Raw genomic sequence first — 56,691 nt, 5'->3', positions numbered from 1 at the left:
CGAGGCCACCGGCACGCTCAAGATGCGCTGGCTCATCAACGCCGACGGCTCGGTGCGCGACGTCAAGTGCCTCACGCCCGAGTTCGCGAGCGGCCAGTTCGCCCAGTGCCTCGCCGGCGTCGTGAAGAGCATCAAGTTCCCCCGCTCCACGACGAGCGGTCAGGAGGTCACCTTCCCGTTCCGGTTCTGATCCGACGGCCGTCGCGGGGGTGGCGCGTCGCGCGCGCCCCCGCGACAGGATGCCGCGCCGGACGCCGGCTCGAGCGAGCGGACGAGCACGCGGACGGCCCGCCGGGCCGGCTTGACCGGCGGGCGCGCCGCTGCCACTGTCCCGCGGACCCCGCGGACCAGGAGAGGTGGCGTTGCACACGAAGCTCGCGCCGGCGCCCACCGGCGGGTACCGACCTCTCGAGCGGATGGGCATCGCCGAGCTCGAGGCGCTGCGCGTGATCCTCCGCGGCGGCTCGGTCATCGACTGGCGCCGCCTCAACTTCCGCGATCGGACGGAGGTGGAGTCCTACCTCCGCCTGAACCAGTTCGACCACGACGACGCCCGCGACGTGCGGCGCCTGCGCGCCATCCTCGCCCAGGCCGTCGAGTACCTCCGCTCCGTGTTCGGCTACCGCGTCGCCGCGCCCGTCGCCGAGCCGGAGGACGTCCGAGACCTGTTCCTCCTCGCCTCGGGGACCCTCGATCCCCGGCGCTTCCGGCGGATCGCCTGCGTCGTGCTCAAGGTGATGCACGTGATCCACCACCTCGAGGCGCGCGAGCTCCTGTTCCGCACGCCGCTCCGCGAGTCCGACCTCGCGCAGCGCGCGCACCGGCGGATCATGACCGAGGCGGACCGGATGCGCGCGGCGGGCCTGCCGGTGGTCGAGTTCGCCGGCAACTCCAAGTCGCGCGACTCGCTCGTCACGAAGCTCCTCGCCAAGAAGGAGTCCGTCGCGGCCCAGGTGTTCGACCGCGTCCGCTACCGGGTCGTGACCGAGCGCACCGACCAGATCGCGCCGGTCGTGTGGCACCTCACCCAGACGCTCTTCCCGTTCAACTACGCGGTGCCCGGCCAGACGCAGAACAGCCTGGTCCGCTTCCAGGAGCTGCTCGCCGCCCACCCGCACGGACCGGCGATCGCCGCGGAGCTGCAGCTCCCTGCGGACCTCGAGCGGCGCGACCCGGCCGCGCGCCGGAACGAGTTCAGCGGCCGCGACTTCCGGGTCCTGAACTTCGTCGTCGACCTGCCCGTGCGGATCGACGATCTCCTGCCGCAGCTCGATCCCATGGCGGACGAGCTCGGCCGGATCGTGTTCTCCCTCGTCGAGTTCCAGGTCGTCGACGCCGCCACCGCGGCGCGGAACGAGGAGGGCGACTCGTCGCACGAGCGCTACAAGCGCCGGCAGCACCACCGCGTGCTGCGGCGGCTCTCGCGCGGGCTGGTCGTCCCGAAGAAGGGGAAGCGAGGTGGGGGATGAGGGAGACGACGAAGGACAGCCCGGTGGATCGGGGCGAGGTGGAGCTGCCCGGCCGCTGCCAGGTCTGCGGCGCCGAGGGGAAGACCATCGCGGTGCCGTCGGCCCCGCCGCCGAACGAGTTCTGCGCGCGCTGCGCGATCGAGTACGGCGAGGCGGTCGCGACGGACGAGGACGAGAGCTAGCGCGCGGACCCTCGCGCCCGGGCGTGGGGCGCGGACAGCGCCATCAGGTCCCCGCGGAGACCACGACGTCCGCCTCGAGCGGGAGCTCGACGGTGAAGTGGGCCCCCTCGCCCGGCTGGCTGCTGAGGACGATCGCGCCGCCGTGCGCCTCGGCGATCTGGCGCGCGATGAATAGGCCGAGCCCGAGCCCGCCGTAGTTGCGCGGCGAGACCGCCCGCTCGAAGCGGCCGAAGACGCGCTCGACGTCCGCGGGGTCGATGCCGATGCCCTCGTCCCTCACCTCGAGGCGGGCGACGCCCTCGGCCGCCGTCACGTCGACGTGCACGGGCTTGCCGGCGCCGTACTTGAGCGCGTTCGAGAGCAGGCTCGAGAGGAGCTGCTCGACGCGGAGCCGGTCGAACCGGCCGATGACCGGCGCGGGGGCCACGATGGACAGGAGGCAGCCTGCGCGGCGCGCGTCGGGCGCGAACCGCGCGCCGAGCTCCCGCGAGAGGCGGGAGAGGTCGAGCTCCTCGCGCGAGAGGCGCATGTGCCCGGAGGCGATGCGCGAGACGTCGAGGAGGCCGTCCACGAGGCCTGCGAGCCGTCCCGTCTGGCGGAGCGCCGCGTCGAGCTTCGCGGCGAGGCGCGGTTCGCAGCCGGCGAGCTCGCGGCCGAGCGCCTCGAGCCGGAGCTGCAGGCTCGTGATCGGCGTCTTGAGCTCGTGCGAGGCGACCGCCATGAACTCGTCGCGCACCCGCACCGCCTCGGAGAGCTCGGCCGCGAGCGCCTGCGCCTGCCGCTCCGCGGCGTGCGTGCGGAGGAGGGCGCGCAGGAGCGCGACGAGCTCGGCCGGCTCGAACGGCTGGACGAGGTAGGCGTCCGCGCCGGCCTCGAGCCCGTGGACGCGGTCGCCGGAGTCCACCAGCGCGGCGGAGGTGAGGAGCACCGGGACGGAGGAGGTGGCGGCGGACGCCTTCAGCCGGCGGCAGACCTCGTACCCGTCGATGCCGGGGAGCCGCACGTCGAGGACCACCGCGTCGGGCAGGGCCGCCGCGACGGCCGCGAGGGCTTCCTCGCCCGTCTCGACCTCGTCCACCTCGAAGGCCGCGCTGCGGAGCATGCGGGAGACGAGGTAGCGGGCGGCAGTACGGTCGTTGACGTTGAGGATGCGCGTGGGGGGCATTGCGGCGGGTGTCTCTCGCGAGGTCTCGGGTCGGGGCCGGTCGCCGCGGCCACGCGGTCGAGCCATGTGGGAGATTATGCGCGGAGTCCGCAGCGCGCTCGTCCAGGGCGCGCGTCCCTCGGCCTTCGGGGGGGCGGCGTGCGGGCGCTCGCCCGCCTCCGGAGCCTCACCCGGCGGCGGCGGCGAAGCTCACCGAGTCCGTTCCGTCGGTCCACTGCGCGTAGTGGAGGAGCCGCGCGCCGCGCCCGCTCGCGCGCAGCGCCGCGTAGATGGGGGCGACGCCGCAGAGCCGCCGGCGGGCGTCGTCGCGGACCGCGTCGCGGTGGAACCCTTCCGCGTCTCCAGCCGCGAGATACGAGAGCGTGCGCCGGTCGGCGGCGGCGTGCGCCGACAGCTCGGCCGGCGTGGGCGGGGCCGGATCGCCGTAGAGCGGGCCCAGGTGCGCGAGGTCGGCGGCGGCGACGAAGCAGACGCGCCGGCGGGCGGTCGCGGCGGCGAGCGCGGCGAGGAAGGGGCGCGTCGCGTCGGCCGGCGCGGCGAGGTGGGAGATGCTCGAGCAGAGCACCGGCAGGACCGTGAACGGTCGGCGCAGGAGGTGGCGCAGCACGACGACCTGGAGCTCCACCGAGTGCTCGTCGGCGTGGCAGAGCTCGTCGGCGAGCACCTCCGCCTCGCCGAGCCGCGAGGCGATCGCCTCCACCGCAGCGCGATCGGTCGACGCCGGGCCGAGCGGCGTCGCGTAGTCGAGGCGGGTGAGGGTGAAGAGGTGCGGCGGGGTCGCGTGCGCCGTGCCGAAGACGACGAACAGGTCGGCGTCGGTCGCGGCGAGCGCGCGGTAGGCGCGGGCGTAGCCGGCGGCGCCGCGCGGGTAATCGATGTGCGGTGCGACGAGGAGCCGGACCGGCCCGGACGGCGCGGGCGCGGCCCCGTCGCGGAGCCAGCCGTCGAGCGCGCTGCGGAGGGCGGCCGGGTCGTCGGGGTAGACCGCGCCGGCCCAGGCGGCGGGGCGGGAGGGGAGGGCGCGGAAGGTCGAGAGCGCGCCGGAGGTCTCGCCGTCGACCGCGCCGCCCATCGCCCGCTCCTACTTACGGCCGCGCTTGCGCGCCTTCTTGCGCGCCTGGCGCTCCGCCTTGCGCTTCTTGTTGCGCGCGTCGCGGTCCTTCTTGGACTCGAGCGCGATCGGCTCGGGCGCGTAGCCCATGAGCCGCGCGCGCGCCATGGCGCCCGCGGACATGGGCGGCGTGTAGCCCTTCGGCAGCCCCATCTGCTGCGCCATCGCCGCGTCGGGCACGAGCCCGCCCGACAGCGCGCGCTCCACCGCCTGCGCGTCGGCGCCGAGCACGTCCTCCATGCCCTTGCCCTGGAGCTTGCGCAGGCTCATGAGCTGCTTCACTCCGGGCAGCCGCGAGAGCAGGCCGGGGGCGGAGCCGATCTGCTTCATCACCCCGCGCATCGAGTTGTACTGCTTGAGGAGGTCCCGGACCTCCTTCTCGCCGCGACCCGAGCCGCGCGCGATCCGCTTGAGGCGCGCGTCGTTGATGACGTCCGGGCGCTGTCGCTCGACCTTCGTCATCGAGTCGACCATCGCGACGATCTTGGTGAGCGCCTGGTCGTCGAACTGGAAGCCCTCCGGCAGGTCGCCGAAGAGCGGGAACTTCTCCATCAGGTCGCCGAGGGGGCCCATCTTCCGGACGAGCCGGATCTGGTTCACGAAGTCCTCGAGCGTGAAGTCGCCCGAGAGGATCTTCTGCGCCTCGGCCTCCGCGGTCTCCTCGTCGACGTGCTGCTCGAAGTCCTTGACGAGGCCGACGATGTCGCCGAACCCGAGGATGCGGGAGGCGAGCCCCTCGGGGCGGAACTCCTCGAGCCGGTCGAGCGCCTCACCCATGCCGAGGAACTTGATGGGCTTGCCGGTGACCTCCTTGATGGAGAGCGCCGCGCCGCCGCGCGCGTCGCCGTCGAGCTTCGTGAGGATGAAGCCGTCGAGCGCGAGGCGGCGGTCGAACTCGGCCGCGGTCTTCACCGCGTCCTGGCCGATCATGGCGTCGGCGACGAGGAGGATGTTCTCCGGCGCGACGTTCCGCTTGATGTCCTCGAGCTCCACCATGAGCTCCTCGTCGACGGCGAGGCGGCCCGCGGTGTCGTAGATGACGACGTTCGCCTTCTCGCGCTGCGCCGCCTCGAAGGCGTGGAGGCACATCTCCGGCGGCGACACGCCGGGCTCGTGGAACACCGGCACGCCGAGCCGCTCGCCGAGCACCTTCAGCTGATCGACGGCGGCGGGGCGGTACACGTCGGCGGCGACGAGGAGCGGCTTCTTCCCCTCCTTGAGGAGCTTGTTCGCGATCTTGCCGGCGGTGGTCGTCTTGCCGGAGCCCTGCAGGCCGACCATCATCACGCCGGTCGGCCGGCCCCGCGCCGCGTCGCGGAGCGAGGTGTCGACCGGGCCCATGAGCGCCTCGAGCTCGTCGTGGCAGATCTTGACGAAGTGGTCCTGCGGCGTGACCCGCACGACGCCCTTCTCCGTCTTGACCTTGGTCTCGACGACCTCGCCGATGGCCTTCTCGCGCACGCGCGCGACGAAGCGCTTCACGACGTCGAAGGAGACGTCGGCCTCGAGGAGCGAGACGCGGATGTCGCGCAGCGCGTCGTCGACCACCTCGGGGGTGATCTCCGTCCGCCCCTTCAGCTTGTTCCGCGCTGCCTTGAACCCCTTGGATACGGTCTCGAGCATGGGACTCCGGGTGCCTCCGCCAGGGCCGGGCTTATAACACGGTGATGGCTGGGAATCCGCCCATGGACGTGGGTCCACGCTTCTTCACCGTCGAGGAGGCCAACGCGCTCGTGGCCGCGCTGGAGCTCGATTTCGGGCGCCTCGCGGCCGCGCGCGCCGAGCTCGCCCCGCTCGTCGAGTCGCTCGGCGGCGCCGACGTCGCGGTCGCCCTCCTCCAGGGAGGCGACCCCCCGGAGGGCAGGGAGGCGGACGCCGCCCGCCTCGAGCGGCTGGCGGGCGAGATCACCGCCGTGATCGAGCGCGTGAACGGCATGGGCTGCCTCGTGAAGGACGTCGAGATCGGGCTCGTGGACTTCTACGCGGTGGTCGAGGGCGAGCCGGCGTTCCTCTGCTGGCAGTTCGGCGAGCCGGCGGTGAGCCACTGGCACCCGCTCGAGGGCGGGTTCGCGGCCCGCGAGGAGATCGCCGGGGTGAGCGTCCGTCCGCCCGCGTTCCGGAACTGAGGGAGGGCGCCCCGGCGCCGCCGCCGTGCCGTTCGCGTACTACGCGCGCCTCTCACCCCGGGAGAAGGCCATCTACCGGGCGAGCGACGCGGTCCCGGCGATCCCGGTGCCGGGCGTCTCCTCGCTCCATCCGGACGTCGAGGCGCTGCGGGAGGCCCTCGCGCGCGACGACGGCGAGGCGGTCGCGCGCTCCTCGCTCGCGCTGTGCGCCGGGATCTCCCGGGCCCTCGGCGCGCGCACCCCGAAGCTCGAGATCCACGCCGTGCGGCCGAGCGCGGACTGGGGCGAGCTGCACGGCCTCTACACCCCCGATCCCGACGAGCCGCCCTGCATCCGCGTCTGGATGCGCACCGCCCGCCACGCGCGCGTCGTCGCGTTCCGCACCTTCCTCAGGACGCTCCTCCACGAGCTCGTTCACCACCTCGACCTCGAGGTGCTCGGGCTCGAGTGGTCGTTTCACACCGAGGGCTTCTTCAAGCGCGAGTCGAGCCTGTTCCACCAGCTCGTGCCGGAGGCCGCTCGCGGGCCGGCGCGGCGGGCGTGATCCAGGCGTCGCGCCGCGGTCCGGAGTCGAGCCTCAGATCCGGTCAGCCGCGGCGGCGGAGAGCTCGGCCACCGCCGAGAGCAGGTCGTCGATGCTGAACGGCTTCGGGAGGTAGCGGTCCGGATGGGCGTCACCGGGGGGCGACGCCGAGACGATGACTACTGGGATGCCCGCCAGGGCTGGGTCCGCGAGCTGCTCCTGGCGGAACTGCCACCCGCTCATGACGGGCATGAGGAGGTCGAGGAGGATGACGTCCGGTCGCGGGCCGTCGTGCAGCACGTCGAGCGCGTCCTGCCCGTTCTCGGCGAGCGCGACGTCGTAGCCCTCGCAGCCGAGGGCCTCGGCGAGCGCCTCCCGGATGTCGGGATCGTCCTCGACGATGAGGATGGCTCCGCGTGACCGCATGCGGCGGGCGACGGAGGACAGTGGGTGTGCCTGAGCTGGGATGAATGCCATCTTCGTGTCCCCCGCCGAGCCCGTGAACCGCCGCCACGCCACCGTGCCGTACCGACACGGAGAATGTCGCAGGGCGGAGCCCGGGCCTCGCGAGGCCGCTGAAGGTGCAAACGCGTTGCCCGAACCGAATCGTTCCGGGATCGTCAGTAAAGTCGACCCGGGCCACTTCTGGGACGCAGTGCGTCGTTGACGGGCGTGCGGGCGGGCCTCGCGCCGATCGCCAGCAGAGTCGGGATCGCTCGACCGTCCGCTAGCGCGACCGCAGCAGCAGGCTCTGGCCCACCCAGTGGCTCGCGAACTGGTACGCGATGCGACCGCTGCGATCGCCCTTCTGGTTCGACCAGGCGATGGCCGCCTCTGCCGCCTGCCCGTTCCACGCCAGCTCGGCGCCTGCCTTCTCGCAGAGCTTCGTGACCCACTGCCTCGCCACGGCCACGTACTCGTCCTGCGAGAAGGCGTGGAACCCGACCCAGATGCCGAACCGCCCGGAGAGCGAGATCTTCTCCTCGACTGCCTCGCCGTGGTGGATCTCGCTCTTGACGAGCAGCGCCCCGAGGTTGTCCGTCTCGAACTCCGGGATGAGGTGGCGCCGGTTGGACGTGACGTAGATGAGGACGTTCTCGGGCGGCGCGTACACGGAGCCGTCGAGCGCGCTCTTCAGCATCTTGTAGCTCGACTCGCCGACCTCGAAGGAGACGTCGTCCGAGAAGAGGATGAAGCGGTACGGCTTCCCGGCGACCTCGTCCACGATGGCGGGGAGGCTCACCAGGTCGTCCTTGTCGACCTGGATGATGCGCAGGCCCTCGGGAGCGTAGGCGCGCAGGAGCGCCCGCACGAGCGAGGACTTCCCCGTCCCGCGCGTCCCCCAGAGGAGGACGTTGTTCGCAGGGTAGCCGGCGAGGAACTGGCGCGTGTTCGCCTCGACGACGCGCTTCTGCTCCTCGATGCCGAGCAGGTCCGAGAGCTGGATGCCCTCCACGCTCGCGACCGGCTCGAGGTAGCCGGCGAACGAGTGGCGCCTCCAGTTCGCCGCGTGGCACCTCTCCCAGTCGAGCTTCTCGATCGGCTTCGGGAGCAAGAGCTCCATCGACGAGAGGACGCGGCGCAGCTGGTCTTGGACGTCGGGATCGAGCGGCATCGGGTGACGATAGCACCCGCGTCGGATGCCTCGCGAGAGCTCGGGCCCTCAGTGACGCATGCCCGAGCCGCGGCCGCGACGGTGCCGAGACCCGGCGAGATGGGAGAGTAGGGCCGCCCGGGATCGAACCGGGACGCCGCTTCCGCGGCAGCGGATTTTAAGTCCGCCGCGTCTGCCAGTTCCGCCACGGCCCCTCGATCGTCTCGTGCATTCTCGCCCGATCGTCCAGTCGAACGACAGCGAATCGTCGCGGTCGAGAGGGCAACGCTGGCCCTCCGTCGTGGCTGGCGGCGGCGTGCGAGCGTCGCGCGGGATCGGCGTTCCGGCGGAGCGGTGTCGAAACGACGTGGCCGAGAGCCGCGCCCGACCGGGAAGGCGCCGCGCGGGCACCTATCTCACGACCCCTGAAGCGTCGAGGCGCGCGACGAAGGCGTCCCGGGAGAAGGAGCCGCCCCCGAGCTCGTCCACGGCGCCGACGACGAGCACGCCGCCGTCGGGCTCGAGCGCTGCGCCGCTCGCGTACCCGCCGGCGGAGAGCGGGATCTCGGTGAGCCACGTCCGGTCTCCCTCGGCCGTGAACCGCGCCGCGAACGCGCGCGATCCGCCGCTCTGGAAGCTGTCCGAGTCGCCGCCGAGCTTGCCCACGAGCACCGCTCCGCCCGCGGGGAAGACCACGACACCTCTCCCGGTGTCGATGCCGGCCGTCACGATCGTCCTCACCCAAACGACGTGGCCGGTCGCGTCGACGCGCGCGAGGTACGCGTCGAGATCCCCCGTCGTCGCGGCAACGTACGCCTCCCCGCGCGAGTCCACCCCCACGTCGTCGGGTCCCGCGTAGTGGAGGATCGGCAGACGCGTGAGCCACGCGAGCTCGCCGCTCGGCGAGAGGCGCGCGACAAAGGACCCTCCGGCGCGCCCGACGACCACGATGCCGCCGTCCGGTGCGAGCACCGGCGCACGCGCGTAGCCGGTGTCGTCGCGCCCGAGCACGCGCAGCCACCGCCGCTTCCCGGTGGCGTCGTAGCGCGCGACCCAGGGTCCGCGCGCCGTCGGGTCGGCCGGATCGGGAGGCGGATACGACGAGCCCGCCACGATGAGGTCGCCGTCAGGCGCGAACACGGCGCCGTAAGGCGCCACCGCGCCGTCCGGAGACGAGAGGTCGAGGTGCCACAAGGGCTCGCCGCGAGGATCGCGCAGCTCGACGAACGCACCGCCCGATGCGACGAACCAGCCGGCGATCGCGATGTTTCCCTCCGCCGAGACGGCGAACCCGTCGATGGTGGCGCCGCTCTCGACGCCCACGTCGCGCGCTCCGAGGAACGCGCCCGTCTCGTCGAGCCAGGCGAGGAAGCCGTGGAGGTAGCTCACGTCGCTGGGGAGGTGGGGCTCGAAGGTGCCGATGCCGTTCCCGGCGACGAGCACGCCGCCGGACGGGAGCCGCACGACGAAGTTGCCGTCTTCCTGCTCGAACGGAACGCCGATGCGCCGCGTGCCCGCCCAGGCGAATGGTCCTGGTGTCGCGGGCAGGACGGTCGGGTTCGCCGTGGCAGGCTCGGTCGGGGTCGCCGGAGTCGGCAGCGGCGACGCGGGCTTCGCCGGAGTCGGCGTCGGAGTCGCGCCCGGGAGCGGCGTCGCTGGCTCGGCGGGGATCGGAGTCGCCGTCGGCGTCGCGTTCGGGGCCGGGGTCGAAGACGGAGACGCCACCGGGTCCGGGGCCGCGTCGGGTGCGGGTGTAGCAGGGAGCGGCGCCCTGCCCCCCGTACCGGTGTCACACCCCAGGCCGACCGCGAGCGTCACCACGCCGAGCCATCGTCGCATTCGAGCCCCTCCTTGCCGAGCAGGACTCATTCACGCGTCGTGCCGGTCGCACGTTGCGTGTAGCTCTTGCAGCGCGCGAAGGTCCGGAAACTCAGCAACCTCGGCGAAGGAACGCCGCGTCAACGGATGGAGACTTGGCGGGAGCGCTCACCCCCCGACCCGGCAGCGCGGGGCCGGGACGGCGGGCGGGCAAGAGCCGCTCCGAGGCGCTTACCACCACGCCGCGCGCGGGTGAGGTCCAGGCCTCCCGTGGGCGGCCCCTGGCGACGATGGCCAGCGCTCGCGAGGAGGGAGCGCTGCACGGAAGCCGCGTCACGTCGGGGCGCTCCGCGGCCCGCGGGCCGAGAGATCCCGCCGCAACGCGGCGCGGCGAGGGGCTGTGGGCGGAGCCCGCACACTTTGTGGATCCTCGACGTCACGGTGGGTGCACACTATGCTCGCCGTCTCTCCCTGGAGGTCACGAGATGAGCCAGCCCGCAATGATCCCCGCCCAGCCGCCGACGCCGGCACCGCTCGCCGTCGGCGCGGAGCGGCACTTCACCGTCGGCAACCTGCTCTCCCGCAGCTTCTCGATCTGGCGGAGGAACCTGGTGAAGTTCTCGCTGCTCGCGCTCGCGGTCTACGTTCCGGTCTTCGCGCTCGGCTGGGGCCTCGGCGTCGGCGACCTCTTCTTCCGGACGCCGGGCACGCAGGTGGACCCGGCGAGGATGTCTGCGGTCATGGGATCCTTCGCCGTCGTCTGGGTGGCCATGATGGTGCTCGCCCTCGTGCAGATGGCGGCGCTCACCTACGGGGCGATCCAGAGCCTCGCCGGCCTTCCGGTCCGGTTCGCGGACCTCCTCCGGGCGGGCCTGAGCCGCGCCCCGGCCGTGCTCGGGGTGGGCGTGGTCTGCTACGTCGCGCTGGTCCTCGGATTCGTGCTGCTCGTCGTCCCGGGACTGATCCTGCTGACGGCGATGTGCGTGTCGGTCCCGGTGGCGGTCGTCGAGCGCAACGGGGTCTTCGGCTCCGTGCGGCGCAGCTTCCGGCTCACGAAGGGCCGGCGCCTCGCCATCTTCGCCGCGTTCCTGGTCTTCTTCGTCGTGTTCATGGGCATGAGCGCGATCGTGAACTTCGTGTTCCCGCTCGTCGCGGCCCCGCTCGGTCAGGCGGCGGCCGTCGTCGGCCTCGGGATCTCCACCGTGGTCAACCTCGCCTTCGGGTCGCTCCCCGCGATCGCGCCCGCCGTCGCGTACCACGACCTGCGCGCCGAGAAGGAGGGCGTGGACACCGCCTCGCTCGTGAAGGTCTTCGGGTAGGGCCGGCCGTCGGCGGGCGCGATCCGCGAGGCGCGGATCGCGCCGCCTCCGTCAGGAGCGGTCGAGCTTGTGCGCCCGGCGTCTGCCCAGGAGCAGGCGCCGCTCGAGCCGACCGCGCAGCGCCGCGTAGTAGGCGCGCAGGAACGCGCGGTCGTCCGGCGCGGGGGCCTCCCACCCGATCTTCTCCCGGATCTGCGCCGCGACGGCCGCCATCGCGTCCGGGCGCGCCGCGGGCCCATCGCGGAGCAATCCCTCGAGGACGTGCAGCTCGTACTCTCCGTACACGTCGAGCTGCTCGCGCGTGAAGGCGAGGCCTTCCGCCGCGGGCGACGCCGGCGCGGCGACCAGATCGTCGAGCAGCCGCGCGTCGGGTGCGCGCACGACGATCGTCCCCGCCACGAGATCGCCCACGCGCAGGCGATCGCGGTTGAAGAGCGGCAGCAGCCCGAACAGCAGCATCCAGCCGAGCGCCGCGATGGCCACGCCCGCCGGCGCGCCCGGGTAGACCAGGTCGGGGCCGGCGAGCGCCGTCATGGGCAGGAACACCTCCACCTCGCGGGTGAGGTTCCGCGTGATGATCGCCTCGGCCGTGAGCGGACCGCCGCGTGCGTCGATGACGCGGATCCCGAGCTTGCGCTTGCCGGGCGTCTGGCCCTGCCACGTCAGCTCGAAGAAGGTGAAGTAGAAGGTGCGGACGAGGAAGAACGCGAGGAGCGCGGTGGCCAGCGCGAGGTCTGCACCGGCCGCCCACCCCACCAGGAGGAAGATCGCGAGCACCGCGACGAGCACCGCGGCGTGCACGAGGAGGTAGTCGAGCAGGAACGCCCCGGCGCGGTCGCCCGCGAGCGCGATCGCGAAGCGCAGCGGCACGCCGTCGGGCGTCACGACCTCGCGCGTGCGCGCCCCGCCGTGCGTCACGCCCGACTCCCGGCGCGACCGAGGTAGACGGTCCAGAAGAGGAACGTGCCAGCGGCGACGGCGTAGCGCACCGGGACCGAGTGGACGAGCTGCCGGAACAGCCCCTCGACCAGGGCGGCGGCGAAGAACAGGGCGACGGCGCCGACCGCGAGGACGCCGGCCTCCCGCCCGCGGCGCGCGAGCCCGGCGAGCCGCTCCTCGCGGCCGGGGAACAGGACCGCCTGCCCGAGGGCGAGCCCGGCTGCGCCGCACAGCGCCACGGCCAGGAGCTCGGTCACGCCGTGCGGCAGCACCCATCCCCAGAAGTCGAGCGCGAGACCGCGCGAGCGGTAGAGCGCGCCGAACGCGCCGAGGACGAGCCCGTTCGTGAAGAGGAGGAGCGCTGACGGGACGCCACCCGCGAACCCCACCGCGAACGCGAGCAGGCCGATGGTCGCGTTGTGCTGGAAGAGGAACATCGCGAAGGTCTTGAGCAGCTGCGCGGCGTCCCGCGGCGCGTAGAGGACCTCGCGGAGCGACTCGGTCGACGAGGTCGGGCCGCGCCCCTGCGCCATCTCCGGTGCCACGAACGCGTAGAACCGCTCGGCGTCGGCCGCGGTCAGCGCGTGACCGACCCCCGCGCCGACCGCGATGAGGGCGATCGCGAGCGCGAGCTCGCGCCGATGGGCCCGGACCGCTCCCGGGAACCTGCGGACGAAGAAGTCTCCGAGCGCGTCGCGGAGGTGCCGCCGCGTTCCGTAGACGACGAGGTACGCGCGCGCCGAGAGCGTCTCCAGGTAGTCGAGGACGTTCCGGTCGAGCGAGATCGCGCGCGCGACGGACAGGGAGGACAGGGCGGCGCGATAGAGCGCCGGCAGCCGCGCGACCTCGCCGGCAGCGAGGGAAGGCAGGCCCCAGCGCTCGACCCGGTCGAGGAGCCCCTCGAGCTCGCGCCACGAGGGCTCCCGCTCCGCGCGGAAGGCGGCGCTCTTCAGCACGACGGTCACGCGATGAGCTCCCGGCGCTTGATGTCGAGGTAGCGGTTCACGAGGCGCGTCGAGACGGCGCCGGGGGGAGCGTCCACGCAGTGGACGCCGATGCGGCGCAGCCGCGCCAGGACGCGCTCCCGCTCGCGGACGAGCTCGGAGGCGACCACCGCGCGGTAGACGTCCCCGAGCCGCCGCGGCGCCGCCCCGGCGAGCGCCTCGACGCCGGGATCGCGCAGCGACACGAACACGACGAGCTGCCGGCGCGCCAGCCGGGAGAGGTTCTCGAGCATGAGCTCCGCGGTCACGGTGTCGACGAACTCGGTGAACACCACGACGAGCGAGCGTCGCCGCAGCCGCGCCGACAGCTCGGCGAGGCCGACGGTGAAGTTCGTCTCCTCGGTCGAGTAGGCGAGGCCGGCGGAGGCCGCCTGCAGGCGCGGGAACGCTCCCAGCCCGCCCTGCGGCTCCGTCCAGGCGCGTGCCGCGCGATCGAAGCCGTAGAGCCCCACGCGGTCGCCGAGGCGGAGGGAGACGTAGCCGAGGAGGAGGGCCGAGGTCACGGCGTGGTCGAGGCGCGGCACGCCGTCGAGCGGCTCGGCCATGAGGTGGCCGGTGTCGAGCGCGAGGACCACCTGGTGGTTCCGCTCGGCGCGGAACTCCTGGGCGAGGAGCTTGCGGTGGCGCGCGGTCGCCTTCCAGCTGATGGCCCGCGGGTCGAGCCCGGGCACCCACTCGCGCAGCGCGTCGAACTCCGAGCCGTCGCCGACGAACCGCTCGACCTGCACGCCGGCGGAGAGCTCGCGGGCGCCGAAGTAGCGGAACGCCGCGGCGCGGACGGGGCGCAGGTTCGGCAGCACCGCGACCGCGCGGTCGACCGCGACGCGCTTGCGCCGCGCGGCGAGGCCGAGCGGGCCCGGCCAGCGGAGCCAGAGCGCGTCGACGGTGGGCCTCCCGCGCCGCCGGGCGCGCAGCTCGAGCGCCAGCGCCGCCGGCTCGCCGGCGCGGACGTGGAGCTCCGCCGCCGGCTGGGGGTCGAGGTCCGCGTGCAGATCGGCGACGACCTGCACCGCCGCGGCCCCGCGTGCCGCCGTCAGGACGACGCGCGCGGCGCCCGCCTCGCCGACGAAGATCGACTCGGGGACCTCGATCGATGCGGCGAGGGCACCCGGCGGCAGCGCCAGGATCGCGTCGACCGCGATGGCGGCGACCGTGAGGGCCGCGACGGCGAGCCAGGCGCCCCAGAGCCGCGGGTGCACGAGCGCGGGGAGGAGCGCCACCGGAAAGCCTGCGGCTGCGAGCAGGATGGCGCGGCGGGTCGGGTGGATCACCGGGGCGCCTCCACCTCCTCGAGGACGCTCGCGACCGCGGCGTCCGGCGTGGAGCCCTCGATCTCCGCGCCCGGGGCGAGGACGATGCGGTGGCGGAGCACCGGCTGCGCGAGGGCCTTCACGTCGTCGGGGATCACGAACGCGCGCCCCTGGGTGGCGGCGAGCGCGCGCGCCGCGGTGGCGAGCATGTTGGCGGCGCGCGGGGAGGCGCCGCACAGGAGCTGCGCCCGCGCGCGCGTCGCGCGCACGAGGTCCACGACGTAGTCCACGATCTCGTCCGAGAGGCGGATGGCCGCGACCGTCGCGCGCATGGCGGCGAGGTCCTCGAGCGACGCGACCGCGGAGATGGCGAACTCCGAGAGGGGCGGCGTCGCGGTGCGGTGGCCGTGCACCCGCACCATGGCGCGCTCCTCGTCGCGCGACGGGTAGCCCACGCCGACCTTGAAGAGGAAGCGATCGAGCTGCGCCTCCGGGAGCGGGTAGGTCCCCTCCTGCTCGATCGGGTTCTGCGTCGCGAGCACCATGAAGCCCGGCGAGAGCGGGTGGGTGGTGCCGTCGATGGTGACGGCCCGCTCCTGCATGGCCTGGAGCAAGGCGGCCTGCGTCTTCGGCGGCGTGCGGTTGATCTCGTCCGCGACGAGCACGTCGGTGAACACCGGGCCGCGCGTCAGCGAGAACGCGTTCGTCTGGAAGTTGAACAGGTTCGTCCCGATGACGTCGCCCGGCATGAGGTCCGGCGTGAACTGGATGCGGTTGAAGCCGATCCCGAGCGCGGCGGCGAAGGCGCGCGCGAGCAGGGTCTTCGCCGTGCCCGGGACGCCCTCGAGCAGGACGTGCCCATCGGAGAGCAGCGCCACGAGCATGAGGTCGAGGGCGCCGTCCTGGCCCAGGACCACCCTGTGGACCTCAGCCCGGAGTCGCTCGGTGACGTCTCGGATCGCCGTCAGCTCCATGCGTCATCTCCTCCCGCCATGCGTGGATCTCCACCGCGGCGCGCAGCGCGTCCTCCTCCGCCCCGCGCCGCCGCCCCCCGAGCGCGCGGATGCGCGCCTCGATCGCCGCGAGCGCGCCGTCCCGGCCGCGCGCCGCGGCGAGCCGCGCGAGCCAGGCGTCCTGGGCCTCGGCGCGGTCGCCGGGCGCCCGGAGCCGCCGCGCCACCTCGTCCTTCGCCGCGCGCAGGTAGGCGCCGAGCGCGTGGGCGACGTGCCCGCCGTGGCCGAGGAGCGCGGCCGTGTTCTCGACCAGGAACGCCTTGCCGGGCGCGAGGAGCGCGTCGGGAGGCCGCGGCCGGCCGAAGCGGACGAGCCCGGCCCAGACGGCGAGCGCCGCGACGAGCAGGGCCTGCGCCGTGGCGAGGGCGAGGGGAAATCTGAAGAGCTCGCGGGCGACGGACGGCTGGACGTCGAGGCCGTGGAGCGTCTCGTCGATCACCACGGGCACCTCGCCCGCGCCGAGGCGCTCGACGAGCCGCAGCACCAGCGCCGCGTTCTCGCCGCGTCCGAGGCCGTGGTTCGCGAGGACGTCGGGATCCGAGAGCACCACGATCCGGCGACCCGTCTCCTGGTCGACGACCTCGCCGGCGAGGATGCCCTGCTCGAACCAGACGAGGGGCGTGATCTCGTCGGGCGGGGAGCGCAGGAGCTGCGGCGCGTCCAGCGCGGGCGCCGGCAGGGCGCCGCGCGGCGCCGTGATCTGCTTGGGCCGGACCACCTCCGCGTCGAGCTCGAGCACCTCGAGGACCCGCCGGACCTCCCCGAGCGGCAGGAGGTCCGCGCCCCCGAGCCAGCGCGGCCGATTCGAATCGGGGTAGCCGGTCCGCTTCGGGAGCACGACGAGCAGCCGCGACGCGCCCGCGGCGATCTCCTCCGCGACCGCGGCCCGCCTGCCGTCTCTCTCGGCCGGCCCTCTCCAAGGGGACAAGGGACGAGGCTCCAGCGCCGGCTCGGCCAGGACGACGACCGCGCCGTCGGCGGCCTTGTCCGCGGTCCGGTGGCGCGAGACGAGCGTCGGGACCCCGAGCTCGCGGAGGAGCGTGACGAACGCGCGGTGGCCGATGGCGGACCGGCTGTACGCGCCGGGCGCGACGGACGCTGGCTCGGAGAGCTCGTCTCCGAAGACGCCCAGGAAGCCGGCCGCGGCGAGCGAGGCGACCGCGGCGACGGCGAGCCAGGTCGCGCCGCGCCGGGAGAAGGAGGGCCCGCTCACGTCGTGCCCCGGTAGCTCTCGAGGAAGACGTGGAACCGGTCGAGGCAGGCGCGGTAGTCCGCCTCGCCCGGCGCGGCGCCGCCGAAGTGCGAGAGCTCCACCGCGGCCACCAGGCCGGCGAGCGCCTCGCGCGCGGGAGCCGCCAGCCGGACGCGCCCGACGATCTCGCGCGAGGTGAGCGAGGGCGCGAGTCGCGCGGCGCGCGAGAGGGCCGCGAGGGTGTCGAGCAGCAGGGCGTGGATCGCCTCGCCGTACCGGCCCGCCGCCGCGGCGGCCTCCGCGGAGGGGATGGGGATCGGCTCCGGGCCCGCGCCCGCTCCGGGCGCGCCTTCGACCTCGGGATCCCGGGTGCCGGCGCGGAGCGCACGGAACAGCCAGGTGCCGGCGAGCGCCGCGAGGAGGGCGAGCCCCGCGTAGAGGAGGACCACCAGCAGGCGCGCGAGGAGGTCGGGGAGCTCGACCGGCTTCCACGCGTGCGGGAGCGTCGTCTGGAGGTCGCCGCGCGCGAGGATCTCGTTTGCACGCGCCTGGATCGACTCGGCGGAACGCGGGGCCGACCCCGGCGATGCGGGCGCGGGCGCGGCGGCGAGCAGGGCGGCCACGAGCCCGGCGAGGAGCGGCATTTCCCGAGGGTAGAACGGGCCGGCGGGCTCCACAAGGACGGGCTCGCTTCACGGACCGAGGTCGCGCGGAGGTGCGCGATGTGGGTGGACGAGGCCGCCGGCCAGCACGCCGGACGAGGCGGGCGCGGCCCACGGCGCTCACGATGCGAGAACCCCCGACAGCGGTCCCGGTGATACCGTGAAGCGATGAACACGACCGCTCGATGTGCCCTGGCGCTCGTCTTCCTCGCGGCGGCGACCGCCTCGCGCGCGTCGGAGTCGTCCCTCCGATGCGACCGCGGCGTGATCTCGCTCGGCGACTCGCAGCTCGACGTCCTCGGAAAGTGCGGCGAGCCCGCGCTGCGGGACAGCCGGACCGAGGAGAGCGCGACGGCGGTGCGCGACGAGGGCTCGCGCGCCGTGTCAGGGGTGCGCGTCAGCACGGTGGTCCACGCCTGGACCTACAACTTCGGGCCGCAGCGCTTCATGTACGTGGTGACGCTCGAGGGCGGCAAGGTCATCGGCATCGAGCGCGGCAGCTACGGGTACGAGTCCGGGGACGTCGCCGCGGCCCGCGAGAGCAAGCCCGCCTCGTGCGACTCCTCCAGGCTCAAGGTCGGCGACCTGAAGCTCGACCTGCTCGCGAGGTGCGGCGAGCCGGCCGCGAAGGACGTGCGACAGGTGCAACGGCTCGAGGCGAGCGAGTCGACGATCACCGCCGAGCGGTCCGTCGAGGTGGACGTGTGGACCTACGACTTCGGCCCGAATCAGTTCGTGCACATCGTCACGCTCGAGAACGGCAAGGTCGTCGCCGTCGAGCGCGGGGGATACGGGTACCAGCGCTGAGGGAGCGCGCGCTCCGCCGCGAGCGGCGGTGGGCGGAAGGCAGGCGCGCGAGCACGATCCGGACGGCGCGCCACCCGCGGGCGCGATCCGCTCACCGCGCGTACCGCTCCTCGAACAGCGCGCGCAGCTTCGCGTTCCGGCGGAGCAGGTCGAGCGTGAGCTCGGCGTGGCCCGGGACGTAGCCGTTGCCGACGAGGAGCGTCGCGTCCTTGCCGACGCCCTCGGCGCCGAGGGCGGCGGCGGTGAAGCTCGTCGCCATCGAGAAGAAGAGCACGGTGCCGCCGTCCCGGACGGCGAGGATGGAGGCCATCTCGGTGCCGGCGACGCTCGCGCAGTTCACGACGAGGTCGAACGGCCCGCCCGCCGCCTCGACCGCAGCGAGCGCGGCGACGGCGTCGGTGGCGTCGAGCGCGATCGTCCGGTCGCAGGCGCCCGCGCCGCGGATGGCGGCGAGCGCGGCCTCGGAGCGATCCGCTGCGACCACCTCGCCGCCCGTGCCGGCGAGGAGCTCGCGCGCGTGCGCCGCGACGAGCAGGCCGGACTTGCCGGCCCCGAGCACGAGGACGCGCGCGCCGTGCCGGACGTGGCGGGCGGCGAGCGCGGGGGCGCCGCACACGTCGAGCGCGGCGAGCGCGAGCGTCTCGGGGAGATCGGCCGGCAGTCGCGCCCAGAGGCCGCTCGCGAACAGGATTGCCTCGCCGTCGCACTCGACCCGGTCGATCTCCGGGCGGACGGCGCGGATCCGGTCGAGGCGCAGCGGCGTGAGCGAGAGCGAGACGAGCGTCGCGATGAGGTCGCCCGGGCGCAGCGTCGCCGCGGCCGGGTGGCGCGCCCCCACCGCGCGCACGCGCCCGATGAGCATGCCGCCGGAGCCCGTCACCGGGTTCTGGAGCTTCCCCCGCGCGCTGACGATGCGGAGCACCTCGGCCGCGATCCGCGCCGGGTCGCGGCCTACGGCGCCCTCGATCTGCCGGAAGCTCGCCGCGTCCACGTTGAGCGCCTCGACCGCGATCGAGAGCTCGTCCTCGCCGAGGGGGAGGGAGGGATCGAGGACGTCGGCGCGCTGGGGGAGCGCGCCCTTCGGCGAGACGACGCGGCGAAGCCCGTAGGGATCCATGGGCGCGAGAGCTTAGGAGGAGGTCGCGCCGGGCGCCAGGGACGAGGCGGGGCGGGCGGACAGCGCCATCAGGCGTCCGCGTCGACCTGGACGAGCGCGTCGAGCGCGCGGAGGTCATCGGGCATCGCCCAGCCGGCGCCGCGCAGCCGCGCCTCGAGCCGGACCGTGCGGCTCGCCTCGAGCCGGTGGCCGGCGCCGAGGAACCCGGCGCGCGCGTGGGCGAGCGCCGCGAGCGCGTCGTCCTTGCGCCCGTGCGCGGCGAGGACGCGGGCGCGGGTGAGCCGGGCGGTCGCGACGAGCACGCGGCCTCCGCGCTGGCGCGCGATCTCCTCGAGCGCCTCGGCCTCCGCCTCGGCCTCCCCGACCCGGCCGCGCGCGAGCGCGACGCGCACCGCCTCGGGCCGGAACACCGCGTCGCACGCGGCGCAGTCGCCGTGGCGCGCCGCGGTCTCGCTCGCCTCGCGGACGGCGTCCTCGGCCGCGTACAGCGCGCCCGCGGCGAGCCGGTTGCGGGCCTCCGTCGCGTGGAGCCGGGTGAGCGCGTGGCGGCGGAGCCCCGCGCGCTCGGCGACCACGATGCCGAGGTCCACGAGCGCGAGCGCGTCGTCGAGCCGGCCACGCAGCGTGAGGAGGCAGGCGAGCCGCTCGAGCGCGAGCGCCTCGCCGATGGCGGAGCCGCCCGCCCGGTGGCGCTCGAGCGCGTCGCGCAGGGCCGCCTCGGCGAGATCGAGGTCGCCCGCCGCGAGCGCGGCGACGCCCTCGCCGTGGCGCCCGGCCGCGACGGAGCCGGCCGCCTCCCGCTGGCGCGCGCGCTGCGCGAGGAGCGCCGCGGCGTGGCCGACCTCGCCGGCCGACGCGTCGCAGAGCAGATCGCGGTCCCACAGGACGAGGTGGAGCGGGACGGGGTGCTCCGGGGCGAGGTCCTGGCGGGAGCGCTCGCGGGCGCCGGTCGCGTCGTCGGGCGGGCGCAGCGGGTCGCCGAGCGTCGCGCGGGAGTGGGGGGCGCGGGCGGCGCCCCGGCCGGCGAGGTCGGCGTCGCCGGCCTCTCGCGCGCGCTCGAGGCAGGCCTGGGCGGCGGCGAGCGCCTCGGCGGGCCGGCGCTCGTGCCAGAGGAGCTGCGCGCGCACGTGCAGGAGCGCCGCCGCCTCCTCGCCCTGCGACTCGACCGCGTGGAGGCCGTCCTCGAGCTCGGCGTTCGCCGCGCGGAGCTGGCCCGCGGAGGCGAGCGCGATCGCGGCGAGGCGGTGGGCGCGGGCGCGCTGCTCGGGGGTGGGACGGAAGCCGCCGCCGTCCTCGAGGTGGGCTGCGTCGGAGAAGGAGCGGGCCGCGCCGGCGAGCTCGCCGAGGCCGAGCTGGACGCGGCCGACGGCGTCGAGGAGCTCGAGCTCCTGCGGCCCGTCCGCGCCGGAGCGGTCGAGCAGGTCGAGCGCCTCGGTATAGAAGGCGAGCGCCTCGCGGAGCCCGGCTCGCGCGGCGGCGCGGTGGCCGGCGGCGACGAGGTGGACGAGGGCGCGATCGGGATCGCCGGCGCGGCGGCGGTGCCAGGCGAGCGCCTCGGAGGGCGGCTCGGCCCCCGCGGGGAGCGCGGCCTCGAGCGCGTCCGCGAGCGCGCCGTGGAGCGCGGCGCGGCGGGCGGGGGAGAGGCCGTCGTAGACGGCGTCCCGCACGAGCGCGTGGTGGAAGCGGTACCCCGCGCCGTCCTCGTCGAGGAGCCGCGCCTCGAGGCACCCGTCGAGCGCGGTGAGCGCCTCGTGCGCCGTGAGGCCGGACACCGGCCGGACGAGCTCGAAGTCGAAGCGCGCCCCGGCCACCGCTGCGGCGGCGAGCAGCGCCTCCGCCCGCGCGCCGAGCCGCTCGACGCGGGTGCGGATCGCCGCGGAGGGATCGGTGGGGAGCGACGGTCCCCCCGACTCGCGCTGCGCCCGCACGACCTCCTCGGTGAGGAGCGGCGAGCCGTCGGTGATCCGGTAGAGCTGGGCGACGGTGGCCTCGGGCGGCGGCTCGCCGAGGAGGTCCGCCACCTGCTCGCGGGTCGCGGCGAGCCCGAGGCGCGGGATGCGGACGCCGCGCGCGAGGCGCGCGCAGTCGAGGTGCGCGAGCGCCATCTGGATGGGGGTCCCCGCGTGGATCGCTGCCTCGTTGCAGGTGGCGACGATCATGAGCTTCAGGGCGCGCGCGTCGCGGGCGAGGAGGTGGACGCCGTTCAGCGAGGACTCGTCGGCCGCGTGGACGTCGTCGAGGAGGAGGTAGATCGGGCGCCCCTCCGCGACCTCCCGCAGCGCCCGCTCCACCGCGTCGAAGATGCCGAGCCGCACGTCCTCGCCGGCCACCCCCGAGCCGGGCGCCGCGCCGGCGAGCGGGCTCGCGAAGGCGGGGTTCGCGCGCGCCTCCTCGGCGAACGCGTCCGCGAGCACGCCGTACGGCGCGCCGCCGCCGGTGGCGATCCCGCACAGCACCACCGCGCCGCGCGCCTGGGCGAGCCGCGCGCCCTCCACCGCGAGCCGCGTCTTGCCGACGCCGCGCTCGCCGAGGAGCACGAGCGTCCCCGAGCCCTGCTCCAGCAGGGACTCGAGGAGCAGCACCACCGGCCCGCGCCCGCGCACCGGGGGCGGATCGACCGTGCCGAGCAGCCGCCGCGCGGCGCGCCGCGCGCCGTCGAGCGCCGGCCGCGCCTGGGAGGGCCCGACCTCGCCGCGCTGGATGGCGGTCCAGAGCGCGCGCGTGTCGTCCGACGCGCCGGCCCGTCCGGCGGTGCGGAGCGCGCTCTCGCACGCGTCGAACTGGCGGAGCGCCTCTGCGCGCCGGCCGGTCTCGGCGAGGAGGCGCATGACGAGCCGGTGCGCCTCCTCCGCGGCCGGGTCCACCTCGAGCACGCGGCGGAGGAGGGGGACGGCGGTGCCGGCGTCTCCGCGCCCGGCGGCGTCGCGCGCCAGCGGCAGCGCCACGTCGACGAAGCGGCTCCGGAGCTCCGCGCGCCGGCCCTGAAGCCAGGGGGAGTCGCGATCCTCCGGCGAGAGCTCGCCGCGGTAGAGCGCGACCGCCTGCGACCAGCGCTCCGGACCGCCCGCGGCCGCCGCCTCCTCGAACGCGTCCACGTCCACCCAGACGTCCGGCCGGAGCGCGAGCTGGCCGCGCTCGATGTCCACCCAGCGGCCCCCGAGGATCTGGCGGAGGTCGTAGAGGGCGCGGTGCAGGTTGTTCGCGCCGCTCGCCGGGTCCTTGTCGGGCCAGAGCGCCTCGATGGCCGCGTCGCGACCGAGGACGCGGCCCGGCGCGAGCGCGACGAGCTTCAGCAGATCGGCCGGGCGCCGCCGCCGCCACGCCTGGGCGGGGATGGGCGCGTCCGCGCGGACCACCTCGAACCGCCCGAGGAGGTGGAGCTTCAGCATCGACACTGCGAGAACCCCCTGGGGCCGAGAGGCTAACAGAACTCCCGGGCACGCGGTTGATCCCGGGCTAGATTGTGACCGCATGCGCTACCGGCTCTCGCTCCCCGAACCGCACACCCATCTCTTCCACGTCGAGGCGATCCTAGAGCGGCCCGGCCCCGCGCCGGAGCTCGCGCTCCCGGTCTGGACGCCCGGCAGCTACCTGGTGCGCGAGTTCGCGCGCCACCTCGAGGGCGTGGAGGCCGACGACGGCCAGGGCCGCCGTCTCGCGATCGAGCGACTCGACAAGCAGCGCTTTCGCGTGGCCGCGGGCGGGGCGGAGCGCGTGGTGTTGCGCTACCGGGTCTACGCGAACGAGCTCACGGTGCGGACCTGCCACCTCGACGGCACGCACGGGTTCCTGAACGGCGCGGCGGTGTTCCTGTACGCGCCGGGGCGGGAGCAGGAGCCCCACGTCCTCGAGATCGCGCCGCCCGTGGGCTGGTCGGTCGCGACGGCGCTCCCCGGCGGGCCGACCACGTTCACCGCACGTGACTACGACGAGCTCGCCGACTCGCCGGTGGAGCTCGGCCGCCACCGGCTCGTGCCCTTCACCGCGCTCGGCAAGCCGCACGAGATCGCCATCTGGGGGCGGGGGAACGTCGACGAGGCGCGGCTCGCGGAGGACGCCCGGCGGCTCGTCGAGACGCTGGGGGCGCTCATGGGCGGGCTCCCTTACGAGCGCTACCTGTTCATCCTCCACCTCACCGAGAAGCGGCGCGGCGGCCTCGAGCACGCGAGCTCGACGACGCTCAACGTGGGCCGCATGCAGTTCTTCCCGCGCGACGCGTACGAGGAGACGCTCGGGCTCTTCTCGCACGAGTTCTTCCACCTCTGGAACGTGAAGCGGATGCGCCCCGCGGCGCTCGTGCCGTTCGACTACGGGCGCGAGCAGTACACGCGGCTCCTCTGGTGGTTCGAGGGCGCGACGTCCTACTACGAGGGGCTCGCGCTCGCGCGCGCCGGCATCCTCGACGCGAAGAAGTATCTGAAGAACCTGGGCCGCGCGCTCACGCAGCTCGAGCGCACCCCCGGCGCGAAGAAGATGAGCGTCGAGGAGGCGAGCTTCCTCGCGTGGGTGAAGCACTACCGGCCGGACGAGAACAGCGGGAACAGCGCGATCTCTTACTACCTGAAGGGCGAGCTCGTCGCGCTCGCGCTCGACCTCGCGCTGCGGCGGGCGGGGTCCTCGCTCGACGCGCTGCTGCGAGCGCTCTACGCGCGGTACGAGGGGCGCGGCCTGCCGGAGGACGGCGTCGAGAAGGCGGCGGCGGAGCTCCTCGGCGCGGACGCGGCGCGGCGCTTCTTCGACCGCCACGTGCGCGGCACCGAGCCGCTCGACCTCGACCTCGAGCTCGTGGGCCTGCGGCTCCGGCGCCGGCCGGCGCAGGCGTTCGACGACAAGGGCGGCGCGCCGGCGAAGAACGGCGACGAGCGCCCCGCGCCCGGCTGGGCCGGCCTCGAGCTCGCCCAGGGGCCGAAGCTCGCGGTGGCGTCGGTGCAGGAGGGGAGCCCGGCGCATCGGGCCGGCCTTTACGCCGAGGACGAGCTCGTGGCGGAGGGCGGGTTCCGGGTGGACCGCGCCGCCCTGTGGGACCGGCTCTGCGAGAAGGGGCCAGGCGGCTCGCTCCGGCTCACCGTCTTCCGCCGGGACGAGCTCGTCGAGGTGGAGGTGCCGCTCGCGCCGTGGCCCGAGGACACCGTCTGGCTCGAGCCCGAGGAGGGGGCGACCGACGCCCAGCGGGCGGCGTTCGAGGCGTGGTCGGGGACGCGCTGGCCGGGGAGGTAGCTGCGTCATCTTTCGGAAATCACGATCGATTTCTCGTCCCCACCCAGAGTGGTTTCGCTTCTGGGCCGGAGTCATCGCCGAGAGCTCGACGCCTCCGCGCGGTGGGGTCAGGCGCCCCCAGCGAGGCCCGCCTGCCCCGCGACGGCAGCACGGCCGCGCTCCCGCCGGGAGTGCGCTATATGGGCGGGCATGGACTCCAACTCGACCTTCGCCGAGCGCCGCCGGGCGGCGGCCGCGCAGATGGCGCGCCAGGGGGGCGGCGTGATGCTGCTCCCGGCCGCCGAAGAGAAGCTCCGGAACGCCGACACCGAGTACCTCTTCCGCCAGGACAGCGACTACCACTACCTGGTCGGCCTCGACGAGCCCGAGGGCTGCGCGGTCCTCGTGGCGTCGCCCGCGGGCGAGGCGAAGCTGGTCCTGTTCGTGCGGCCGCGCGACCGTGAGAAGGAGATCTGGAACGGCCGCCGCGCCGGGATCGAGGGCGCGAAGGAGCAGTACGGCGCCGACGAGGCGTACCCGGTCGCGGAGATGGACGCGAAGCTGGCGGGGCTGCTCGAGGGCGCGGAGACGCTCTGGTTCCGCGTCGGTCACGACGCGCTCTGGGACGCGCGGCTCGCGCGGGTCCTGAAGGAGCTGCGGGCCGGCGCGCGCCTCGGCAAGCGCCCGCCGCGCGCGATCGTGGACCCCGGCCGCGTGCTCCACGAGCAGCGGCTCGTGAAGGCGCCGGACGAGCTGAGGCGGCTGCGCAAGGCGGCCGAGATCACCGCCGAGGCGCACATGGCGGCGATGCGCGACGGCCAGCCCGGCCGGCGCGAGCACCAGGTGCAGGCGGAGATCGAGTACGCGTTCCGCCGCCGCGGCGGCTCGGGCCCCGGCTACGGCACGATCGTCGCCGCCGGCGCGAACTCGACCATCCTCCACTACCGCGCCGGCCCGGACGTCCTGAAGGACGGCGACGTCTGCCTCGTGGACGCGGGCGGCGAGTACGAGCTCTACACGGCGGACGTGACGCGCACCTTCCCGGTGTCGGGCGAGTTCACGAAGGCGCAGCGCGACCTCTACGAGCTCTGCCTCGACGTGCAGAAGCAGGGCATCGAGGCGGTGAAGCCGGGCGCGAACCTCGACGCGATCCACGACCTCGTGGTGCGGAAGCTCACCGAGGGCTTCATCTCGCTCGGGCTCCTCCAGGGCAGCGCCGACGAGCGGATCGCCGACAAGTCGTTCCGCAAGTACTACATGCACCGGACCAGCCACTGGCTCGGCATGGACGTGCACGACGTGGGCGACTACTACGTCGACGGCAAGCCGCGGGCGCTCGTGCCGGGGATGGTGCTCACGGTGGAGCCCGGCATCTACGTGGCCGCGGACGACGAGAGCGCGCCGAAGGAGATGCGCGGCGTCGGCATCCGCATCGAGGACGACGTGCTCGTGACGCCCGAGGGTCACGAGAACCTGACCGCCGCGGTGCCGAAGGAGGTCGCGGAGGTCGAGGCGGTGTGCGTGCGGTAGGGGCGCGATCGCTCCGTCACGCGACGCGAATTCGCGCCGCGCCGCCCATGCGGTAGGCTCCGGCAGCTCCCACGGCCGTTCACCGGGAGCGACGGAGCCGCCGCATGCTGACGCTCGTCGCCGCCGTTCTCCTCGCCGCCGCGCAGCCGGGCCCGCCCGCTCGGGCCGAGCCCGTCGAAGCCCGAGGAACGGACGCCGCCGCCCGCTACGACACCGCCATGGCGCTCCTCCTCGACGGCAAGCTCGAGGAGGCGGCGCGCGCGTTCGACGCGGTGGTCGCCGCTCCCGACGCCGGCCCGCTCGCCGACCGGGCCCGCACGCTCGCCGAGGTGAGCCGCGCGCTGAGCGCGCGGGGGCAGTTCGTGCTGCACGAGCCCGGCCTCGAGCGGCCGCGGCCCGCGCGTCGAGCGCGCCTCGACCGGAGCGGCCGCGGCGAGCTCGCGTTCTTCGGCACCACCTACGGCATCTGGACCGGCGTCGCGAGCGGCCTCCTCGCCGGCGCGGACGACGGGCGGGTGTACTCCGCGCTCGCGATCGCGGGCGGCGCGGGCGGGCTGGCGCTCGCGATCCTGCCCACCCGCCACGCCTCGATGCCCGAGGGCCGCGCGCAGGCGATCGAGTCGGCGACGAACTGGGGAACGCTCAACGGCGGGCTCCTCGCCGCGCTCGCCGACGCGGACGGGAAGGGGGTGGTGGGGGCGACGCTCGGCACCGGCCTCGCCGCGCTCGGCACGACGGCGCTCCTGACGCGCGAGCGCAGCCCGTCGTCGGGCGAGGTGGCGCTCACGAACAGCGGCGGCATCTGGGGGCTCGTGACGGGCGGGCTCACGCTCGCGATCCTGGAGGACGCGGGCGACAAGACCGCCGAGAGCGTGCTCCTCGCCAGCACCGACGCCGGACTCCTCGCGATGGCGCTCGTCGCGCGGCGCGTGGAGATGAGCCGTGGCCGGTCGCTCATCATCGACGCGGGCGGGCTCCTCGGCACGCTCGCCGGCGTGTCGGTCCCGGCGTTCGCGAACGCCGAGAACGGCCCTGCCATCGGCGCGGCCGGCCTCGCCGGCATGGCCGTCGGGCTCGCGGTCGGGACGTACATCTCGCGCGGCTGGGACGAGGAACACGACGAGGGGCCCGCCGCGCGCGCCGGGGCCATGGCGATGCCGGTGGTGGCGCGGCTCGAGGGTGGCGGGTTCTCGGCGGGGGTGGCAGGACGGTTCTGATGTAGGTGCGGCCGCAACCTTGCCGCTCGTTGACCCGCTGTATACCCTCGCGCGCCGTATCCCAGCGTGAACGCCGGGACGCGCGCCGTGCGCGGCGCGGGGAGGGGAACATGCGGCGGATCTCGGCGCTCGGCCTCGCGGCCGTGCTCGCGGCGGCGTGCAGCAGCGGCGGCGGAAGCGGCGGCTCGAAGCCTCCCGCGACGCTCGTCTCCATCGCGGTGTCGCCCGCGACGGCGGTGACGGTGGTGGGCGCGACGGTGAAGCTCACCGCGACCGGCGCCTACGACGACGGCAGCAAGCGCGACGTGACCGCCGAGGCGAGCTGGACGTCGCTCAACGGCGGCATCGCGCAGGTCTCGGCGGGCGTCGTGACCGGGGTCACCGCGGGGACGGCGACCGTCACCGCGGCGGTGGGCGCCATCCAGGGGACGGCCCTCGTCACCGTGGACACTCCGACGTTCGTGTCCCTCCGCGCCGATCCGACGAGCGCGACGATCTCCGCGGGCCAGTCCGTCTCGCTCCGCTGCCTCGGGACCACCGATCGCGGCGTCGAGATCGACGTGACCGCGGCCGCCACCTGGACGAGCGTCGATCCGCTGGTCGCCACCGTGGCGCGCGGCGTGGTGTCGGGCGTGAAGGTCGGCGGCACCGACGTGCGGGCGAGCTACGCCGGCCTCTCCGCGCAGGCGCACGTCACCGTGGAAGCGGCCTCGCTCGCCTCGCTCCTCCTCGGCGTGCCTCCCGCGTTCACCCTCGCCGCGGGCGACTCGCTCGACGCCCGCGTGTTCGCCCTCTACTCCGACGGCGGCCTGCGCGACGTGACGCTCCTCGCGGACTGGACGTCGAGCGCGGCCGCGACGGCCGTGGTGTCCAGCGTGGCGGAGAGCGCGGGGCGCATCCGTGCGCTCGCGCCCGGCGCGAGCACGATCGGCGCCTCGTTCGGCGGGAAGTCCGCGTCGGCCGAGCTCACCGTCGCCTCCGATAGCGTCATCTTCTTGCTCGTCCAGCCCGTCCCCTCGCCGCTGCCGGTGGGCGTCGCGTATCCGCTCCGCGCCACCGCGCTCCACGCGGACGGCACCTCCGCCGACGTGACCGCGCTCGCGACCTGGTCGTCCGACTCGGCCGCCGTGACGGTGGACGCCGCCGGCGTCGCGACGATGATCGCGGGCGGCGTCGCCACCGTGACCGCCAGCTACGGCGGCGCGGTGGGACGCGCGGCGGTGACCGCCACCGGCGACGCGCCGACCGGGCTCGCGCTCGACGCGACCGCCATCGCCATGGGCCTGGGCGCCTACACCTGGCCGCCCCCCACGGTGAGGCTGCGCTACGCGGACGGCTCGAGCTACGACGTCTCGAGCTCGGCGAAGCTCTCCGTCGCCGATCCCGCCGTCGGTCTCGTCGAGGTGGGCTGGTCGGGCGACACGGTCGTCCGCGCGGTCGGCCTCGGGACCACCACCCTCGAGGCGCGCTACGCGGGGCTCTCCGTCACCGCGAGCCTCCAGGTGACCGCGCCGCTGTCGTTCACCCTCGACGCGCCGGCGTCGGTGCCGGCGGGCGTGAGCTGGAACGTGAAGGCGGAGACGCGCGTGCAGGGGAAGTACGTCGTCGAGACGGAGGACGTCTCGAGCTACGCCGAGTGGTCCTCGAGCGATCCCGCGGTGATCGCGATCTCCAACGCGCCGGGCACGAAGGGCACCGCCACCGTGGTCGGCCCCGGCAGCGCCACGCTGACGGCGGCGTTCGGCGGGATGACGGCGACGAAGACGATCACGGTGCTCGGGCCGCTCGCCTCGATCACCATCTCCCCGGCGTCGTTCGTCGCGGCCTCGGGCGTGACGCGGCAGCTGAGCGCGACGGCCCACCTCGCCGACGGCCGCACCACCGACGCGACGACCCTCGTCACCTGGCGCTGCGACCGCGTCATCGGCTCGGTCAACGGCGGCAGCTTCTGGTCGTCCGGCCCGGGCACGGGCGAGATCACCGCCGCGATCGGCGACGTCTTCGGGACCGCGACCGCCACGGTCGTGCGCGAGCCGGGCTTCGGCGGGCTCGGCATCCGCCCCGTGCTCCAGTACACCTCGGAGCGGCTGCCGGTCGGGCACACGGCCCAGTATCGGGCCGTGTACGTGTACTCGGTGGGCGGCCAGGACGTGGACGTCCCCGTGGATCGGGAGGTCACCTGGACCACGAGCGCCGCGTCGATCGCCGCGTTCGACGATCCCGCGCGCCCGGGCAGGGTGCGCGCGCTCGCCCCTGGTACCGTGTCCATCCGCGTCTCGACGACGAGCCCGGCCGGCGCGCCGATGCAGGCGTCGGTGTCGCTCACGACGGTGACCCCCACCGCGGAGCTCGCGCTCTCGCCCGTCACCGTGCCGCTCGGCGGCAAGGCGGCGCTCACCCTGTCGGTCCCGACCGCCACCGCGACCTATTCGGCGACGGCGTTCGCCGCGTTCGAGTCGAGCGATCCGTCGATCCTCGAGGTGCGCGGCGCGACGGTGGTCGCGAGGAAGGTCGGCACGGTGGAGCTGCGCGCGCGCCTCGACGACGTGACCGTCGTGACGCAGGGCACGGTCGTGCCCGCGGCGCCGAAGACCCTCTACCTGTCGCTCCCGTACCAGCTCACGGTGGGCGCGAAGACGACGCCGCGCGCCTACGTGCAGCTCGACAGCGGCGACTACGTGGACGTGACCAAGCTCGCGACGTTTGCGTCCTCGAGCCCGGGCGTTGCGACGCTCACGTGGACGCCGGGCACCATGCCGGAGCTGCAGGCGATCGCCGAGGGGATGGCGACCCTCGACGCGACCTGGAACGGGCTCATCGGAACGGACGCCGTCCCGGTGGTCGCAGCGGCGGCGGAGCCGCAGGTCGTGGGCCTCCGATTCAGCTACCCGTCGTACGAGCTGCCCGTCGGCGGCCGGGTGTCGGCGGAGCTCAGCGCGACGCTCGTGGGAAGCGGCGCGGGGGCCGTGACCGGGCCACTGGTGACCGTCTCCCCCGCCGACGTCGTCGAGGCCTCGTTCTCGGGCCAGTACGGCTCGTTCACGGGCCTGAAGATGGGGAGCGCGGTGGTCACCGCGACGTGGGGCGGGAAGACCGCGACCACGGTCGTGAACGTCACGCACCCCGTGGGCGAGTTCGGGCTGTACGCGCAGGACATCGGGCCGCGCGGCCTCCACCCGTACGAGCGCCTGTACCTCAACGCCTACGAGAACCCGACCTTCTCCGACTTCGAGAAGGCGCTGACGTGGAGCTCGTCGAACCCGGCGGTGGCGAAGGTGGTCGGGCCCGCGGTCGTCGAGGGAGTCGCTCCGGGGACGGCCATCATCACCGCGGCGTCCGGGCTGCAGGTGTGGCCCTGGTCCGTGACGGTGTCGAACACCCCCATCGACCGCCTCGAGCTCGAAGGCGTCGCGCCCACGGTCCCCGCGGGAACGAGCTACCGGTTCCGCGCGACCGCCCGCTTCGCGGACGGCGCCACGGTCGACGTGTCGAGCAAGGCGACGTGGTGGAGCGCCGATCCGACGGTGGTCGAGTTCGACCCCGCGGCGCCCGGGAAGTTCCTGGCGAAGCGCGCCGGAACCGTGCGGATCGAGGCCCAGCTCGACGGCAGATCGGAGTCCGCGGAGGTGACGGTGTTCTAGCGAAGCGGCGGGCCGAGCCGGCCTGCGCTTCCCCCTTGACACCCTCTCGGCACTCCAGTATCTACGCCGCCTTACGTCGGTTCGAGGTCTTCCCGGGACCCGGAATCCGTCCGACGAAGCGCTTCATCGGGGAGTGGCTCAGCCTGGTAGAGCACTTGGTTCGGGACCAAGGGGTCGCAGGTTCAAATCCTGTCTCCCCGACTCTAAGCCCTCGAATCCTCACGGATTCGGGGGCTTTGTTTTTGAGGTCACAGGGGACAGCCCGGCCCAGGGGACTTCGCAGGGGACTACTTCCGACGGCTCGCCGCGAGCCACGCCTCGACCGCCTCGCGGATGAGGGCGGAGACGTCGGGACGGGTCCGGCCCTCGGCTGCGGCGCGCTTCTTCGCCTGGGCCTTGAGCGCCTGAAGTTGCGCCGGCTCGAGGCTGACGGTCGTAACGACGTGCCCCGTCGGCGGGCGTCCCATGCGTGCCTTCGGCATGGCCGGGCGATCTAGCACGCCCGGGAGGCGGATGCGCAGGCGCGGGAGCGACGAGGGACGGATCACAAGGCGCTCCGCCGTGTGCGCCGGAAGCCGTCCCAGCGCGCCGCAGCGCCCTTCCCGTACATCGCGACGTGGACCCGCCGGGCAGCGGCCCCGACGCGCTCCCAGGCCGCGATCTGCGCGTCCGCGGTCCTCCAGAGGGCGTGCGCCGAGAGGTTGGGCACGTTGCGGACGTCCTTGGCGATGACGGGGGCGGGCCCGTTCTCCCGCAGCTTCACGATGCCCGCCAGGGCGGCCGAGAACTCGGCGTAGGCGGCGGGCAGGTCCGCGGCGTGGGCGAACGGCTGGCGCTTCTTCGCGGGCGCGCTCATGCGGCCCTCCGAGACGTGCTGCCGATCGGCTTCGAGAGCTCCCGCTCGAGGGACTGCAACGCTGCGGGAACGGCGCGCAGCGCCTCGACGAACTCCCACAGCGCGTACTCGGGATCCGGGCCCGTGAGCCCGAGCGCCACGAGGTTCATCCGGTGGCGCAAGTCCTCCACGACCGGCCTGACCGCCTCGCGGATCGCGGCTCGCGCGACGGGTCCTGGGTCGCGATCGTCGTCGGCGAGCTTTCGGGTCGTCTGTCCGAACACGGGGAAGCCCGGCTTCGTCCTGGCGGTCACGAGCGCACCGCCTTCCTCGGCGCGTACCGGCCGATCTTCCTCCGCCTGTCGCGGCGGTTCTTCACCTCGATGAGCCGCAGCGCCGGGCGCCGCACGGATCCCACGCCCATGGCGTCGAGCGCGCTCAGCGGGTCGGCGCTCCGCGCCGCTGCCTCGACGCGATCGGCGGCCCGCCGGTACTCGCGGGCGATGCGAAGCCCGTCGCCGCGGAGCTCGGCCTTCGTGATGCGCTTCTTGGTGGCACTCATTCCGTCCTCCTGGGTTGGTGCTGCGGGAGAGACGGTAGACTTGTCGCTAGTGAAAAGTCAAGCCGGGTCGTCGGGCCCGTCGTCGCACGTCGGCACGCGGTCGAGAGCGCCGATTCGCCAGAGACGCTGGCGGGCGGCCCGCTGTCGCTGCTCACCGGCGGGATCGAACGTGCGGAACCCGCGAGGCCGGAAGGACTTGGGAAGCCGCGCGGCGTACTCTCGGCCCGTTTCACACGTCGCGCACGACGCGCCGAACACCCTGAAACCGCGCCCGGCCCCGGACGGCGTGCGTGCGGCTCGTCTCGCCGCGCACGTCCCGGCCTTCAGGAGCGCGCACATGCGCGGGCAGCGCACGAGGTCGTCGGGGGCGAGCGGCCCGTCGTCGGCCGCGAGGTGCTCCGCGATCCACTGCGAGGGGTTCACACCCCCGCATATCGGATCGCCGCGCTGCGAGTGTCCGCCCGATGCTCTACACTGCGAGCATGAGACAGGCACTCGCGGTTGCTGCGCTGATCCTCGCTGCGTGCGGCGGGCCGGACGAAAACGGCTGCGTCGTTGTCGAGCGCGTGGCGCCCGATGGCTCATCGACCTACGAGAATGCCTGCCCCGAGCCGATCCCACTGAACGAGCGAACGGACCGCTCGCACCAGCCGGTCTACACGACGCCCACGCACTTCTGAGTCGCGGCGCTAGGCCGACCAGAAGCTAAACGCGAACCGAGCGTCGGTCATCGTCCCCGTGTGGTCCCAGAACGTGAACCGCAGGCGCGTGGGGCTCGAGAACACGTGCCACATCCCGAAGGTCCCCGCGACGTAACCCTCGCCGCTCACCGTGGCGATCGTGTTCGCGGCGTTGATGGATGGGTGGGTGATCTCGTACGTCCCGGTTCCGATCTTGGAGCAGGTGAAGCCGAACCCGTAATCCTTGAGGATCGAGCCGTCGATGGCGATGTATCCGCGAACCTGCCCGCCGCGCGGCTCCTTCCGCAGCACGAGGTTGTCGAGGTACGCCTTCTTCGCCTGCCCCTGCACGTCGGCGCGAAGCCGCATCGTGCTCACGCCCGCGGGAGCCGTCGCGGAAAACGCGACCTTCCCGTATGTCCCCGCGGTCGATGGCGCGGCAGAGGCCGACCCGATCTCGACGCCGGTGCTGTCGAGCCACGACACGACGAGCACGCCGCACTTAAGGGTGCTGCCGTTGTTCACGGCGGTCGCCTCCGGCGCGATCATCGCCTCGGCGTAGACGGTTTCGCCCTCAGCTATCGGGATCCTGGGCGTCAACGCGAGCGTGGTCCAGTTCGTGTCCGTCGCCTGCACGACGCGACACCACGTGCCCTGGTACGCGGCGCCGGGCGCGTTGGTGAGCCCCGTCGCCTCGAGCGTGGCCGCCGGCCATCCGTTCGCGGCGCGGGCCGTCAGCATGTCGCGGCGAGGCCCCGCGGGCCGCCAGCCCTTCGCGATCGAGTCCACGAACCTGCGCGCCTCCGCTTCGTCGCCCATGAAGTCCGCCCATCCGAGCGCGGCCGCCGCGGACGCGGGGATCCCCGTGACGACCTCGGGAGGCGGAGCGAGTGCCTCCTCGAGCTCCTCCCGCGTCATGCCGGTGCGCGCGACGTAGACCGAGAGAAAGCGTCGGTTGACCTCGTTCCGCTCCTCGGCGCACTCGGCTACGCCGGAGTGGATCCCGATCCACGCGTCCGGGTGCGCGAGCACGTAGTCGCCCGCGCATGCGATCACGGTCCCGGTGCTGTCCGCGCGACCCGCGATGTAGACGACCACGATCCCGCCCTCGTCCGAGAAGCGACGGAGAGCGTCGTAGATCGCGTGTGCCCCGCCCGAGAGTAACTGTGCCCCGCCCGAGAGTAACCGCGCCGCGAAGCCCGTCGGTCGGCCTCGGGCGCGATGGTAACCATCTCGCGAAGCCTGACGAGGACGACTCCTGCGTGCGGAAGTGGGCGCGCGGCGGACGAAACAGACGCCCAGGCGCTCGTCGGTGCCTCGCCGCGCATATGGCGGCGCCGGACGCAGGCGTGACCGAGTTCTTCTTCGGCTTGATGGTGGAGCGCGGAGCGACCTACGCGGCGCCGGCGCACTGCACGCCGTGCATGAGGCGGAGGAGATAAGTGCCGGCCGGAAACAGCACGTTGGCCGCATGCGACTGCCTCGCGGTCCACGCCTGCCGGTACTCCCGCAGGAACGTCTTCACGCGGAAGATCCCCTCGATGCGCCTCCACTTGTCTCGGGCGGCGATCCGCGGCCTGAGCGCGAAGCGCGGCTCGCCGGGCTGCGGGCGCGAGAACGGGTTCTGGGCGAGGACGCGGGCAGGTCCGAGAAACTTTCGCCTCTCCGAGGCGAGCTCCAAGTGGCGGCGCCCCGCCCGAGAGTACCCGCTCCGCGAAACGTGAAGGCGGGCCCCGCCCAGCCTCGTGGTGTGCGGAAGGGGCGCGCCGGCGCCGAAACAAGTGACCGTGTGCACCGCTCGAACCGGTATGTGGACGGCTCGGACAACGCCCAGACGCTCGTCGGCGCCTCGCCGCGCATGGGGCGGCGCCGGACGCGAGCGCGACCGAGTTCTTCTTCGGCTCGATGATCGAGCGCCGAGCGACCTACGCAGCGCCGGCGCACTGCACGCCGTGCATGAGGCGGAGGAGGTAGGTGCCCGCGGGGAACTTCACGTCGGACGCGCCCGACAGCCGCGCGGTCCAGGCCTGCCGGTACTCGCGCAGGAACGTCTTCAAGCGGAAGATCCCCTCGATCCGCCTCCACTTATCGCGGGCGGCGATCCGCGGCCTGAGCGCGAAGCGCGGCTCGCCGGACGGCGGACGCGAGAACGGGTTCTGGGCGAGGACGCGCGCAGCTCCGAGAAACCTGCGCCTCTCCGAGGCGAGCTCCCGCTGGTGCTTCTCCTCGAGGCCGTCGAGCGCCTCCGATACGAGCGCGCGGAAGTCCTCCGCCGATGCGAAGCCGGGAGGGACGGTCAGCTCGAGCTCCGCGACGTCGGGCAGGTAGCTCTTCGGGTCGAAGAAGACCTTGGGCCTGCGCACCGAGAGCTTCGTGCCCGCCAGCTGCTCGGGCGCGGTCCAGAGGCCCGGCCACTCGGCGCCGCGGCGGACGAGGCCGGCGGCGACCGGGTTCGCGAGCACGTAGGCAATCTTGGCGACGACGTCCTCCGGGTCGAGCGGCTCGACCGCGCTGTAGCTTCCGTCGGTGGCCCAGAAGCCCTCGAAGCGTCCCAGGGACGCGTTCACAGCTCGCGCGACGAGGGAGTCGAGGTACTGCATGAATGCGGGGAGACGGCCGTCAGGGTCGGTGAGGACCAGGTGTGCATGGTTCGAGAGGACGCAGAACGCGTGGACGAGGACGCCGTAGCGGCGCGCGGCGACGGCGAGGACGTAGAGAAAGATCTCGTTCACGACCGGACTCGGCCGCAGGAAGAAGCGTCGCTCCGAGCAGCGGCGCGTCACGAGGTAGGTGGTTCCGGGCAAAACGCGACGGGGCGGGGTCACGGGGCGACGACAGGCAGAGGCCGTGCCGCGCCCGTCGCTCGTCATCGCGGAGGCTTACGCAATGCGAGAACGGCCGCGGGATGGTCGGCGGTTCGCGCGGCGGTACTGTCGGGCGGGGTTCGCGCGGCGGTACTGTCGGGCGGGGTTCCTACTGTCGGGCGGGGTTCCGGGCTACTTCTCGATCGCGCCGATGTCCACGAGAGCACCGCTCGGGCGCGCCTTGCCGGTCTGGTCCGTCGCCACGTGGCCGAACGTGGAGCTCGCCCTTTGGATCGTGATCCACTCGTTGCCGACCGGCCCGCTGCGGAAGGTCCCCCAGAAGCCGTCGCCCAGGCCGACCTGTCCGAGCCTGCCGGCGAGCTCGACGTCGAGGGCGCGCCAGAACTGGATCCATTTCTCGTTGTTCGGATCCGACGGCCAGATCACGGGCTGCTCGTACCACGTCGTCCCGGTCGGTGGAATGAGCGCGCTCCCGAAGTCACTGCCCAGGATCGAGCCGTACTGCTTCCTGAGCTGCAGGATCACCTGGCGCAAGAAGTCGTCGGTCGCGACACCGTAGCCGGAGTAGCCGCCGTCCACGTACGTCAGCGTGTACTGACCGTCAGGGATCTTGTCGATCGCCTTCGTCGAAGGCGGATACCAGAGCACGGCGTGCTCTCCCGTGTCGGTGCCGACGGAGATGACCGAGTCGGAGCGATGGGCTCCGTTGAGGTCGAGCGCGTCCGCCAGCGCGATCGCCTCCTCGTCTCCCAGCTTCGGCCAGCGTCTCCTGTTGAGATCCATCCAGGCGGGGACGGGCACGAGGATCTGGCCGAAGTCGATCCGCCCGACGAGGTTGTATCCGCGGCTGCGGAAATCGAGGATGGAGCCGGGGAACCAGTCCTCCGCGGCGCCGTTCAGCTTGTTCCCGACGACGATCGAGTTCTGCAGGTACACGTACTCGACCGTGTGCGCGTTCCCGATCGTGGCGGCGACCCCGCCGCCGCCGACGTTGGGCTTTCCGCCGAAAGGAACGTCGGGCGACGGACCGTTCACCTCGTTCTCGGCGATGGTGCTCGCGACGACGTAGAGCGAACCGCCGCCCATGTAGATGCCGCCCCCGCGGTAGTAGTACTGCCCGGTCTGGGGCAGGGCCGTGTTGTCCTCGACAAGATTGCGCGCCACGGTGCAGTTCGAGACGTACATCGTGGCCAGGTTGTCCGGCCCGCCGGACAGCGTGAAGATGCCGCCGCCGTATGCGTGCTGGGCAGTCACCCTGTTTCCGCTGATGGTGCACCGGCTCAGCGACGTGTCATTGCCCTGTCCGATGAAGCTCGAGGGTGGGCCGAGCCTCGCTCCCCCCACCGAGTAGATGCCGCCACCCGCGGCTCCGTACCCCATGGCGGCATTGCCGCTCACGATGACATCCAGGAGCTTCAGCCCGTTGGCGTAGATCCCGCCGCCGTAGGTGCCGCGGTCCCGGCTCGCACTCGTGTCGCCTTCGACCGTGTTGCCCGCGATCGTGCACCGGGTGAGCGTCGCGGTTCCCCACACCGCGAGCCCGCCGCCCCGCGCGAGCGTGTACGGCTGGGCCGTGTTTCCCGTCGCCTCGGCGGCGGAGTACCCGGAGGAGATGGTCACGTTCGTCATCGTCAGGTTGCCGTAGACGGCGAGCACGCGCGCGTGGAGCGCGGCGCCGCCGTTCCAGCGAAGCGTGATCCCCTTCGGCAGCATCGAGGCGTCGATGACGACGTTCCTGTGCGCGTACAGTGCGGACCGGCCGTAGTCGCGGTCCTGGTATCCGGCGTACGTCATGCCCGAGTACACCTCGCCCGGCAGGATCGAATGCTCCGCGCCGACGAGGCCGAGCTGGATCGTCCCGCCGTCGAGGCCGGGGGCGAAGGTGATCGTGTCGCCGGACGCCGCCGCGGCGAGAGCCGACCGGAGCGTCACGGTGCCGGGCGGTGGGGCAACGATGTCCTCGAGCGAGTTCACCACCAGGGACCCGCCAACCGCGCTCATCACCTGGGCCGAGATCGTCAGCGTCAGCGTCTCCCCGGTGAGCGGATCGGTCGCGGACGCCCTCAGCTGCTGTAGCGACGCCGTGGGCCCGAGCGTCCAGCGAACGGAGGCCGTCCCGTCGCTGGCGGTCGTGACGGAGCTGGCCGTCACGGATCCCCCGCCGGCGACCACCTGGAACCCGACGGTCTGGCCCGACAGCGGCACGCCGGCGAGGTCCTCGAGCCGGACGACGACCGGCTCTGGGAGCATGGTGTTGATCGACCCGACCTGGTCTCCACCCGAGACGAGGACGAGCCTCCCTCGATTGGAGGTGGCCGTCAGGGCGACGCCAGAGAAGGCCGTGGTCGCGTTCAACATCACGTACCAGGTCCCAGCCGCGGGGCTGGTGATCGTGCACGACTCGATGGTGGTCCTGCCGGCGCTCCGGCAATCGAAGGTTCTCAAGGTCGGCACCGCGCCGGACCGGAGGTACAGGTCGGCGTTTCCCTCCCCTCCGCTGGTGCGCACGGTGAGAGAGGCCTGACCGGCAGGGACGTCGGCGGTATAGCAAAGGCGATCCGCCTTCGCGGCGGCCAGCTTCGTCTCGACGCCGTTCTGCAGCGGGACGCACGCGCTCGCGCCGCTGTACTTGGCCGTGAGGCTGACGCCCGAGAAGGCCCTGCGGGCGTACAGCATCACGTAGTACGAGGCGTTCGCGGCGGGGGCATCGATCGTGCACGCCTCGTCGTTTCCGGTGCGCGCGCTCCGACAGTCGTAGGCCCTCAGGGTGGGGACGGCGTTGACCGCCACGTAGAGATCGGCGTTGCCGCTCCCGCCGCTCACGCTCACGGTGAGCCAGCTCTGATCGGCAGGCACGCTGATCACGAAGCAGGGCGTCGCGCCCGCCGGGGCCGACAGGCTCGGGAGCGCCACGCCGTTCTGGAGCGGGGAGCAGGCGGTTGCGCTCGGGACGGTGCTCGCCTCGAGCTTCGCGTCCGAGAGCACCGATGCCGATGCGAGCGGTTGCTCTCCGATCTCGCCCGAGTCCCCGCAAGCGAGCGTCGCAGCGACGACGGCGATGACGAACCGGATCGTTTGCGCTTTCATGGTCACCCCGTCGCGTCTGCATCCGCACAGGGACGAGTCGCCGACAGGTGAAGATGGATCCGATAGGCGCTCGGCCGCCATTTCCATCGAAGGGTGCGGCGCGCGCCCGCGCCACCGGCACGCCTCCGGCAATGGTGACCGGGCAATGCACCGCGAGCACTACCACGTTCGCGCGGCCTCGCGCCGCGCGACGGTCTCGTGACCGCATTCGCATTTGGTACGGGCGCTACGAGGGCTTGCGAGCATGCGAGGCATTCGAGCGCTGCGAAAAGCGGTCACAGGCCCCGCCGGGCGGGATGACACCGGGCCTTCCTCGCTGGAATCATTGGACGCGTTCCGACGGACGCGCCGCCCAGGGAACACAATGAGTGATTGCTCGACAGCGGTGACGTCGGGGAGCAGGTCGGCTGTGACTGGATCGGCGTCGAAACACGACGCAAGGAGGGGCGACATGGTGCGGGCTCTGTTCGTGGGGGTGGTACTTGCAGGTTTGGCCGTCGCCGACGTCGCCCGAGCGGGCGGGGGGAACGATCAAGGTGGGAGCACGCCGTTCTGTCAGCCGATCAACGGCTCCTATTGCGCTAGCATCAACGTCTTTGGCTGCGCTTTCATGGATCTTCCCAAGCCGCCCCCTGAGTGCAGCCCCGAGAACCCCGACTACCCCAACTGCCTGGATTTGCTCGCGCCGGTTGGCGGCAACTTCTTCGAAGTCGCGCTCTTGAACGCACTCGAGAGAGCCAGGGGGCAGCTCTGTTATCAGTTCCCGACCCTCGACGGGGGGAACTGCAGCATCACGGGATTCGAGGTGATCAGGCAGGGCGCGCTCTTGAGCGGACCCATTGTCGGCTGCAAGGCCGGCGAGTACCGGGTTGACCTCCGCGTCTGGTATCTGAAACCCAGCTACCAGGACAACTGAGACGGGACGACCTGAGCCGGACCGCGCGAGTGCCATCACCTGAGCTGCGGTGCGGCCGCGCTCCACGAAAGGCCCCGCCGCCGTTGCTGCTCGACGGCGGCGGGGCTCGTGCGACGTGCTCTTCGCGACAGTTTGGGCGCCCGGCCCGAGAGTAACCCGGCGGCGAAGCTCGTCGGGGCAGACCCGGACAAGCGAACGGGCGTGGTCGAGGTGTGCAGCGTGAGCGACTGGCTCGCGAAGCGGCCACCTGACTGGATGCCGGGCGGTGGCTGTCGCCGGTAGCTTTTGGGCCTGGAGACTTCCGCTCAGATGGACCTCGCTCGCGCGTTCGAGATCGGCAGCAGCTTCTAGACTGCCGCATCGAAGGTTCGAAACCGGTTTGCCTGGGTTGGACCGCGGGATCAGCCGGTACGTGTCGGCGAGTGCCGGCCCCCGCGCTCGGCGTGCGTGCGAGCGGCGGGCAGAGCGGGGCGGTCCCGGCTGATCTTCGCCCACGGACCCGGGGAGCGCGTCAGGCGATCAGCGGCAGCGCGCGGCCGTCCACGCGGCGGGTGGTCACACCGGTGAGACGTACACCGCAGAGGCCTACCCAGGAGCCGACCTGATGGTCGTGCAGCCCGGAGCATGATCGGCTTGCTTGACGAGAGGAGACTCTATGCAGCGAACAGCGATGGCTATTGCCGGTTGCCTGTTGCTGGCTTGCGGGGCGCCGGACGTTGCCGATCCCGTGAGCGGGTCGCATGCGTCATCAGCGTTGACCTTGGAGTCGCACGCGATGTCGGCGGCGGAGGTCTCCGTGTGCCACCGCGCCGGCGGGCGATGGGTTCCCCTCAGGCTTCCCGAAGCCGCCGTCAAGAGCCACGTCGGCAACCACGGAGACTTCGTCTACGACCCCTCCGCAGGACAATGCTGCACGGATGCAGACTGCGGCGCTGGCCTGTCATGTAGGGTTTCCGTCGGCCTCGATGGCGAGAGCCTGATCGGCATGTGTCCCAGGGCGGGCAGCGGTGGCATGATCGACCCCAAAGCCGTCCTGCTCGCCATGGGCATTTTCGGAACCAACTCCGGCTTTGCCGTTCCCTTCACCGGCGTCTTGAGCCGAGACGCCACCGGCCTCTACTCCTTGTCTTTCACGCTCAACGGCATCGGTGCACAGGTTCGGCTGGCGAATTTCGTGCCCAGCAGCGGGACGACATTGGCGGAGAACTTCTCGACGCAAGTCACGGTCACCTTCCCCCCGCGAAACGTCGGCCTCATTACGTTCGAAGATAATGACCCAGCATCTTGGCGGAGTTACCTCAACCTCAACTTTTCCGTGACTCCGCCTACGTTGTTGGGTGTCGGCACCGTCGACCTGATCAACGCCGACGTGGCGGGATTCACCCTTGACATCACAGCGCCCGACTACCCGGTCGTCTTCGTTGAATCGGCCGGTTCGTATAGCATCTTGGGCATCCAGGGAGTCTATGTGCAGCCGACTTCCTATATCGGGAACGGGTCAGGGCGGGCCGGGTTCTATATTGATCTGCCCGACGGTCTGCCGACCATCCACTCGAACGTCCTGGTGTTCAGGGAAGCCGCGTACGGGGTGCAGTTGTAGGCGGAACGAGTCCATGGCGTGGTCGCTGGTTCAATTCCTGTCACGCGGCGACGGCAGGTAGGAGCCGTGCCGCGGTTGTCGCTCGTCATCACGGGGGCTTACGCGATGCGAGACCGTCCGCGGGACGGCCGACGGTTCGTGCGGCGGTACTGTCGGGCGGGAACCCCGGTTCGTGCGGCAGTACTGTCGGGCGGGAACCCCGGTTCGTGCGGCAGTACTGTCGGGCGGGAACCCGGGCGGGAACCCGAGATGGGCCTCTAGGCGAGGACGATGAGCCGCGCCGCCCTATCCTCCCGTGGGCACGGGGAGCCGCCCGAGCGCGACGAGGCACGCGATCGCGTGGTACGTGCTCGGAGGCGTCGTGCCGAGGCCGGGCTGCGGCCCGAACCCGCCGTTCTCCGCGACGTACAGGGTCGTGACGAACCTCTCCACCTCCGTACCATCCACGACGTCCAGGCGGCCGACCTCCGCGAGCGCCCCCAGCACGTAGGCCTCCTCCTCGATCTCGGGGAGTGAGGTGAACTTCCCTTCGCGGAACCGCCCCGAGTACCGGGACGCCGCCAGGTGACGCGCCACGCCCGCTGCCGTCTCGGGATCGAGCGCGCCGACGAGCTTCAGCGACCGCACCGCCATGTGAGTCGCGGCCGGCGAGGGGATCATGCCCGGGCGAAGCGAGAAGCCCCCTTCCGCGGCGCGATGCGACGACACGAAGGCAGCGGTGCGGGGGCGGTCGACGCGATCGAGCGCGCCCAGGATCTCGAGGGCGGCGAGCGCGTGGAACGTCGTGCCGAGCGACGCGTCCGCCTCCGCGACGCGGCCACGGAAGCCGCCGTCCTTCCCCGCCAGCGACGCGAGGAACGCCACCGCGCGTGGCCGGTCGACCGCGTCGAGCGCGCCGAGGAGGGCCAGCGTGCGCATCGCGTAGAGCGTCGGCACGACGTGCGAATCGCCCGTCGCGGGCGCGACGGTGAACCCGCCGTCGGACGCCTGGCACCTGCGAAGGTAGTCGATCACCTGGGCGCGGAGCTCCGGCGAGATCGCCCCGCCGAGCGCGCGCGTCGCGTACAGGTTGTAGAAGGCGAACGAGGGGGACTCCGGGAAGCGGTCCCAGCGATCGCGACGGGCCCACTGCTCGAGGTACCCGAGCGTCTTCGCGGCGTCGGGCGCGCCCCCGGCGGCCACGCCTCGCGCCGGGTCGCGCAGGCGCGGGGGGCCGAGCCGCAGCACCGCGCCCAGCAAGCCCGCCCACACCACCGCCACAGCCACCGAGACCATCACGACCCGTCGGGTCATCGGAACCGCCTCCGTGTTTCGAGAAGACCGTGGAATGGCGCGGTCGCGGGAGGCGCGCGCCCCCCGCGACCGGCTCCCGTCACGCCGCTAGTGCGGCGGCACTCCCCACGACGCCGACTTGCCGGTGTGGCACGTGTTGCACACGCCGATCGCCCGCGAGTCGTTCTGCAGCGCGATGTTCTGCACGTTGTCCTTGGCGAGCGTCGACGGGTTCAGCCCGTGCGGCGAGCCGTGGCAGGACGAGCAGAGCACCTTGTCGAACTTGTGGCCGCTCGAGTTCAGGTACTTGCCAAAGATGCCGAGCTTGAGCGAGTTCGGGTCGGTCGAGGACAACTCACCGTACTTCGGCCCATGGCACTGCCCGCAGGTGGGCAGCGTCCGCTCCGACCACGGCTGCGCCATCTGGTTCTGCGCGATCCGCTGGTTCAGGTCCCCGTGGCAGTCCGTGCACCAGATCGGCTGACCGCTCGCGTTGGTCTTCTGCGTGTGCGTGTCCCGGTAGCAGTTCACGTTGTTGCCGGGGTGGCAGTCGTAGCAGTTCTTCGCGATGTTCGCGTCGTACGACGTGAGCACCGCGGAGCTCTGCGCGTGGAACCGATGCAGCACGTCGGAGAACGAGTACTGCGAGACGCGCACGTCGGCCTTCGTGAACGTGGCGCCCGCGAGGATCTGGTAGTTCGGGTACACGCTCGCGAACCCCGGCGCCTGGCTCTCGCCCATCGCGGGATCCCAGTGGCACACCGAGCAGCGGATGGGGCCGCCCACGCCGTCGCCGTCCGGATCGAGCTTGGAGAAGTCGATCCCGGCGTCGCGCGCGTGCAGCATGCCCATGGTCTCGAACGACCCCGCTGGCGTCGTGGGCTTCCCGTACTCGCCCGCGAGCTTCACGTGGCAGTTGCAGCAGCCGCCGAAGGCGACCGGCACCGTCACGTCATCGCTCGCCATGACGTTGCCGGTCGCCGTTTCCACGACCTTGATCCGTCCGGTGAGGTACGGCGTCCGCTTCGGCCCGCCGAGCGGGTCCGTCATGATGTCCGTCGACGTTCCCGTCACGACGGGATAGGCCGGGATGCCGGCCTTCTCGAAGTAGGTCGTCGCCGCCGTGGTCTTGAGCTCCATGTCGCCGCTCAAGGTCGCGCCCGTGAGCCCCTGGATGCGGCCGTCGGCACGCACCGGCGCGAAGCCTGGGAAGAGCTTGGGGGCGTTCTGGATCCAGTTGGCGAAGTACGGGTCCGCCTTCAGGCCCGCGTCGCTGTTCTCTACGACGTCGTAGGTCACCTTGTACTGGCTGCTCGCGCCGAGCAGCACCGGGTCGAGGCTTCCGGTCTGGAAGACCTGGGCGCGGAGCGTGTTGTACGGCGGCAGCAGCATGAACGTGCTGAAGCTCGGACACGCGCAGTGCATCCCGAGATCGTTGCTCGCCAGGATCTTGAAGCTCGGCGTCCCGCCCGGGCTCCTCGCGGCCTGCGTCGTCTCGCTCATGCCGCCATCCGTCGCGCCGCCGCAGGCCAGCGTGGCGGCGGAGGCGATGAGGACGGCGAGGGTGCGTCTTGTCATGTGCATCCTCCCAACGTTCGTTCGTGATCGCTGGCGCCGGCGCACCGAGCGCAGACGCCGGCGAGCGCGCACACGTCCCCCGCTCGGGGCGAAGCCCGCGCGCACGACGCGCCCGGGCTCCGAACCGTGCCGCATCGCGGTCGCGTCGCCTGAGCATCACATGAGCAAGGGGCACGCCATGGGGCGTGCGCCCGTCATTTCGCGAGGTTCGGGCGCCGGCGCAGGTGACACGCCCGCGCTGTCGCGACAACTGGTTGCAACGCGACGTCGCTAGGAGGAACGCGTGATGCGGCGCTCACGCATCCATCGCCAGAGCGTGGACCGGGAGGTCGACAGCGCCCGCGAGGTGTGGCCGATGTGCCAGCGGTTCTCCTGCAGCGCGGCGAGCAGCCGCTCGCGGCCGGGCGGATCCCGCCGCCTCGACGCGACGCGCGCCTCGTCCTCGGCCTCCTCCGGCGCGTCGCGCGACACGCGCGGCGCCTCTGCGGCAGGACCGCTGACCTCGGACGGGAGGTCCTCCGGCTGGATCGTGTGTCCGGTCGCGACCGTGGCGGCGTACTCGAGCGCGTTCTCCAGTTCCCGAACGTTGCCGGGCCAGCGGTACTCCTCGAGCAGGCGCAGCGCTTCCGGCGACATCCTCAGCTCGCGGCCAGTGCGGGCCGCGGAGCGCGCGAGCAGGTGACGCGCCAGCGGCGCCACGTCCTCGCGGCGCTCGCGGAGCGGTGGAATGTCGATGGGGAAGACCCGCAGCCGGTAGAGCAGATCTTCGCGGAAGCGCCTCGCCTCGACCTCGCGCCGGAGGTCGCGGTGCGTCGCCGCGATGATCCGGACGTTCACGGTGATCGTGCGGCTGTCGCCGACGCGCTCGAACGACCGCTCCTGGATCACGCGGAGCAGCTTCGCCTGCACGTGCAGGGGGAGATCGCCGATCTCGTCGAGGAACAGCGTGCCGCCGTCGGCGAGCTCGAAGCGGCCGGTCCGGTCCCTCAGCGCGCCCGTGAACGCGCCGCGCACGTGCCCGAACAGCTCCGACTCGAGGAGCGCGTCCGGGAGCGCGGCGCAGTTGACCGCCACGAACGGTCGCTCGCGCCGGTGCGACCGCGCGTGGATCTCCTGGGCGACGACGCCCTTGCCCACGCCGCTCTCCCCGCCGACGAGCACGGAGACGTCGGAGTGATCGAGGCTCTCGACGAGGCGGCGCACGCGCTCCATGGCAGGGGACCGCGCGACGAAGCCCGTGGAGCGAGCTGGACCGGCGGGCTCGCCTATCTCCGGATCCGCCGGACGGAGCACGATGAGATAGAGGGCCTCTCGATCGCAGGCGCCGCCGAGGTGGCGCAGCGGCGCTGCGGTGACGGACGTCGGCCGTCGCCCACCCTCGCCATCCGGGAGCCACGCGCGCCAGCCCTCGCGGCGCTCGCTCGCCGCGAGCGCCGCCCGGAACGGCCCGTCCGCGCCGAAGAGCTCGCACCCGAGCAGCTCCGTGATGGGGCGGCCGCGATAGCGATCGGCCGCCCCCGGTCCGAGTAGATCGTCGAGCAGCGGAGAGACGTGCCGCATCCGGTACTCGGCGTCGAGCGCCACGCACACGCGCCCGAGCGACGCGAACGCGGCGGTCACTGCCTGGAAGGCCTCCTCGTGTGGCTGCGCCCGGGGTGCCATGCCCAAGGGACATGATGCCCGCGGCGGGCCGGAATCGTGTGCCCCATAAGGGGTACGGGGTGCCGCTCAGTCTGGGTGCGCGGTTTCGTCACGTGCGTTGCGGTGAGGAGCATCGCGCGTCAGCTCAGCTCCGCTCGGGCGGCACCGCGTACGCGCCGACCAGCTTCAGTAGATAGACCGGCGCGAACCACTCGAGCCCGATCGGCCACCCGGCCCCGCAGGCGAGGAAGAGCCCGGCCGCGACCGCGGCAAACGCGACCGGCTGGGCGACGGCGCGGGGCGCGAGCTCGACCAGCGCGGCCGCCGCAAGCATGCCCGCGTAAAGCGCGGCAGCGGCCGTCCACGGAACCGAGAATGCTAGCGGCAGCACCAGCGGATGCACGTGCGCGGCGTAGAAGAGCGCGCGGGACCGGGTGCGGCCGGGCCGGTGGACGGACCGCTTGGCAGCCGAGGTGGCGTTCGAGACGACGCCGCCGCTGAAGTCGAACGCGATCCCCATCGCGAGCACCCACTGGAGCGCGCTCCAGCCCGGGCTCCGCGAGACCGCGACCACGGCCGCGACGGCAGTGATGCCGAGCGTACCCGCGAGCCAGACCGTGGCCTCCGCGGTGGTCGCATCCGGCCCGGACAGGCGGCGGAAGATCGTGACGAGAGGTGAAGAGGGCGCGGGCTGCCGACCGCCAACGAGCTCCGGCTGTGGGATGGACATGGGGAGCGTGATCATCGCGGGGACGACTCCGGACCTGCCTGCGGCATGGCGCCGCGCGTCGCGTGCGGCGCATCACCAGGTGTGCGTGATTCGAGACGGCGCAGAACGCGTGGACGAGAACGACTCGGACAACGCGCAGCCGCTCGTCGGTGCCTCGCCGCGCATAGGGCGGCACCGGAAGCGAGCGCGACCGAGTTCCTCTTCGGGTTGATCGAGCGCGGAGCGTCATGCCTCGGCTCCAGTTCGTGGTCGGCGGGGCGAACCGGCTCGGACTGCTCGTGCCCGTCAGCGTCGGCTACGGCCTGTACTTCTTCTGAGATCCGTCGAGTGGCTCCGCCTCGAGTAGGGCGGCTCGAAGGCTGGTCAGGAGCGTTTCGAAGAAGTACTTGTATCGACCAACATGGACAAGAAGCCACGGATCTTCATCACGCCGTTCGGGAGCGTGTACCCGCTCTACGTGCAGAAGGCAGCGAAGAAGGGACGGACGAAGGAAGAGGTCGACGAGATCATCACGTGGCTTACGGGCTACAGCGGTGAGCAACTTCGGCGCGCCATCGACGCCGAGGTCGACGTCGAGACGTTCTTCGCCCAGGCGCCCCGGATGAACCCGAGCGTGGGGCTCATCACCGGGGTGGTGTGCGGGGTGCGCGTGGAAGACGTTGCCGACCCGCTGATGCAGAAGATCCGCTACCTCGACAAGCTGATCGACGAGCTCGCCAAGGGCAAGAAGATGGCGAGCATCCTCCGGCGGTAGCGGCGCCGCAGCACCGAGCGAGGTGACTGCTCGGGAACACGTGTACGGCCGTCTCCGAGCTCCTCTCTCCAGAGGTTGCCTCGCCTGGTGAGCTGTAGACGGCACGTCGGATCCGAGTCGAAGTGACGTCCTACATCGAGCGGCCGCGTCAACTCTGGACGACCCACGACGTCGCACCGTGTTCGTCTCCGCCGAGAAGCAGCGCGGGCAACTTCAGAGCCAAACCTGGCTTGAGCTCGATGGCGTGATCGTCGACGTTGACGATCGATCAGGTCTCGTCGTGGAAGGGCCTCACAGACGTGCTCGCGTCCTGGTTCATCGTCGGTGCGCCGAGAGTCACGCGTCGAGCACGAACTATTTCTTGAACGTGCTCCGTCATCGCCGTCGTCGTCGATGAGGGCGTGCGCGGCGCTGCGCTCGTCGCGAGCCCGCGAGGAGCTCGTCGAGCGCCGACAGCCACGCGGATCTGAAGCCCCACGCGCCGGTGCCGGAGCTTCCCGGACTCACCAGCGCGTGCACGGTCGCCCGCCTGCACCTCGCCGGCTGTCGTGCCCAGCAGTGAGACGCGGGCGAGGTGTTCGCGCGCGACGGGCTGACCGCCGTCCTCGACGCTGGCGACGATCTCGGCGCCGGCTCGCTTGGGGCGCGACCGATGGACGTTTCCCGGCCGCCGGGTCGAATGCGTGGGCCCTCCCTTCCAACGGCTCGTCGGGAGGGCATCTCTCCTGTGCCGAGTCTGTCGATTCGGGCCGGTGTGGTTCGTGGTCCTGGTGGAGGACGAGCGTATGCCCAAGATCGTCGTGAATGCATTTCTGACCCTGGACGGCGTCATGCAGGCCCCCGGCGGCCCCGACGAGGACCGCGACGGTGGCTTCGCGCACGGAGGCTGGCAGGCCCCCTATTCCGACGACGTCACCGGACGGCTGGTCACCGAGGGGATCACGGACGCCGACGGTTTCCTGCTCGGGCGAAGGACCTACGACATCTTCGCCAGTTACTGGCCCAAGATCACTGACCCCAACAACCCAATCGCGACCGCGCTCAACTCGCGGCCAAAGTATGTGGTGTCGCGCAGCCTCGATCGCGTCACCTGGAACAACTCCAGCCTGATCAAGGGCGACGTCGTCGCCGAGCTCCGGAAGCTCCGGCAGCAGCCCGGCCGGACCGTGCACACCTGGGGCAGCACCGGCCTGCTCCAGACGCTGCTGAAGAACGACCTGATCGACGAGTACCGGCTGTTCATCTACCCGGTGGTGCTCGGCTCCGGCAAGAGGCTCTTCGGCAGCGGCACGGTGCCGGTGGCGCTCAAACAGGTGGAGTCGGTCACTACCGGCAAGGGCGCGACGTACCATCGGTTCGAGCCCGTCGGGAAACCGGAGTACGGGCAGATGGGCACCTAGATCGTTTCTGCCCGACCTCCGATCCGGCGGTCGCTATTGCCTGAGCGGAGTGGAACGCTGGGTGTCGTGCTGCGGCCGGATACGTCGGTTTCAGGACTCAGTGGTGATGAAGTACTTGGCGAGGGGGGGGCCGGCGAACTTCTCGCCCATCAACCGCGCGAAGAGGAGCACCGAGCTGCGTGGGCGGTGGTTCACCACCACGTGCTCGGCCTTCCCGGCGGCGTTGCGGGTGACCGTTACGACGACGCTGGTAGGCTCACCGCGGATCTTGCAGGTGTAGTCCTCGAGGAAGCCGTTGTCGCCGTAGTCGCCGGTGAACTTGAACTCCTGCTGCTCATACAGCTCGCGGGCGGTGACCACGATGGTCCGGACGGCGTCGGCGCCGTGCGCGACGCCTTGCATCGCCGCGCCCTCCAGGGTGACGTCGTCGGCCAGATTGTCCAGCCACAACGGGTAATAGGGCTTTCCCATGTACATGACGTGCCTCCACAGGGTCCGGCAGCGGTCGGTGTCCGACAGATGAACTCGCTTCAGACTCTCCCGTGGACGCCGAGGGCGTGAATCTCACCGGGTTCCTCCGTTCTCGCCCACCACCGCGAGGACCAGCTTTCCTCGGGGGTGGTCCCTGATCCCCCGCTCATAGGCCTCGCGTGCCTGGTGGAGCGGCAGGACCGCTTCGACAATCGGTCGTATGATGCCGGCGTCGATCAGGCGAGAAAGCTCGTTCAATTGTGTGCGGCTCGGTTCTACGATGAAGAACAAGCCTCTCACCGCGCGACCGGCCACCCACTCCGGCGGCGGCGGCCTCACGATCGTGACGAGCAGCCCGTCCTGCCGCAGAACGGACCACGACCGCTCCCTGATCGTGCTGCCGATGGTGTCGAGGACCACGTCGACATCGTGCACTACGGTCTCGAACGGCGTTGCCTCACGGTCGATGACATCGTCCGCGCCGAGCTTTCGCACGAAGTCAACGTTGCGGGCGGAGGCAGTCCCGATGACGTGCGCCCCGCGCCAGCGGGCGAGCTGGACGGCGAAGCTGCCAACACCGCCCGCAGCGCCATGAATCAGCACCCGTTGCCCGGGCGTGAGCCGCGCGTGGTCGAAGAGAGCCTGCCACGCTGTCAGGGCGGAGAGCGGGGTTGCCGCGGCGCTCGCATGGTCGAGGCTGCGGGGTTTCGGGGCGAGGTCGGTAGCGCGCACAGCTACGTACTCGGCCGCTCCTCCCTCCCGAAAAAAGTCGGTCAGCCCGTAGACGGCACCGCCGACCTCGACATCTCGCACGTCCGGTGCGACAGCCACGACGACGCCCGAGACTTCGTGGGAGGGTATCAACGGAAGCCGGCTGCGGCCCTCGGGCGTCTCCCAGATCTGCCAGGTGAACTCGGCCGGGGAGATCCCGGCGGCATGGACGCGGACCAGCACGTCGCCCGGCTGGAGCGCGGGAATCGGGGCATCCTCGTAGACGAGCGCTTCCGGGCCACCCCGACGGTGGATACGGATCGCCTTCATGGTCGCCTTCGTCATTTCTGAGGGTCCGGGATCTTCAGCTGCTCATCCCGTTCACGGGTACGCAGGCGTCGGCCCCGCGCCAGCATCCGGCCTGAGTGTGTGCGCCGCCGCGTCGCGGTACGGGGCCAGGAACGCCGTCAGCGCCGCAAGCATGTCCTCGGGAGCCTGCTCGGCGACCCAGTGGCCCGCACCGGAGATGACCACGCTCTGCACGTCGTCGGCGAGGGGCTTCATCGCATCGCCGACGTGTTCACCCCAGCTTGCCGCTCCGCCGATCGCTAGCACGGGCATCTTCAGCCGCCGGGTCTTGCGCTGCTCGTTCTGTGCGAGGGTCGCATCGAGCGCCCGGTACCACCCGAAGCTGCCGCGCAGGGCTTCCGGATTGGAAACAAGGCGGACGTAGAACGCGATCAAGTCGGCGGGCAGCTTCCCGCCCTGGATGGCGAACTCGTAGCCGAAGAAGAGGTCCTCCCGTCCCTCGACGAGCTGTTCCGGCAGCTTCTCGACGCGGTTGAAGAAGAGGTGCCAGAGCTTGGCGTTGAGCGGCGCGGGAACGAACAGGGGCGGTGACGCACTCGCCAGTGGGGGCCCGGGGATCTCGGCGAGGGCTACGCGGTCGATCCGGTCCGGGTGATCCGCGGCCAGCGCGTAGCTGATCGCGAAACCGGTGTCGTGGCCGACCACGGCGAACCGCTCGTGGCCGAGCGCGTCCATCAGCGCGATCAGGTCGCCAGCGAGGGTGCCAGTGTCGTACCCGTCCTGCGGCTTGTCGGACAGCCCGATACCGCGCTGGTCGACCGCGATGACCTCGAAGTCCTTCGCCAGCACCGGCATCACCAGCCGCCAAGCGTACCAGTTCTCGGGCCAGCCGTGCACCAGCAGCAGCGGCTGCCCCTCGCCTCCGATCACCGCGTGCTGGCGGAGGCCGTCGGTGTCGATGTAACGGCTGGTGAACGTGTCGGTGAACCCGGCCGGGAGATTGGGCGCACCGGAGACGGAGCCCGGGCCTTCCGGGGTGACGTGCGTGGACCGTGAACTCATGACGGGATCCTTTCACGAGGCTTGACGACCTTCGGTTGGACAGGCCTGATCATCCGGGGAGGGGACGCTCGCGCCTCGCCGAGCGCCACCTGCCTTCAACCGACGTGTTCATCCGCTGTGCCAGAACCGGCGAGATCTCGGCGAGCCCGTCGGGAGGGCTGCCGGGTCGCGGGAGGCGAGGCGTCCATGCCGAGAACTCGGCAATTGCCGATCAGTTCGGCACGCTTCCGCCGCGAATCGATTCAAGGAGGGCGCGTCGGGCCATGACGCGAACTCGCGTCTCCCTGGATCCCAGCGGGTCGGGGCACCAGCCCGATCACTTGTTCAACTCGGCGCGCCAGGACGAGCAGGTCGCGGTCGCGTCCGGAGGCCGCATCGAGTTCGAGGCCCTGCGGAAGCCCTTCCGGGTTCAGTGCCATTGGAAGGCTGATCCCCGGTATGCCGGCGGAGCTCGAGGGATGCGTGTTCCGGGCGAGGAAGATGTCGCTGACGTCCTTGCCGCCGACCTGGAACATCCATTGATTCTCGATCCGGGGCGCTGCACACGGCGTCGTCGGGAAGAGCAGCGCATCGGCGCGTCCAAATACAATCGACGCGAGCCGCCGGCGCAGCTCTGGCCTGCCCGCGTTCAGCGCGGTGAGATACTTCTCCTCAGAGACGTAGTCTGCGCCGGAGGGCACGACGGCGCGTGACCAGCTGGCGTTGATGTGTTCACCAAGGCCCGCATGGATCTGCTCGAAGGAAACGGGCACCTCGTTGGAGGCGAGGAATTCCCGAACGGCGGGCATCGTCTCGTGGAAGAAGATGGGCCACGTCGTGCGAGCGGTCAGGTCCAGGAAGTCTCCACCCAGATCGACCTCCACCAGCCCGGCCCCTGCGTCTTCGAGCTTGCGCATTGTCTCGCGGAACGCAGTCTCCGTCCGAACGTCCACACCGGCCAGATGCTGCCGGGGCGCGTAGGCGAGCTGGACGCCCGTCAGGTCGCGAGCTGCGTTCGCGCTTCGAAGCGGGCTTCCGGTGAGGATGGAATCCACGAGCTCGCAATCCTCGACGCTGCGCGCGAGGAGACCGGTCGTGTCCAGGGTTCCAGAGATCGGCGCGACGCCCCGGGTCGGCCAGCGGCCCGGCGTCGGCTTGTACCCAACGACACCGCACAACGAGGCAGGAACACGGATCGAGCCGACGGTGTCCCCACCGAGCGCGGCGGGAACGATGCGGGCAGCCACCGCGGCACCCGACCCGCTGGAGGACCCGCCCGTCACGTGAGCCTCGTCGTACGGGTTCTTCGCCTGGCCATGGTGCGCGTTGAGCCCGGTGAGGCCGTACGACATCTCCTCGAGGTTGTTCTTGCCGAAGATGATCGCCCCCGCCTCCCTTAGCGTCGAAACCGCCAAGGCGTCGCGCATCGGCTCGAAATTCGCCAGCACGGAGGTGCCGAAGGTGGTGGTCAGCCCCTTCGTGAGATAGCTGTCCTTCACCGCGAGAGGCACACCGAGCAAGGGAGCACTGCGTCCTCCTCGGATCCGACGGTCGGCGTGCCTGGCGGCCTCCAGCACGGCGACTTCATCGATCGTGATGAAGGCGTTCAGGTCGGCGTGCGCACGCGCCCGCTGCAGCAGCCGGCCGGCGAGATCCTCGGAGGAAACGTCGCCGTTCCGGATTGCACGTGCTGCCGCGACGAGGCCGAGGTCGTGCAGCTCAGCGCCGCTGCGTGACAACGTTCGGTGCTTCTCCATCCCTGCCTCTCACCGCGCCGCCGTTTCGAGCAGGTGCTCGACCTTGGCGTCGAGATCCCTGGCGACGACGAGTGCCGCCTGACTGCCGTAGGGAGCGATGAGGCTCGCCATCGAGTCGTAGGAGAGGTGCACCCCGTCGGTGCGCTCGTCGATCAGGATCGTCACTGGCGCGTAGGATGCTGCGTCGGGAGTCGTCCTGGCCATCTCCTTCATGATCAGCGGATTACCGACCATGAGGCGGAGGATCCTCGGGACTCGACCGCCTCCCTCCTTGCGCAGGACCTCGCCGGCGTCGAAGCGGACGAACTCCATCAGGTTCGAGGGTCCGATGGCCGCCCGAACGATCCCTTCCAGCTCCGCAACGCTCGCTGCCGCTTCGAGCGCGTTGTGGAACGCCATCATGTCAGGACGGCCGATGGTCGCCGTGAGGCGCCTGACGGTCTCCTCGAATGGGCTAGACGAGACGACGCTGATTCTCCGGACCTGGACCTCTGTGGTTGTTCTCTCGCTCCTTCCACGTCCGGCCACCGTCGTGAGGAGCTCCTCGGAGCCTTGCTCGGCGGCTCGCCCGGCGTGCGCGGCGCGTTCGTGAACGTGGGCGGTCGGGGTGCGGTCGATCAGGAGACTGAGCAATTCCGGCCGGGCGTAGTTGCCGCGCGAGTCCATCAGCTGCTTGCGCTTGTCGATCAGCGTGAAGTCGAGGTCGGCGATGACCACGCCCTCACCCGAGCGGATGGGTTCGCCCAGCAAGGTCCCGTCGGGAGCCACGATCGCGGTGAAGCAGCCGCCGGAGATCGGCCCGATGCTGCAGCCGGTGTCCTTCATGATCTGTGCTTGCTGATCGGGGTCGAGCCAGGCCGTCGCGGTGACGACGAAGCACCCGGACTCCAATGCATGCTGCCGGACGTTCGTTTCCGTCTGCTGCGCAAACAGCTCTCCGAAGATGGAGCCCGGATACATGGCCGAGTGGATCTTCTCGCCGTCGGCCATCATCGCGTAGCGCGCCAAGGGGTTGTAGTGCTCCCAGCAGGCCAGCTGGCCAATGCGGCCGACCTCGCTGTCGACGACGCGCAGGCCCGAACCGTCTCCCTCGCCCCAGATCATGCGCTCGTGATAGGTGGGCGAGATCTTGCGGCGCCTCTGGACCAAGGTCCCATCGGCATCGAAGAGAAGCTGGGCGTTGTAAAGGGTTCCGCCGTCGCGCTCGTTCACGCCGATGGACACGACGATTCCCGCCTGTCCGGCAGCTTCGCCGATCGCCTCCGTGGCGGGGGACGGCACCGTCACGGCCTGCTCGATCAGCTTCCGTTGCTCGGGTCCGGCGATGTTCTGCAGGGGAGTCTGGACGAAGGAAAAATACGGGTAGTACGGGATCACGGTCTCTGGGAACGTGGCGAACTGCACGCCCTGCTGCCCGAGGTCGTGGATCTTCCGCGCGACCTTCGCGACCGTTGCCTCGCGGCTGTAGAGCACGGGACTCATCTGAACGGCAGCGGCCTTGACGAATCTCATGTGATTCCCTTTCCGGAGCGTCTGGCGCGGTCCGGCCGATGCGTCCAGCAACAGCGTCATCGGGGAGGAACATGAACGACGTCCTCCATGTAGCGGCCGGCGGCGGCGGCGGCCTGCTCCGGACTGCTGCCGCTCTGACGGGCGCTGAGGTAGGGCGCGTACCAATCCCACCAGTGGTGCTCGGCGTGCGTCTTCTCGAAGTCGTCGTGGTGCTCTGCCGTCTCGTGGAGGAGCTCTGCAAGCGTTGCGACGTCTGTCGCTCGTGCTCGCGTCGACGTCCACTCGCGGCCGGGAAGCCGCGTCTGGATCTCCTGGAGCAGCCACTCGTTCCCGTCCGGATCCGCGAACGAGGCAAACGAGTGGTAGGGACGACCTTGCGGGTCGCGCCCGCTGACGCGTGAGCTCTTCACGGAGGTGTTGAAGGGGCCGCCGGCGTAGTGGAAGATCTCGCTCACCTCGACGCCGTGGGTGATCAGGTCCTTGCGGGCGGCCTCGAGGTCGTTCACGACGAGGACCAGGCTGTCCACCGAGCCAGGCTTGGGCGAAGTGACTCCCTTGCCGAAGATGATCGAGGCTTCCGAGTTGTGCGGCGTCAGCTGCACGGCGTGGAAGCCGTCGCTCGCGACGTCGGCGTCGAGCCGCCAGCCGAGATTCTCGTAGAACGTCTTCGCACGGTCGACGTCGGAAACGCCGAGCATCGCGACTTCGAGCCTCATGTCGACTTGGGGTTCGGCCATTGCGTGCTCTCCGTCATGGAACGATGCATCCGCGCTATGTCGGCCGCGCGTGTGGCAGCGACCCGGTCGACGCTTCGGTTCGCGATGAGCGTGACGCGCGCTGCCCGCCCACGCTCGCTGGAGCAGCAAGTGGCATGCCCGCCGGCTGCGACCGGATCGTGAGTCGCGTCGGTCCGTGGCACGACGCGACCTGCGGTGGGCGCCGGTCGAGCGCCCGCCGGTGGGCCCGCAGGCGCACGCCGAGAACTCGGCAATTGCCGATCCTCCGGCACGGCGGCTACTCAATCGGCTCCGAGGCCCTGCTAGGCTCAGGCTGCTACCGCCGCCCTCGCCCGCTCGGGCGTGGCGCGAGCTCCCGCCCGTGTGCGTCCCCTGGGCTCAGCAGGCCCAGCGCGGCTCCCCCTGGGCAGGTCGCGACGCGTGATGAGGAGAGTCGAAGCGTCAGCCACGCCTCGCGGCCTCGATCGTGGCGACGTCAATCTTCTTCATGGGCATCATCGCCTGGAAAGCGCGCCTCGCTTCCTCACCCCCTGCCGCGAGCGCTTCGGTCAGGACCCGCGGCGTGATCTGCCAGGACACGCCCCACTTGTCCTTGCACCACCCGCACGCGCTTTCCTGGCCTCCATTGCCGACGATCGCGTTCCAGTAGCGATCGGTCTCCTCTTGGTCGTCGGTCGCGACCTGGAACGAGAACGCTTCGTTGTGCTTGAACTCGGGTCCACCATTCAGGCCCATACAATGCACCCCAGCTACGGTGAACTCGACCGTCAGCACGTCGCCCTTCTTGCCGCTGGGGTAGTCGCTGGGCGCGCGGAAAATGCGACCCATCGCGCTATCTGGGAAGGTCTGGGTGTAGAAGCGGGCCGCGGCCTCGGCGTCCTTGTCGTACCACAGAACGATCGTGTTCTTGGCCATGTGCTCGTCCTCCGTTCGGGAGCGGTCGGTATTGGGGTGAGGCCATGTCGGCCGATGCCAGGGGGCAGTCGATCCGTGAGGTGCTAGTCGTAGCCGCCGCCCGCTGCACCAGGAACCGTCCAGCGCCCAGCGATGCGACGACCGTCGGAAGGCGATGCCACTGCCGCTGAACGTTCGTCACCGGGCGCCGTCGGGGCTCGCGTCCCCGAGCTATTCGCGTACCAGCGCCCCATTCACCACGAGCGCGACCTCGACGTTTCCGCGGACCGCGGCGGAGTAAGGGCAGGTCTGGTGGGCCCTTCTGACGAGGTCGATGGCCTGCTGCGTATCGGCGATGGACGGCAATGATATGTCGAGCTCGACGCCGAGCTTGAAACGCCCATTCTCGATTGGAATCAACGCCACCGTGGAATCAATGACGGCATCGTCGGCCGTGAGGCTCATGCGCTGCCCGAGGATGCGGAGCACGGTTTCAAAACAAGC

49 protein-coding genes, 2 tRNA genes and 1 pseudogene (1 of these 52 running past the window's edge) are annotated in these 56,691 nt (G+C 72.0%); 17 read left to right on the top strand and 35 right to left on the bottom strand.

The annotated features are described in order from the left end of the window. The 3 genes from MNY62_RS13085 to MNY62_RS13075 form a co-directional block, all read left to right on the top strand. Nucleotides 1–190 carry part of the coding region annotated (locus MNY62_RS13085) for an AgmX/PglI C-terminal domain-containing protein (protein ID WP_242344619.1) on the top strand (this coding region is incomplete at its 5' end). Its footprint begins 326 nt before the window's first position, so 190 of the 516 annotated nt are shown. Between the two features lie 226 nt (nt 191–416). Beyond that, entirely contained in the window at nt 417–1,469 is a 1,053-nt protein-coding gene (locus MNY62_RS13080) for a TIGR04552 family protein (RefSeq protein ID WP_242344620.1), read from the top strand. Continuing rightward, entirely contained in the window at nt 1,466–1,651 is a 186-nt protein-coding gene (locus MNY62_RS13075; RefSeq protein ID WP_242344618.1) for a hypothetical protein, read from the top strand. Before MNY62_RS13080 ends, MNY62_RS13075 begins: the two co-directional genes overlap by 4 nt. A 43-nt stretch (nt 1,652–1,694) precedes the next feature. Here the strand turns inward: MNY62_RS13075 and MNY62_RS13070 are convergent, their stop codons facing one another. The 3 genes from MNY62_RS13070 to ffh all read right to left on the bottom strand — a co-directional run bounded on the left by MNY62_RS13070 (nt 1,695) and on the right by ffh (nt 5,550). After that, nucleotides 1,695–2,816, bottom strand: coding sequence for a hybrid sensor histidine kinase/response regulator (locus MNY62_RS13070; protein ID WP_242344617.1), 1,122 nt, complete (start codon nt 2,814–2,816; stop codon nt 1,695–1,697). A gap of 166 nt (nt 2,817–2,982) precedes the next feature. Next, the gene (amrB, locus tag MNY62_RS13065; protein ID WP_242344616.1) at nt 2,983–3,888 is read right to left on the bottom strand and encodes an AmmeMemoRadiSam system protein B; all 906 of its coding nucleotides are present in this window, start codon (nt 3,886–3,888) and stop codon (nt 2,983–2,985) included. Between the two features lie 9 nt (nt 3,889–3,897). Beyond that, nucleotides 3,898–5,550, bottom strand: coding sequence for a signal recognition particle protein (ffh, locus tag MNY62_RS13060; protein ID WP_242344615.1), 1,653 nt, complete (start codon nt 5,548–5,550; stop codon nt 3,898–3,900). Nucleotides 5,551–5,594: 44 nt separating this feature from the next. On the opposite strand from ffh, the gene MNY62_RS13055 reads away from it, so the two are divergent. Both MNY62_RS13055 and MNY62_RS13050 read left to right on the top strand, forming a co-directional pair. After that, nucleotides 5,595–6,053 carry a DUF2203 domain-containing protein gene (locus MNY62_RS13055; RefSeq protein WP_242344614.1) on the top strand — a complete coding sequence of 153 codons (459 nt, stop codon included), beginning with the start codon at nt 5,595–5,597 and terminating at the stop codon, nt 6,051–6,053. A 25-nt stretch (nt 6,054–6,078) separates the two neighbouring features. Continuing rightward, nucleotides 6,079–6,597 (top strand): hypothetical protein, encoded by a 519-nt coding sequence (locus MNY62_RS13050; protein ID WP_242344613.1) that lies wholly within the window; start codon nt 6,079–6,081, stop codon nt 6,595–6,597. Nucleotides 6,598–6,630: 33 nt separating this feature from the next. On the opposite strand, the gene MNY62_RS13045 is transcribed toward MNY62_RS13050, so the two are convergent. From MNY62_RS13045 to MNY62_RS13030, 4 genes are all read right to left on the bottom strand, one after another. After that, nucleotides 6,631–7,002, bottom strand: a complete 372-nt coding sequence (locus MNY62_RS13045; protein ID WP_242344612.1) for a response regulator — start codon at nt 7,000–7,002, stop codon at nt 6,631–6,633. A 301-nt stretch (nt 7,003–7,303) separates the two neighbouring features. Then, nucleotides 7,304–8,191 carry an ATP-binding protein gene (locus MNY62_RS13040; protein WP_242344611.1) on the bottom strand — a complete coding sequence of 296 codons (888 nt, stop codon included), beginning with the start codon at nt 8,189–8,191 and terminating at the stop codon, nt 7,304–7,306. A 108-nt stretch (nt 8,192–8,299) separates the two neighbouring features. Further along, nucleotides 8,300–8,385, bottom strand: a tRNA-Leu gene (locus tag MNY62_RS13035). A 196-nt stretch (nt 8,386–8,581) separates the two neighbouring features. Then, the gene (locus tag MNY62_RS13030) at nt 8,582–10,009 is read right to left on the bottom strand and encodes a hypothetical protein (protein WP_242344621.1); all 1,428 of its coding nucleotides are present in this window, start codon (nt 10,007–10,009) and stop codon (nt 8,582–8,584) included. A gap of 464 nt (nt 10,010–10,473) precedes the next feature. Between MNY62_RS13030 and MNY62_RS13025 the strand changes: the two genes are divergently transcribed. After that, on the top strand, nt 10,474–11,307 hold the full coding sequence (locus MNY62_RS13025; RefSeq protein ID WP_242344610.1) for a hypothetical protein: 834 nt from the start codon (nt 10,474–10,476) through the stop codon (nt 11,305–11,307). 51 nt (nt 11,308–11,358) lie between these two features. Here MNY62_RS13025 and MNY62_RS13020 read toward each other — a convergent pair whose 3' ends face one another. The 6 genes from MNY62_RS13020 to MNY62_RS12995 are packed head-to-tail and all read right to left on the bottom strand — an operon-like array spanning nt 11,359 to nt 17,349. Further along, nucleotides 11,359–12,225, bottom strand: a complete 867-nt coding sequence (locus MNY62_RS13020; RefSeq protein WP_242344609.1) for an RDD family protein — start codon at nt 12,223–12,225, stop codon at nt 11,359–11,361. Next, nucleotides 12,222–13,211, bottom strand: a complete 990-nt coding sequence (locus tag MNY62_RS13015) for a stage II sporulation protein M (RefSeq protein WP_242344608.1) — start codon at nt 13,209–13,211, stop codon at nt 12,222–12,224. Before MNY62_RS13015 ends, MNY62_RS13020 begins: the two co-directional genes overlap by 4 nt. Beyond that, the gene (locus tag MNY62_RS13010) at nt 13,208–14,521 is read right to left on the bottom strand and encodes a DUF58 domain-containing protein (RefSeq protein WP_242344607.1); all 1,314 of its coding nucleotides are present in this window, start codon (nt 14,519–14,521) and stop codon (nt 13,208–13,210) included. Before MNY62_RS13010 ends, MNY62_RS13015 begins: the two co-directional genes overlap by 4 nt. After that, nucleotides 14,518–15,474, bottom strand: coding sequence for an AAA family ATPase (locus MNY62_RS13005; protein ID WP_242344606.1), 957 nt, complete (start codon nt 15,472–15,474; stop codon nt 14,518–14,520). Before MNY62_RS13005 ends, MNY62_RS13010 begins: the two co-directional genes overlap by 4 nt. Next, the gene (locus MNY62_RS13000; protein ID WP_242344605.1) at nt 15,428–16,726 is read right to left on the bottom strand and encodes a DUF4350 domain-containing protein; all 1,299 of its coding nucleotides are present in this window, start codon (nt 16,724–16,726) and stop codon (nt 15,428–15,430) included. Before MNY62_RS13000 ends, MNY62_RS13005 begins: the two co-directional genes overlap by 47 nt. After that, a complete protein-coding gene (locus tag MNY62_RS12995; protein WP_242344604.1) occupies nt 16,723–17,349 on the bottom strand; it encodes a DUF4129 domain-containing protein in 627 nt (208 codons plus the stop codon). Before MNY62_RS12995 ends, MNY62_RS13000 begins: the two co-directional genes overlap by 4 nt. A 186-nt stretch (nt 17,350–17,535) precedes the next feature. Between MNY62_RS12995 and MNY62_RS12990 the strand changes: the two genes are divergently transcribed. Further along, a complete protein-coding gene (locus tag MNY62_RS12990; RefSeq protein ID WP_242344603.1) occupies nt 17,536–18,174 on the top strand; it encodes a DUF2845 domain-containing protein in 639 nt (212 codons plus the stop codon). Between the two features lie 91 nt (nt 18,175–18,265). Here the strand turns inward: MNY62_RS12990 and kdd are convergent, their stop codons facing one another. Then, nucleotides 18,266–19,291, bottom strand: coding sequence for an L-erythro-3,5-diaminohexanoate dehydrogenase (gene kdd, locus MNY62_RS12985; RefSeq protein WP_242344602.1), 1,026 nt, complete (start codon nt 19,289–19,291; stop codon nt 18,266–18,268). A 68-nt stretch (nt 19,292–19,359) separates the two neighbouring features. Further along, a complete protein-coding gene (locus tag MNY62_RS12980) occupies nt 19,360–22,680 on the bottom strand; it encodes an ATP-binding protein (protein ID WP_242344601.1) in 3,321 nt (1,106 codons plus the stop codon). Between the two features lie 82 nt (nt 22,681–22,762). On the opposite strand from MNY62_RS12980, the gene MNY62_RS12975 reads away from it, so the two are divergent. The 5 genes from MNY62_RS12975 to MNY62_RS12955 all read left to right on the top strand — a co-directional run bounded on the left by MNY62_RS12975 (nt 22,763) and on the right by MNY62_RS12955 (nt 31,076). After that, a complete protein-coding gene (locus tag MNY62_RS12975) occupies nt 22,763–24,508 on the top strand; it encodes a M61 family metallopeptidase (protein WP_242344600.1) in 1,746 nt (581 codons plus the stop codon). Between the two features lie 189 nt (nt 24,509–24,697). Then, nucleotides 24,698–26,017, top strand: coding sequence for an aminopeptidase P N-terminal domain-containing protein (locus MNY62_RS12970; protein WP_242344599.1), 1,320 nt, complete (start codon nt 24,698–24,700; stop codon nt 26,015–26,017). Nucleotides 26,018–26,121: 104 nt separating this feature from the next. Then, nucleotides 26,122–27,234 carry a hypothetical protein gene (locus MNY62_RS12965; protein WP_242344598.1) on the top strand — a complete coding sequence of 371 codons (1,113 nt, stop codon included), beginning with the start codon at nt 26,122–26,124 and terminating at the stop codon, nt 27,232–27,234. 110 nt (nt 27,235–27,344) lie between these two features. Further along, entirely contained in the window at nt 27,345–30,875 is a 3,531-nt protein-coding gene (locus MNY62_RS12960) for an Ig-like domain-containing protein (protein ID WP_242344597.1), read from the top strand. 127 nt (nt 30,876–31,002) lie between these two features. Beyond that, nucleotides 31,003–31,076, top strand: a tRNA-Pro gene (locus MNY62_RS12955). 86 nt (nt 31,077–31,162) lie between these two features. Here the strand turns inward: MNY62_RS12955 and MNY62_RS12950 are convergent. The 4 genes from MNY62_RS12950 to MNY62_RS12935 all read right to left on the bottom strand — a co-directional run bounded on the left by MNY62_RS12950 (nt 31,163) and on the right by MNY62_RS12935 (nt 32,272). Next, nucleotides 31,163–31,357 carry a hypothetical protein gene (locus tag MNY62_RS12950; RefSeq protein WP_242344596.1) on the bottom strand — a complete coding sequence of 65 codons (195 nt, stop codon included), beginning with the start codon at nt 31,355–31,357 and terminating at the stop codon, nt 31,163–31,165. A 62-nt stretch (nt 31,358–31,419) separates the two neighbouring features. Beyond that, nucleotides 31,420–31,731, bottom strand: a complete 312-nt coding sequence (locus tag MNY62_RS12945) for a hypothetical protein (protein WP_242344595.1) — start codon at nt 31,729–31,731, stop codon at nt 31,420–31,422. Then, entirely contained in the window at nt 31,728–32,024 is a 297-nt protein-coding gene (locus MNY62_RS12940) for a hypothetical protein (RefSeq protein ID WP_242344594.1), read from the bottom strand. The genes MNY62_RS12945 and MNY62_RS12940 overlap by 4 nt, the downstream gene beginning before the upstream one ends. Beyond that, nucleotides 32,021–32,272, bottom strand: a complete 252-nt coding sequence (locus MNY62_RS12935) for a hypothetical protein (RefSeq protein ID WP_242344593.1) — start codon at nt 32,270–32,272, stop codon at nt 32,021–32,023. Before MNY62_RS12935 ends, MNY62_RS12940 begins: the two co-directional genes overlap by 4 nt. Nucleotides 32,273–32,754: 482 nt before the next feature. On the opposite strand from MNY62_RS12935, the gene MNY62_RS12930 reads away from it, so the two are divergent. After that, entirely contained in the window at nt 32,755–32,952 is a 198-nt protein-coding gene (locus tag MNY62_RS12930) for a hypothetical protein (protein ID WP_242344592.1), read from the top strand. Nucleotides 32,953–32,961: 9 nt separating this feature from the next. Here MNY62_RS12930 and MNY62_RS12925 read toward each other — a convergent pair whose 3' ends face one another. The 4 genes from MNY62_RS12925 to MNY62_RS12910 form a co-directional block, all read right to left on the bottom strand. Continuing rightward, the gene (locus MNY62_RS12925) at nt 32,962–34,050 is read right to left on the bottom strand and encodes a Clp protease/crotonase-like domain-containing protein (protein WP_242344591.1); all 1,089 of its coding nucleotides are present in this window, start codon (nt 34,048–34,050) and stop codon (nt 32,962–32,964) included. Between the two features lie 295 nt (nt 34,051–34,345). Then, nucleotides 34,346–34,633, bottom strand: a complete 288-nt coding sequence (locus tag MNY62_RS12920; RefSeq protein WP_242344590.1) for a hypothetical protein — start codon at nt 34,631–34,633, stop codon at nt 34,346–34,348. A gap of 244 nt (nt 34,634–34,877) precedes the next feature. Beyond that, a complete protein-coding gene (locus MNY62_RS12915) occupies nt 34,878–35,777 on the bottom strand; it encodes a transposase (RefSeq protein ID WP_242344589.1) in 900 nt (299 codons plus the stop codon). Nucleotides 35,778–35,948: 171 nt separating this feature from the next. Next, entirely contained in the window at nt 35,949–38,864 is a 2,916-nt protein-coding gene (locus MNY62_RS12910) for a pre-peptidase C-terminal domain-containing protein (protein WP_242344588.1), read from the bottom strand. Between the two features lie 451 nt (nt 38,865–39,315). Here MNY62_RS12910 and MNY62_RS12905 point away from each other — a divergent pair, with 451 nt between their 5' ends. Beyond that, complete coding sequence (locus MNY62_RS12905; protein WP_242344587.1) at nt 39,316–39,780, top strand: hypothetical protein; 465 nt, start codon at nt 39,316–39,318, stop codon at nt 39,778–39,780. A gap of 655 nt (nt 39,781–40,435) precedes the next feature. Next, complete coding sequence (locus tag MNY62_RS12900; protein WP_242344586.1) at nt 40,436–41,380, top strand: hypothetical protein; 945 nt, start codon at nt 40,436–40,438, stop codon at nt 41,378–41,380. Nucleotides 41,381–41,665: 285 nt separating this feature from the next. On the opposite strand, the gene MNY62_RS12895 is transcribed toward MNY62_RS12900, so the two are convergent. The 4 genes from MNY62_RS12895 to MNY62_RS12880 form a co-directional block, all read right to left on the bottom strand. Beyond that, entirely contained in the window at nt 41,666–42,673 is a 1,008-nt protein-coding gene (locus MNY62_RS12895; protein WP_242344585.1) for a prenyltransferase/squalene oxidase repeat-containing protein, read from the bottom strand. Between the two features lie 87 nt (nt 42,674–42,760). Continuing rightward, on the bottom strand, nt 42,761–44,230 hold the full coding sequence (locus MNY62_RS12890) for a hypothetical protein (RefSeq protein ID WP_242344584.1): 1,470 nt from the start codon (nt 44,228–44,230) through the stop codon (nt 42,761–42,763). 270 nt (nt 44,231–44,500) lie between these two features. Then, complete coding sequence (locus MNY62_RS12885) at nt 44,501–45,892, bottom strand: sigma-54 interaction domain-containing protein (RefSeq protein WP_242344583.1); 1,392 nt, start codon at nt 45,890–45,892, stop codon at nt 44,501–44,503. 124 nt (nt 45,893–46,016) lie between these two features. Beyond that, nucleotides 46,017–46,601: a hypothetical protein gene (locus tag MNY62_RS12880; protein ID WP_242344582.1), complete on the bottom strand. Its 585-nt coding sequence runs from the start codon at nt 46,599–46,601 to the stop codon at nt 46,017–46,019. Between the two features lie 400 nt (nt 46,602–47,001). On the opposite strand from MNY62_RS12880, the gene MNY62_RS12875 reads away from it, so the two are divergent. After that, nucleotides 47,002–47,355, top strand: a complete 354-nt coding sequence (locus tag MNY62_RS12875; protein ID WP_242344581.1) for a DUF2200 domain-containing protein — start codon at nt 47,002–47,004, stop codon at nt 47,353–47,355. Nucleotides 47,356–48,140: 785 nt separating this feature from the next. After that, on the top strand, nt 48,141–48,755 hold the full coding sequence (locus tag MNY62_RS12870; protein WP_242344580.1) for a dihydrofolate reductase family protein: 615 nt from the start codon (nt 48,141–48,143) through the stop codon (nt 48,753–48,755). 90 nt (nt 48,756–48,845) lie between these two features. Here MNY62_RS12870 and MNY62_RS12865 read toward each other — a convergent pair whose 3' ends face one another. From MNY62_RS12865 to MNY62_RS12830, 8 genes and pseudogenes are all read right to left on the bottom strand, one after another. Beyond that, on the bottom strand, nt 48,846–49,232 hold the full coding sequence (locus MNY62_RS12865) for a hypothetical protein (protein ID WP_242344579.1): 387 nt from the start codon (nt 49,230–49,232) through the stop codon (nt 48,846–48,848). Between the two features lie 87 nt (nt 49,233–49,319). After that, complete coding sequence (locus MNY62_RS12860; RefSeq protein ID WP_242344578.1) at nt 49,320–50,282, bottom strand: NADP-dependent oxidoreductase; 963 nt, start codon at nt 50,280–50,282, stop codon at nt 49,320–49,322. 36 nt (nt 50,283–50,318) lie between these two features. Then, on the bottom strand, nt 50,319–51,308 hold the full coding sequence (locus MNY62_RS12855) for an alpha/beta fold hydrolase (protein ID WP_242344577.1): 990 nt from the start codon (nt 51,306–51,308) through the stop codon (nt 50,319–50,321). A gap of 242 nt (nt 51,309–51,550) precedes the next feature. Next, nucleotides 51,551–53,044 (bottom strand): amidase family protein, encoded by a 1,494-nt coding sequence (locus MNY62_RS12850; RefSeq protein ID WP_242344576.1) that lies wholly within the window; start codon nt 53,042–53,044, stop codon nt 51,551–51,553. Between the two features lie 9 nt (nt 53,045–53,053). Beyond that, nucleotides 53,054–54,616, bottom strand: a complete 1,563-nt coding sequence (locus MNY62_RS12845) for a nitrilase-related carbon-nitrogen hydrolase (protein ID WP_242344575.1) — start codon at nt 54,614–54,616, stop codon at nt 53,054–53,056. After that, the gene (locus MNY62_RS12840) at nt 54,613–55,272 is read right to left on the bottom strand and encodes a VOC family protein (RefSeq protein ID WP_242344574.1); all 660 of its coding nucleotides are present in this window, start codon (nt 55,270–55,272) and stop codon (nt 54,613–54,615) included. The genes MNY62_RS12845 and MNY62_RS12840 overlap by 4 nt, the downstream gene beginning before the upstream one ends. A gap of 462 nt (nt 55,273–55,734) precedes the next feature. Then, on the bottom strand, nt 55,735–56,208 hold the full coding sequence (locus MNY62_RS12835) for a VOC family protein (protein ID WP_242344573.1): 474 nt from the start codon (nt 56,206–56,208) through the stop codon (nt 55,735–55,737). A gap of 210 nt (nt 56,209–56,418) precedes the next feature. Then, nucleotides 56,419–56,691 (bottom strand): annotated as a pseudogene (locus tag MNY62_RS12830) (Ohr subfamily peroxiredoxin); the annotation flags it as partial.

This window comes from Anaeromyxobacter terrae, from assembly GCF_022690685.1.
GTDB classification, from domain to species: Bacteria; Myxococcota; Myxococcia; order Myxococcales; family Anaeromyxobacteraceae; genus Anaeromyxobacter; species Anaeromyxobacter terrae.
This window is presented reverse-complemented; position numbering and strand designations above follow the sequence as displayed.

Coding starts and splice junctions, on each gene's coding strand:
- MNY62_RS13080 (WP_242344620.1), top strand. CDS start 417: ATGGGCATCGCCGAGCTCGAGGCGCTGCGCGTGATCCTCCGCGGCGGC.
- MNY62_RS13075 (WP_242344618.1), top strand. CDS start 1,466: ATGAGGGAGACGACGAAGGACAGCCCGGTGGATCGGGGCGAGGTGGAG.
- MNY62_RS13070 (WP_242344617.1), bottom strand. CDS start 2,816: ATGCCCCCCACGCGCATCCTCAACGTCAACGACCGTACTGCCGCCCGC.
- amrB (WP_242344616.1), bottom strand. CDS start 3,888: ATGGGCGGCGCGGTCGACGGCGAGACCTCCGGCGCGCTCTCGACCTTC.
- ffh (WP_242344615.1), bottom strand. CDS start 5,550: ATGCTCGAGACCGTATCCAAGGGGTTCAAGGCAGCGCGGAACAAGCTG.
- MNY62_RS13055 (WP_242344614.1), top strand. CDS start 5,595: ATGGCTGGGAATCCGCCCATGGACGTGGGTCCACGCTTCTTCACCGTC.
- MNY62_RS13045 (WP_242344612.1), bottom strand. CDS start 7,002: ATGCGGTCACGCGGAGCCATCCTCATCGTCGAGGACGATCCCGACATC.
- MNY62_RS13040 (WP_242344611.1), bottom strand. CDS start 8,191: ATGCCGCTCGATCCCGACGTCCAAGACCAGCTGCGCCGCGTCCTCTCG.
- MNY62_RS13030 (WP_242344621.1), bottom strand. CDS start 10,009: ATGCGACGATGGCTCGGCGTGGTGACGCTCGCGGTCGGCCTGGGGTGT.
- MNY62_RS13025 (WP_242344610.1), top strand. CDS start 10,474: ATGAGCCAGCCCGCAATGATCCCCGCCCAGCCGCCGACGCCGGCACCG.
- MNY62_RS13005 (WP_242344606.1), bottom strand. CDS start 15,474: ATGGAGCTGACGGCGATCCGAGACGTCACCGAGCGACTCCGGGCTGAG.
- MNY62_RS12995 (WP_242344604.1), bottom strand. CDS start 17,349: ATGCCGCTCCTCGCCGGGCTCGTGGCCGCCCTGCTCGCCGCCGCGCCC.
- MNY62_RS12990 (WP_242344603.1), top strand. CDS start 17,536: ATGAACACGACCGCTCGATGTGCCCTGGCGCTCGTCTTCCTCGCGGCG.
- kdd (WP_242344602.1), bottom strand. CDS start 19,291: ATGGATCCCTACGGGCTTCGCCGCGTCGTCTCGCCGAAGGGCGCGCTC.
- MNY62_RS12980 (WP_242344601.1), bottom strand. CDS start 22,680: ATGCTGAAGCTCCACCTCCTCGGGCGGTTCGAGGTGGTCCGCGCGGAC.
- MNY62_RS12975 (WP_242344600.1), top strand. CDS start 22,763: ATGCGCTACCGGCTCTCGCTCCCCGAACCGCACACCCATCTCTTCCAC.
- MNY62_RS12970 (WP_242344599.1), top strand. CDS start 24,698: ATGGACTCCAACTCGACCTTCGCCGAGCGCCGCCGGGCGGCGGCCGCG.
- MNY62_RS12965 (WP_242344598.1), top strand. CDS start 26,122: ATGCTGACGCTCGTCGCCGCCGTTCTCCTCGCCGCCGCGCAGCCGGGC.
- MNY62_RS12960 (WP_242344597.1), top strand. CDS start 27,345: ATGCGGCGGATCTCGGCGCTCGGCCTCGCGGCCGTGCTCGCGGCGGCG.
- MNY62_RS12950 (WP_242344596.1), bottom strand. CDS start 31,357: ATGCCGAAGGCACGCATGGGACGCCCGCCGACGGGGCACGTCGTTACG.
- MNY62_RS12945 (WP_242344595.1), bottom strand. CDS start 31,731: ATGAGCGCGCCCGCGAAGAAGCGCCAGCCGTTCGCCCACGCCGCGGAC.
- MNY62_RS12935 (WP_242344593.1), bottom strand. CDS start 32,272: ATGAGTGCCACCAAGAAGCGCATCACGAAGGCCGAGCTCCGCGGCGAC.
- MNY62_RS12930 (WP_242344592.1), top strand. CDS start 32,755: ATGAGACAGGCACTCGCGGTTGCTGCGCTGATCCTCGCTGCGTGCGGC.
- MNY62_RS12910 (WP_242344588.1), bottom strand. CDS start 38,864: ATGAAAGCGCAAACGATCCGGTTCGTCATCGCCGTCGTCGCTGCGACG.
- MNY62_RS12905 (WP_242344587.1), top strand. CDS start 39,316: ATGGTGCGGGCTCTGTTCGTGGGGGTGGTACTTGCAGGTTTGGCCGTC.
- MNY62_RS12900 (WP_242344586.1), top strand. CDS start 40,436: ATGCAGCGAACAGCGATGGCTATTGCCGGTTGCCTGTTGCTGGCTTGC.
- MNY62_RS12895 (WP_242344585.1), bottom strand. CDS start 42,673: ATGACCCGACGGGTCGTGATGGTCTCGGTGGCTGTGGCGGTGGTGTGG.
- MNY62_RS12890 (WP_242344584.1), bottom strand. CDS start 44,230: ATGACAAGACGCACCCTCGCCGTCCTCATCGCCTCCGCCGCCACGCTG.
- MNY62_RS12885 (WP_242344583.1), bottom strand. CDS start 45,892: ATGGCACCCCGGGCGCAGCCACACGAGGAGGCCTTCCAGGCAGTGACC.
- MNY62_RS12880 (WP_242344582.1), bottom strand. CDS start 46,601: ATGTCCATCCCACAGCCGGAGCTCGTTGGCGGTCGGCAGCCCGCGCCC.
- MNY62_RS12875 (WP_242344581.1), top strand. CDS start 47,002: ATGGACAAGAAGCCACGGATCTTCATCACGCCGTTCGGGAGCGTGTAC.
- MNY62_RS12870 (WP_242344580.1), top strand. CDS start 48,141: ATGCCCAAGATCGTCGTGAATGCATTTCTGACCCTGGACGGCGTCATG.
- MNY62_RS12865 (WP_242344579.1), bottom strand. CDS start 49,232: ATGTACATGGGAAAGCCCTATTACCCGTTGTGGCTGGACAATCTGGCC.
- MNY62_RS12860 (WP_242344578.1), bottom strand. CDS start 50,282: ATGACGAAGGCGACCATGAAGGCGATCCGTATCCACCGTCGGGGTGGC.
- MNY62_RS12855 (WP_242344577.1), bottom strand. CDS start 51,308: ATGAGTTCACGGTCCACGCACGTCACCCCGGAAGGCCCGGGCTCCGTC.
- MNY62_RS12850 (WP_242344576.1), bottom strand. CDS start 53,044: ATGGAGAAGCACCGAACGTTGTCACGCAGCGGCGCTGAGCTGCACGAC.
- MNY62_RS12845 (WP_242344575.1), bottom strand. CDS start 54,616: ATGACGCTGTTGCTGGACGCATCGGCCGGACCGCGCCAGACGCTCCGG.
- MNY62_RS12840 (WP_242344574.1), bottom strand. CDS start 55,272: ATGAGGCTCGAAGTCGCGATGCTCGGCGTTTCCGACGTCGACCGTGCG.
- MNY62_RS12835 (WP_242344573.1), bottom strand. CDS start 56,208: ATGGCCAAGAACACGATCGTTCTGTGGTACGACAAGGACGCCGAGGCC.